The organism is Psychromonas sp. SP041, from assembly GCF_000470315.2.
In the GTDB taxonomy this organism is placed as follows: Bacteria; Pseudomonadota; Gammaproteobacteria; order Enterobacterales; family Psychromonadaceae; genus Psychromonas.
Genome location: NZ_CBRF02000037.1, coordinates 1 through 49,333, shown reverse-complemented (window position 1 = coordinate 49,333; position 49,333 = coordinate 1). Strand labels below are relative to the sequence as shown.

The following is a 49,333-nucleotide window of genomic DNA, read 5'->3' as shown; positions in this document are numbered from 1 at the left end:
CGATTGTTATAGTATTCATGTGACCCTCTCTATTTTTCTGTATATAGATTGTTTAACACTTCTATATTGGCTCATTTGAAGCCGTAAGTGGAGTGGAGAGGGTCCATACCATTAATCACAATAAATAGCTTATCTATTTTACTTGTTAAAACACTCCATTTCCTCGTTGTAAATTTCGTAAAGGGAAAAACCATTAAAGAATTAACCTCTTTTGGCTAATTCTCCGATAGAGGATTAACGGAGTTAATCTTGGAAAGGCTCAATTTACGCCTTGAATTGAACTGTTTTTCCAGCGCAAAATTTAGATGACATATTTAATGGAATCGGTATAACTAAAAAATTGAACGCAATAAAAAAGGCCATTACATTCAATGTAATGGCCTTATAAATTTAATTGCTTATTATGACGTTATATTCAGTTAAGAAGCTATTTCAACTAATGGTGTTTCTGCAAAATGTTTCTTACAAAAAGCAACACGTTCTTCTACCGTCATTTGGTCTGCATTGGTTAAACTTTCAATGAGCTTTAAACGCGGCAGAATACCTGTCCCGTTAGCAATTTGAATCGCCAATCCTGGACGAGCATTAAGTTCTAATAACATAGGGCCTAAATCACGGTCGAGTACCATATCGGTACCAAGGTAACCCATACCTGACATTTCATAACAGCTTGCAGCTAGGTAGATTAAACGTTCCCATTTTGGCACGTTAAGCAGTTTTAGCTCTTTATCTGTATCAGGGTGGCGTTCAACAGGTAAATCAAACTGAACCGCATTAACGGCCTTCCCTGTCGCTATATCAATGCCTACTCCAACAGCTCCTTGATGCAAATTAGCTTTGCCATCGGAAGCAGCGGTTGATAAACGCATCATTGCCATCACAGGGAAACCTTTAAATACGATCACTCGTACATCAGGCACACCTTCAAAGCTGAAACCATCAAAGGCACTATCAAATTGAATCAAACCTTCTACCACTGCGACATCAGCACTACCACCAAGACTAAATAGCCCTGCTAAAATATCAGTCACATGACGTTTTATTTCAGCTAAAGTTTCTTCATTGCCATTGGGTTTGTAGTAGCGGCCGTTTTTAATTTTAGTAATGACTAAAATACCTTTACCGCCACTGCCTTTAGCTGGCTTGATAACAAAGCCAGCTGTATCTGTTATAAACTGCTCTACGCCTTCAACTTCAGCCTGCATCGAAATAACACCAAGCAGGGCTGGAGTGGTCACATTTGCTTCACGAGCAATGATTTTAGTTTTTAGTTTGTTATCCACTAAAGGATATAAGCGGCGGGGGTTGTAACGACCAATATAACCACTGTTACGTTGGTTCATCCCCATAATGCCTTTCTTTTTTAACTTAAAAGGACTAGAAAAGAACATAGTTTATTCCTTGTCCGCTAAAGGTTTAAAACGACGCAGTTCTAACAAGCGGTAACCTGTATAACTACCTAATACCAATACAAAAGACATGACGACAAACTGCAAACCAATGAAGTTAAACATTAAGTGACGAGCGACTTCATTACTCATTACAAAGTAAGCGAGTACCGCAACAACTAAACTACCACCGCCTTGTGTAAATACTTCTTTTGGACCCTCTTCTTCCCACAGAACAGACATACGTTCAATCGTCCAAGATAGGATGATCATTGGGAAGAACGTCACTTTTAAGCCTTCCGTTAAGCCTAATTTGTAAGATAGGACACCAAATAGTGCGATCAATAAAATAACCATAATGATCACGGTAGATATTCGGGAGACCAGGAGTAAGTTAAGATGTGACAAGTATGATCGAATAAACAACCCGACCGCGACAAGTAAAATGAAGCCAACTAGTCCAGTAACCAAGCTCGTTTGTATAAAGGCCATTGCTATTAACACCGGCATGAAAGTACCAGATGTTTTTAATCCGACTAACACTCGCATGATCACAACAATCAATACGCCTAGCGGGATCATTAAAATACCTTTAAATAAAGATTGATCTTCAACAGGTAAACTATGAATCGAAAAGTTAAATAGATGTTCATTATCTGTTTTTTGCAAGATAGCCGCGAGTGCAGGCTGATCTTGTTGGATCATTGAAAAGCTTACTTTTGAGTTAACACCACCGGTTAATTCTAATAAGGCTTTTCCACTTTGGTCCCATAATAATAGATCACTACGGTCCACTTCTTTTACCGATGAAGCATCAAATAAACGAGACTCAATTTTGCCATCTTTTTCTTGGAAAACTTCAATTAACGGTTGCAAGTGTTGGCGACGACGGCCATCTTCCAATGTTAACGCACCAATTCTTTTTGTTGGGATTTTAGCTTCATTTAAAAGCGTAATGAGGATGTCAGTCTTTGATGCTTTACCCGCTAAGACTAAACTAACATTTTGATTAGGATCGCTTGCATTAAGTTGTTTTAGTACTTCCCGCGTGAAGCTAAATGCATCAGCACTGGTTTTTAAAGCATCTTTGATAATATCTGAACCAGCAGCTAAATCAGCAGCGACACCTGCTGCTCCGTATTCAACTTCATGTAGCTCAGGCATTTCAGTAATCGATTGATCAGTACTTCCATTATCGACCAATAATTGAATATTATAATAAAGGGTTTGAGGGCCATTTATTTGGCGAATAGTCCACTGTGCTTGCGGGTTATTATTCTCATATAAGAAAGATAAACCGTAACCAGGAGATGCTGCATTTTGACTTATTTGTGTGTATCCAGCTTGGCTATTTGGCGTCGTTAATGAAGCAAGAACAGGTTTCCCAGTTGCTTCAAACTCAACTTTAGCATCGATGTTCCATACAGAACGAGTTTCACCTGGCATCCATGGAATATCAAATGCTAAATGACGTTGGACTGTCTGAAATATCCCCAGTAAAAATAACCCAGCGACTAAAGTAAAAAAGAAAATACGCGCATTCATAAATGTGTCCTATTTTGTATCTTGTGGTTGATATTTTGGGTAAATATAATCTTTACTCACATCGACGACAATGACATCTTGCATAAAACTACGACCAATTAAAACGGCATATTCCATGTGCTGACGGTTGGTTAAGGTAAACTCTGAACGATGTGCAACACCGCCAATTCTTACATGTAATTCAACAACAGGGCGTCTATCGTATTCACCTGGCTCACTCGACTGTAATATTCTTACATAACGAAGAACTCGTGCTTCAATGATTTGTTCTTTTTCATCTGCATTATGTGAAATATTGAATTTAACCCAATCTTTTCCATCACGTTCAAATTCTTGAATATCTAATGCATTGATAGAAGAAGTTGCAGCACCTGTATCGATACGTGCTTTAAAGTTTTCTTTTGCTTTAGTGACATAAATCCATTCAGTTTGACCTAAAATACTTTTATCTGAAGTCGTTTTCTTAGTGTTTGTTTTAGTAACAACATTACTACTTCTTCTTGTTGATTTTACTGCAGTTACTCTCTGTTTTAATTTTTCATCAAGATCCAGTTTCTCTTGTTGTACCTTTTCTAAATCTGTTTTATTTTTTTCTAATGCTTTTTGTTTTTCTTCTATATCTGCTTTGGATTCTGTTAAAGCAGTTTCTAAATCTGCAATTTTATTTGCTTGTTCTTGAAGCGTTGTTTGTACTTTTTGCGCTTCTTCATCTGTTGAAATAGAAATACATCCAACGGTCAAAAATAAGGTTGAAAGTGTAATAATGGCCGTTCTCTTAAAAAGCATGAAGGTTCCTTTGATAGAAGTTAAAATTAAAAAAATATGTTATCAGTTTGCATTATAAATAGCTGTGTTAAATTGTGTTAATGAATGTTTGTTTATGGCTAAAGTGCCTTTAATTAAGTCGGTAAAACATTTTTAAGCCAATGTTTTTTGTGGACTCGATGTAATACCAGTAATACTTTAATTAATTCTTCTGATAGTGCGACAATATAGGCTTCAACTAACGTGAAGTTGTAATAAGTCACTGCGATAAACGTTAAAGGTATTCCGATACACCACATACAAAAAATATCCATGAATGTACTGTAATTTATATCGCCTCCACTACGCAATACGCCGATAATGCCAATAAAGTTTATTACGCGTACAAATAAAGCGCAGGCTAGTACTAATAAAACCTGTGAAGCACTTGCTGTCGCTGACTCTGACAATGTTGGAAAAAAAGATAATACCGGCTCTCTAAAATAGATAATTAGCGGTACAAATATAAATGCTAAAACAGGTACAAATAAAATAAAAGTCCAAGCTTGTTGCCATGCTCTATCAAATGCCTTTGCACCTAATTCATGGCCGATCATTGTTCCACTCGCAATAGCAACACCAATAAACAGAGCAAAAATAGTTTGCTCAATTGTCGACACCATACTCATTACTGCTAATTCTTGTACACCAATCATGGCAAATATTAAGGTGTATACAAATACGCCTAATGCCCAGCCGCTATCATGTAATACCATCGGAATCGCTAACTTTAAATAACGACGTATATCAAGTATAGAAAGCGCTGTTTTAATCTCTTCGATACTTGCAATAACAAACGTTCGTTTTTTCGCAATAAATAACATTAACAATACCATTTGAACCGCTCGGGCTAAAAAAGTTCCCCAAGCACTACCTTCTACTCCCATTGCAGGTACACCCCAGTGCCCAAAAATAAGAATGTAGTTAAAGAAAGCATTTAGTGGTAATACTAAAAAGCTAATATTCATCGCTGTTTTAGTGTCACCCGCGGAGCGTAATGCTGTTTCTAATGGCAATACAACGGCAATAAATAGAAAACTATAGGCAGTGATCTTTAAATATTGATTAGCATAGTTCAACAACTCAATATCGTTACTCGCCAACCCTGTCACGGTACTGGGCGAAAATACATAAAAAAGAACAAAGGGGAGGGTAATTAACACGCTAATTAAGAGAGAAGTAACTAAGCTGCGGCGTAATCCTGACAGTTCTTTTGCGCCATAATATTGGGCTGCAAGTACACCTCCAGCGTGACTAACACCCACCATCATTAATAGATTAAAGAAAAAGACTTTATTACCTAAGCCTACCGCAGCGATCTCTGCCTCACCTAGCTGGCTCACCATTAATATATCGACTAAGCCTAAAAAAGAATACAGTAATGATTGCAGAGTAATCGGCAGAGCGATGGTCCAAAGCTTTTTTTGAAAAGTTTTGTTTTGAAAAGTTATTATTTTATTTTTCATAAAACGCCTTAATAAACTTATTTGTATCAATAGTTATGAAAGTAATGGTTCACTAAGGCGTTACGATTAAGCAGCTTTTCTTTTAATTAAAACAAATGCTGATATTAATGCTAATAGGCAGAAAATAAATAAGGGAGTTTGACCTACTTGTTGATAAGGTGTTTGACCATAAGCGGGTTGAACTGCGCGTCGTAATACCGCATCGGTATTAGATGGTAAGCGACCAAGTTCATTGCCAAGGCTATCATAAATGGCGGTAATACCATTGTTAGTACTGCGTAGTAGTGGACGGCCAAGTTCAATGGCACGCATTCTTGCTATTTCCAAATGCTGAGCTGGGCCGATGGAATCGCCAAACCAAGCATCATTACTGAGGGTGATGATTAATCCTGTTTTTTCATGAACGTTTTCACGCAATAATTCAGGAAAAGCAATTTCGTAACATAACGCTGGTGCAAGTGTACTGTTTGAAAATTTTAAGTTTTCTTGTATTTCGCCACCACGTTGAAAACTCGACATTGGCAAATTAAAATACGGTGCTAAAGGACGTAAAATATCTTCAAAGGGAACAAATTCACCAATCGGTAATAATTGATGTTTAGCGTAGCGATTCGGGCTAGTTTGCGAGTAACCTTGACCTGGAGGTAATTTCCCTAACATGATGATGCTATTGTAATAGTCTTTGTTATTAACGTCGTAATTAATAATACCTGTTAATAATGCTTTATTTTCTTGTGCAAACTTTAAAGACAAAGATTGTAAGAAACGTTGCATATCAACTTCAAGGCCTGCAATGGCTGATTCAGGCCAAATAACAAGTTCAGTTTCTGCCGGCTTTTTAGCGGTGATAAGGTCATTTCCGCTGTTATCTTTACTGTTTTTAATCCCTGATAATTCTAAATATTTTAATATAGAAGGGTAAAGCTCGTTTGGTTCCCATTTTTTGTTCTGATCTATATTGCCCTGTACCAAAGCCACTTTAATTGCCGGTTGTAATTCAGTAAAAGTAAGTTGTTTTAAGCTATAACCGCTCATTACAACAGTCAGTATTAATAATGATGCAAGCTTTTGTGATTTTTTAATAGTGAGTAGAGTAAGGCAAGCACAAATAAGCAATATCGCTAGGGTGATACCTTGTACGCCGAGAATAGGGGCGAAACCAACTAATACCGTATCTGCGTGGCTATAGCCTAAATAAGCCCAAGGGAAACCAGTTAGTACCCAGCCTCTTAGCCAGTCAGTTATTAGCCATAAACTAGGCATAATAAGTAGTAATCGAATAACTGATGATTTGGTCGGTATTTTATAAGTAAGCCATAATGCAAGAGATGGAAATAGGGCTAAATAAGCACACAGTAAGACGATTAATAACGCGCTGATAATCAGTGGCATACCACCAAAGAGATCCATGCTGACATAGATCCAATGTAAGGTTGCAACAAACATCGATAAGTTAAAAATGAAACTGACTAGAAATAGCTTTTTATGCTGCTGTTGGACTTTTTTGAGGAGTAGAAAAATGCCAACAAATGATGGATATAAAACCCACCATTGTTGAAAAGGAGCAAAAGCAAATACTTGTATCGCCCCTAAAAAGGCAGCCGTTAATAATTGCGCTGATAAAGAAGACGTTGCTTTATTTAGCAGTTTGCTCAGGTATTTTTTCAATCTTTTTTAAGCTCTTTTTTCAATTCTTTTGGAACACGAACTTGCAGCTGTACTAAGCGACGGTTATCGGCATTAGTGACTTTAAACTTATGTTCATTAATCGTTATCTTTTCGCCACGGCTAGGTAAATGCCCTAGTTCATGCAAAATTAAACCACCAATCGTATCTTGAATATCAATGTTGTAATCAGTTTCGAAGAACTCATTAAAATCAGCTAATGTGGTTAATGCACTCACAGTGTAAGTACGTTTACCTATTTTACGAATTTCATCTTCTTCTTCGTAATCAAATTCATCTTCAATCTCACCAACGATCACTTCTAAAATATCTTCGATAGTGACTAAACCTGATACACCACCATATTCATCAACAACAATCGCCATATGGTAACGTTGACTACGAAATTCTTTTAATAAAGTATCTAGTCGCTTACTTTCAGGCACAACAACCGCTTCACGCAGAATATCTTCGATTTTAAAATCATCAGGATCTGAGCTAAAACCATATTGAATGAGATCTTTTGCTAATAATAAACCAACAACGTGGTCTTTATCTTCAGTAATAACAGGGAAACGAGAGTGAGCTGAGTTAATAATCTCAGGCAATAATTCTTCAACAGGCTGGTGTAGTCCCAATGTCACCATTTGTGAACGCGGGATCATAATGTCTCGAACGCGCATTTTAGAAACGTCGATAACACCTTTTATCATTTCTTTGGTTTTTTGATCGATAACTTGACGCTGTTTAGCGCTATCAATCACATCTAATAATTCATCTTGGCTTTTAGGCTCACCTTGAAATAGGTTACCGATTTTATCGAACAGACCTTCTTTAGGCTGTTCGTTACTAGAATGAGAATCTTCCGACATTAATTTTATTTACTCTTTTTCGCTTAAATAAGGGTCACTATAACCTAACTCAATCATGAGCTTGGTTTCAATACTTTCCATCGCTTCTGCTTCATCTTCTTCAATATGGTCGAAACCTAGAAGATGGAGTGTACCGTGGATTGTCATATGTGCCCAATGTGAAATTAACGGTTTTTGTTGTTCCGTTGCTTCATTTTCAACCACTTCTTTACAGACTACCAGATCTCCTAACAAAGGCAATGTGATCCCCGGAGGATTCTGAAAAGGAAAAGATAACACATTAGTTGATTTATCTTTTTCTCTGTATTGGTGGTTTAACTGCTGACTTTCTTCACTGTCTACAATACGGATTGTTAGTTCAGCTTCATCTCGTAGTTGCTCGCTAGCTGCGATTATAGTTGCGCTAACCCAAGCTTCAAATTGTGCGAGTTCAGGTAACGCTTGCTGGTTCTCACTAGCAAGCTGTAAATCAACGTACAATTCCATTAAGCGTTTCTCGCTTCGCTTTCTGCTATTTCAGCTTTTCTATCAAAAGCGTCATAAGCTTTAACAATACGAGCGACTACTGGATGGCGTACTACGTCGTCTGCTAAGAAAAAGTTAAAGCTGATACCGTCATCGACTTCACCCAATACTTCAATTGCATGGCGTAAGCCAGACTTTTGATGGCGAGGTAAATCAATTTGCGTAATATCACCGGTAATTACCGCTGTAGAGTTAAAACCAATACGCGTTAAGAACATTTTCATTTGTTCTGTCGTCGTATTTTGGCTTTCATCTAAAATAATAAATGCATCATTTAAAGTACGTCCACGCATATAAGCAAGTGGTGCAATTTCAATAATATTTTTCTCTATTAACTTTTCAACTTTCTCGAAACCTAACATTTCAAATAAAGCGTCATATAATGGGCGTAAGTACGGATCTACTTTTTGTGATAGATCACCCGGTAAGAAACCTAGTTTTTCACCTGCTTCAACAGCAGGGCGCGTTAATAGAATACGACGTACTTCTTGACGTTCTAATGCTTCTACAGCACAAGCAACGGCTAAGTAAGTTTTACCTGTGCCAGCAGGGCCAACACCAAAGCTAATATCATTACGCAAAATGTTACTCACGTATTTTGTTTGGTTTTCACCACGTGGTTTGATAACACCACGTTTAGTTTTAATGGTTAGACTTTTAAAACCAACTTCTTCAGACGCTACACTCACTTCCAATAAACGATGTTCATTGATTACGTTCTGCAACGCTAAATGTACATCTTCATCAGATAAACGTGCTGCTTTGCCTTTTATAGACTGAGTTTCAATGTATAAATCATTGATTAACTCGCTACCTGCTTGAGCGTAACGTTCTTCACCCACTATTTGAAAGTGTGCATCTTTATAAATCACTTCAACACCTAAACGACGTTCTATTTGTTTGATGTTGTCGTCAAAAGAGCCACATAAAACCGCTAGGCGATCTTTATCTGCAGGTTCTAAATCAAGGTGTAATGTAGTTAATTTTGTGGTCAAATTTTAACGCCTTATTTATTTTGGATAAAAAGTTATTCTAAGCAAAAACTATGCTGGAATAAACGTTTCAACACCTAATTTTTTTGCTTTGCTTTTCACAATATCACTTGGGCGAATTGATTCACGTAGATTCATTTCTGATTCACCACGGATAAACTTACCACGAATTGAGTTGGTATGTACTTCTGTAATTTCAACATCAACAAAACCACCAATCGAACGATGGTCTCCTTCAAAGTTTACAATTCGGTTATTCTCAGTACGACCACATAATTCCATGATGTTTTTACGAGAAGGGCCTTCAACTAAAATACGTTGTACAGAACCGACCATACGGCGACCAATTAATTGAGAATGCTGATGTATTCTATCTTGTAATATTGCTAAGCGTTTTTTCTTAGTCTCTAGTGTTACATCATCTGGCATATCTGCTGCCGGCGTACCAGGACGTTGGCTATAAATGAAGCTATAACTGGTATCAAAACCAATATAGTTAATCAGATCCATTGTTTGTTGGAAATCTTCATCGGTTTCATTTGGAAAGCCAACAATGAAGTCAGAACTGATTGTTAAATTAGGGCGAACCAATTTTAATGCTGCAATTTTTTCTTTGTATTGCGCTACATTATGGCCACGTTTCATCATGGTTAAAATGCGATCTGCGCCTGCTTGTACTGGGAGGTGTAAGAAATCTACTAATTCTGGTGTGTCGCGATAAACATCAATGATTTCATCAGTGAAATCAATTGGATTACTGGTTGTGTAACGTAAGCGGTCAATACCATCGATAGAAGCAACGTAACGTAGTAATTCAGAGAAACTACATTCTTCACCATCGTGCATATCACCAATGTAAGAGTTTACATTTTGACCTAATAGATTGATTTCACGAACACCTTGCTCTGCAAGTTGTGCAACTTCTAATAGAATATCGTCTAATGGACGACTCACTTCTTCGCCACGCGTGTAAGGTACAACACAGAAAGTACAGTATTTTGAACAACCTTCCATAATAGAGACAAAAGCCGTTGCGCCTTCTGCTCTAGGCTCTGGCATAGAGTCAAATTTTTCAATTTCAGGGAAACTGACATCGACTACATTACCTTTATTGTCTTTCACGTCTTGAATCATTTTTGGTAAACGGTGTAACGTTTGCGGTCCAAAAACAATATCTACATAAGGTGCGCGACGACGTATTGCTTTACCTTCTTGCGAAGCAACACAACCCCCAACACCAATAATAATATTAGGATTTTTTTCTTTTAGTTTTCTCCAACGACCTAGTTGGTGGAATACTTTTTCCTGTGCTTTCTCTCGAATAGAACAAGTATTTAATAAAATCACGTCAGCATTTTCAGCTTCATCAACGGAAACATAACCGTTACTTGCACTTAAAAGGTCTGCCATTTTTGATGAGTCATACTCATTCATCTGACAACCCCATGTTTTAACGTGTAATTTCATGCTCATATTCACTGCCTACTATGCTGACTAATTAGTGTGTTTCTTAAAACGAGGTCGCATTTTACGCACATCAAAGCAATCATGCTACTTTTTGTTTGCTCGCTTCACTATTATTGATGATGATCCAAATATCTTGGTTTTATAACACTAAAATATTAGGTTAATTTTCCCAACAAGGCATCTTTTACGTACAATCATTAAATCGGTGTAAGACAAACAATTGAGGGTGTAATGGCAAACAGAGAAATTATCGTTGTTGGTGGGGGCATGGTTGGCGCATTGTCGGCGTTATTACTTGCTAAACAAGGTGATACATTACACCTAGTTGAAAAGTCCTCTTTTACTATACCGAAAAATGAAGATGCCTTTGACCTTCGTGTTTCTGCATTCAGTGCGCAAAGTAAACACTTACTTGAGCAAGCCGGTGTATGGGAAGATATTCCGTTAGACAGACTTTGTGCCTATCAAGAATTACATACTTGGGAGCAAGGTAGCCAGAAGCTCATGTTTTCAAGTGATGATATTGGTGCTGAGCAATTAGGTTATATTGCTGAAAATCGTTGGATCCAAGCGGTATTGTGGCAACGTTTAAAACAATTAAATAATGTTCATTTTTATGAATGTTGTGAAGTCACTGATATTGATCAAAATGAACAACAAGTAACAGTGACTCTATCAGACCAACAAGTGATTACGGCTGAATTACTGCTTGCCTGTGATGGTGCAAATTCAGGGGTACGTAATCATTTACAACTGCCAGTGACAAGCTGGGATTATCGCCAACATTGTTTGCTCATTAATATTACTACTGATTGCGCACAGCAAGCCGTTACTTGGCAAGAGTTTAGAGAAACAGGGCCTTGTGCCTTTTTACCACTGGCTAGTAATAATGCCAGTTTAGTGTGGTATCACAGCCCACAAAAAATAAAGCATTTACAAAGCTTAACCAATCAACAGCTCAAAGACACTATATTAGCTGAATTTCCTAAATTAGATTTTGATTTTAAAGTCGACGCTAAAGGTGGTTTTCCATTAACTCGTCGTCATGCAAAATATTATTATCAAGGCCGTGCGGTGCTGTTGGGCGATGCGGCACACACTATTAATCCGTTAGCTGGACAGGGCGTTAATTTAGGTTTTAAAGATGTTCAATGTCTTGTTGAGTTGCTAACGCAATGCAGTGATTTACCAATACCTGAAATGCTAAAACGTTATCAATGCCAGAGGCGACCTGCCAACTTGTTAATGCAAACGGGTATGGATGTATTTTATAAAGTCAGTAAATCAGATTCTGATTTAATACGCGTATTACGTAAAGGTTTCTTGGGGCTTGCACAACAATCAGGGCAAGTTAAAAATCGTGTGATGCGTTATGCGATGGGCATTAATTAACGAGTGACAAAGTGTATGGTCATAGAATATCTGCCATAGACATATAATTGTCACGCATTAAAAAAGCCGGGTAGTAACTTAAATTTATCTCGTTAAGTTACTACCCGGCTTTTTATTGTGCTTTAAAACAGTCATTTTAAGTGTCTGTTTTAAACTGTTTACAGCCTAATTTAGAAAGAAGTACGGCGGTAGTTACGGTACTTAGGTAACCAGAAGTTAGCCTCTAAACGACGATGCATGTTCTCATCAGTAACCGGTAGCGCTAATTTATCTTCAATTGCTTGTTGAGCCACAGCACAGGCAATCTTTTCGCTGATTTGTTTAATCACTTTTAACGGTGGTAATAAAGCGCCTGGTGCTTTTTCATATTCCATCGATGCATCTGCTAAAGCTTGGCTTGCCACCATTAACATATTATCGCTGATACCTGTTGCACGTGCCGCTAATACCCCTAAACCGATTCCAGGGAAAATGTAGCTATTGTTACATTGAGAAATTTCATAAGATTGACCTTCGTAAAGAGTATTCGGGAAAGGGCTACCCGTTGCAATAATCGCTTTACCTTTACTCCAGTTTGTTATCTCTTGTGGTGTTGCTTCTACACGAGATGTTGGGTTTGACAGTGGTAATACGATTGGGTTTTCAGTGTTTTCACATAACGCTTCAATAACACCTTGTGTGAATAATCCTTTTTGACCACTTACACCGAATAGCACGGTAATTTTAGCTTGTTTGGCAACTTGCTCTAAGCCTAATTTTTGAGTCTTATCCCAACTGGCGATATCAGCTTCTTTTTGAACAAGTGGTGCTTGGAAGCTTTGTAGCTCCGTCATGTTATCTGTTAATAAGCCGTAACGGTCAACCATAAATACTTGTTTACGCGCTTGTTCTTCAGTTAAACCTTCGCGTTGCATTTGTCTAATAATATGTTCTGCAATACCACATCCAGCAGATCCCGCGCCTAAAAAGGCAATATTTTGTTGGCTAAGTTTTTGCCCTTTATTCAAACAAGCAGCAATTAACGTACCTACTGAAACAGCAGCCGTACCTTGAATGTCATCATTAAAACAACATAGCTGATCGCGGTATTTATTTAATAGTGGTGTTGCATTAGTTTGTGCGAAATCTTCAAATTGTAATAACACTTCAGGCCAACGACGTTTAACCGCTTGAATAAATAAGTCGACAAATTCATTATATTCTTCGCCAGTAATACGTGGGTTGCGCCATCCCATGTACATAGGGTCATTCAGTAGTTGGCTGTTGTTTGTGCCTACATCTAATAAGATAGGAAGGCAATGTGCAGGACTAATACCACCACAAGCTGTGTATAAAGCTAGTTTCCCAATCGGGATCCCCATGCCACCGATACCTTGGTCGCCCAGCCCTAAAATACGCTCGCCATCGGTCACTACGATAACTTTTACATTTTGTTTAGTGGCATTTTGTAACATGTCATCAATTTTGTCACGCTCAGGGTAAGAGATAAACAAACCACGTTTACGGCGGTATATTTTAGAGAATTTCTCACAAGCTTGGCCAACCGTAGGGGTATAAATTAATGGCATTACTTCTTCGATGTGTTGCTCAATCAAATGATGAAATAATGTTTCATTAGTATCTTGAATATTACGTAAATAGATATGCTTATCTAAGTCACTAGAGAAAGAGGATAATTGTTGATAAGCACGAAGTGACTGCTCTTCAATGGTTTCAATATTGTGAGGCAATAAACCTGTTAAATTAAAATTATCACGTTCTTCAGATGAGAAAGCGCTGCCTTTATTTAATAGTGGTGCTTCTAATAATGCGGGCCCAGCAAAGGGAATATATAGAGGACGTTTGTTCGGCATAATAAAATCTTCTCAGTAAATAAAGGCATCGGATAAGTTGGTTCAAAACTAATTTTTTGATCATTTTTTTGATCGTGTTTTTGAGCATAGCTGTTTGAAAATAGAGTTCGCATCTAATAAATCGCTCACAGTTATTCTATTTTAAGTTTTATCTTATAAAAATACTGTTACCTATTCATTAAATAACGTTAAAGTTTTTCAATTTCTGTTAGCTTAATGTAAGTTTATTTTTTTTAAAGTAATCTTTTAGATAATCGATTAATAATCGCAACTTTTTAGACTCCGCTGCACCTGGAGGAAATACCGCATAAACATCAATGTCGTTTAATTGATAGTCGTCCAACAATTGCACCAAACTACCTGCCTTGATTTTAGGGGCTGCATCATAGGTTGGGATACGACCTAAACCATGACCTCCCTCAACAAAAGCCGTTCTAGCCGCTGCATTATTGGTGCTGATATTACCTTTAAATTTAACACTATAAGATCGATTACCTTTTTTAAGTTCTAATACATTAGCAGCTAATTTATAAACTACCCAGTCATGACTCGCTAATTGTGCGGGCGTATTAGGGCGACCGTATTTTAATAAGTATTCAGGAGAGGCACACAAACAAGTGCTTAAGGTCGATAGTTTAGTTGCTTGTAAGGTTGAATCGGCTAAAGCAGCCCCTCGAATGGCAATATCAAATCCATCTTTAATAATATTCACTACTTCATCGCTGAGATTTATTTCTAACTGTATATTTGGATAGAGTTGACGAAATGAATTTAATGCAGGGACAATGGTATGTAAACCGACACTCACAGGGCACGCAATTTTAATTAAACCAGTAGGATTATTTTTAAGGTTTTCGATTTGTTGATTAGCGGCTAAGGCTTGCTCAACAATCACTCTGCAACGTTCGTAGTATTGGCTGCCTGCTTCAGTTAATGCAATGCTACGTGTAGAGCGGTTAAGTAATTTAATGCCTAACTGTGTTTCAAGTTTTTTTATATGATAGCTGACGACGGCTCGAGATAAACCAACGTGTTTAGCAGCAGCGCTCAAGTTACCTTGTTCAATGACTTGTGCAAAGACTACCATACTTTTTAATTGTTCAAATGACAGTTCCATTAATGCCTCTTTTAGTTTGTGTTGGCGGTATCTCTTTTAAATCTATGAGCAAACGACTTATCTAATATAAGCCGATATTAACAGTTACATTAGTGATTGCATTAGTTATTGTATCAATAATTCTAACAATGAAGTTCATAAAGTATGCATTGTTCAATTCTTGAGTAAGCCTATACTGTTTACATCAGCCGTTAGTTGGCTATCAAACACTCTCAGTATTAAGGGCATTATCATGAGCAAAAAAATATTAATGGTTTTAACATCACACGATAAATTAGGCGATACAGACCATAAAACAGGTTTTTGGGTTGAAGAGTTTGCAGCACCGTATTACGTATTTAAGGATGCTGGTTTCGACATTACATTAGCATCACCATTAGGCGGTCAACCACCGATTGATCCAACAAGTCAACTGTCTGACTTTGAAACAGATGCAACTAAACGCTATGACCAAGATGAAGTTGTAAAAGAAGAATTAGCTAATACAGTTGTTTTATCATCGGTTAATGAAAGTGATTACGATTCGGTATTCTATCCTGGTGGTCACGGACCATTATGGGATCTTGCATATAACGCCGATTCAATTAAATTGATTGAAAGCTTCCTAGCCGCTAATAAACCTGTTGGCGCAGTATGTCATGCAAGCGCAGTATTATTAGATATTAAAGATGCTAACGGTGAGTTTGTTATTAAAGGTAAAGCTGTTGCTGGTTTCACTAATAGTGAAGAAGATGCAGTACAATTAACTGATATCGTACCTTTCTTAGTAGAAGACGAGTTAATTAAGCGCGGTGCAGATTACCAAAAAGTAGATGATTTTGCTGCATTTGCAGTACAAGATGGCTTGATCATCTCTGGTCAAAACCCTGCAAGCTCTGAGCTGGTGGCTGAAAAATTAGTGGCGCATTTAAACGCTTAATTTTCAATGCTTCTCATGCAAAATTAACGTCGCATTACCTTATTTAGTTTAATGCTTCGTTTTATTGAAGGCCACATGGAATAACTTTACGGAGTTGTTCAGTGTGGCTTTTTTATGTGTTGGAATGTTATATAAGGCACTCACACTCCAAGTAAATTAATGGCTATAACTATAACTATAACTATTGCTAATAATCACCACTGTTAATAATCACTACTGACAATCACCTCAAGCTCATCTAGTTCATTCGCCACTACAGAAAAGTTAATGGGTTGGCAGCAAACTTGGCAATCCTCAATATAATCTTGGTCAGTGTCTGAGGGATCAAGCAATATAGTGATTGTTTCTCCGCAATACGGACAACTTATATTCTCTTCTTGTAGAAATGCCATTTTTATCCTTTCTTTTTATTGATATGTCTTTTGTCATAATTTATCTGAAACTTTGTACGTTGTATTTAGTTTTATAATGTAATATCAGAAACAGATATAAAAACCGAATCAAATTAAATGTCTTCATTTACTTATTGAATGTAGGTATTAGAAATTTATAAGGCCTTTTTCCTTACTGCCGTCACCTTACTAGCAATCCAAAAAACAGGACGTTAACAATGGATATTTTAAATTATTTACCTGAACTGATCTCAGTGAGTGTTATTGCTATTTTTATGGCGATCAGTCCTGGTGTCGATTTCATTATGATCTCTCGTAATAGTATGTTTCACGGAAGACAAAGTGGATTGTATTCAGCATTAGGCATTGGGTTAGCTATTTGGATACATGTTGCTTATTCAATCGCGGGGTTGGCAATTATTATCTCGAAATCAATCGTATTGTTTTCATTGATTAAGTATATGGGGGCGGCTTACTTAATTTATATTGGTTATAAAACGTTTACTTCAAAAAGTAAATTAAGTGCAGAAGGCGTACCGAGCGAGCCTAAGTTGTCTCGTTTTGGTGCCGTAAAGTTGGGCTTTATTACTAATGCGTTAAACCCTAAAACAACATTGTTTTTCCTTAGTTTATTTACACAAGTGGTCAATCCGTCCACCCCAGTATGGGTGCAATTGTTATATGGGTTAATTATCTGCTTAGCGCATGTTGTTTGGTTTAGTATCGTTTCTCTATTCTTTAGTCACCCTGCACTGGTGAAAAAGTTTAATACTCATAAACAAAAAATAGAGAAAGTAGTGGGTAGTGTCTTAATTGGTTTTGGTGTAAAAGTGGCGATAAGCGGTAATAGCTAATTTTAGTAAACCGTGGCTATCGATAGTCATTAGATATGGCTGAAATAGTAACGATTAACTTGGCTGACGACCTTATTTTATTGTGGAAGGTAGGCAATAAAGAGCATAAAAGCGTTACTACGTTTTTAAATAATTGGCTTTGTAAATTATTTTTATAAGGCCTTTTATACACTATAAATAATCTCATCATTAAATCAGATTTATTTTTGTTATTTCTCAACCGAAAAAATATCATTCACTTTTTGTAAATTACATCGCTTAACTTATCTACAAGTCATTTATATTCAATTTTACTTATTCAGCTTTTATAAGCATTTACTTAAACAGTGTTCCCTTAGTTATACTTCTTCTGATTGCTTCCTTTTTTCTTTTACTTTTTTAAATCTGCATATTAATCCTGTCAAATTTTTAGCTTTCTAATATGTGAATTGTCACCTTAGATGATTTTTACTTCTTTTTGTTTATAAAATGTTGCACTAAAAATTACAATTGAACTTTATTTGATCTTTAAAGACTTAATCTTTTATGTGGCATTGATAATTGTTATCAATTTTTGATGTGTGAACTTTACACATCAGAAAAGCCATATAGAAACTTTGGTTGCTGTTAAACCTTAGTTTTACTTTTATCTCTGAATTTTAAAGGCAGCTATTCAAAGCGAAATTTGCTGTTAAAAGTTTAATTTTTCTTATTAGTCTTATCATATTACTTTATTGATTAGGTGCTTTTAAATGATGAGTTTTCGATATCTATTGATGACAAATGTAAGGAGGTTTTGGTCAAAAAAGGTGAAAACCGACCTTATATGAGTTCGCTTTAAAAATGGGTAATAAATTAATTTAAAGGAAATATTATGAATCACGTTTTAAACAATCAAACAAAAGGAGTATTTAAGAAAAGTTACTTGTCTTTAGCTTTGTTACTAGGAATGACGACAATGGCCAACGCTGCCGTTGAACCATTAAGCGTTACTGGAAACCAAGTGTTAGCAGGGGGAGAAAATACTAGCTTTGCTGGTCTTAGCTTATTTTGGAGCAATACTGGTTGGGGAGGCGAAGATTTTTATACTGCCGATATCGTCAATAGTGCCAAGTTAGAGTTTGGTGCCAACATAATTCGTGCCGCTATTGGGCATGGCTCCGATTACAGCGGTAGCTTGAATTATGATTGGGACGCTAATATGGAGCGTCTTGATACCGTTGTTAATGCTGCCATTGCAGAAGACATGTACGTTATTATTGATTTACATAGCCATAATGCACATACAGACCAAACAACCGCGATCGCCTTCTTTGAGGAAGTCGCTGCCAAGTATGGTGATTACGATAATGTTATTTATGAAATTTACAATGAACCGCTAAGTGTTTCTTGGTCTGATGATATTAAACCTTATGCTGAAACTGTCATTGATAAAATTCGCGAAATAGATCCTGATAATTTGATTGTCGTCGGAACCCCGACATGGTCTCAAGATGTAGATGTGGCTTCTCAAGATCCTATCGATCGTACTAATATTGCTTACACGTTACATTTTTATGCAGGTACTCACGGCGAGTCATATCGAGATAAAGCACAAACGGCTTTAGATAATGGTATTGCTTTATTTGTGACAGAATGGGGAACGGTAAATTCCGATGGCAACGGTGGTGTCAATACATCAGAAACTGATGCTTGGATGACGTTCTTACAAACAAATAATATCAGCCACGCTAATTGGGCTCTGAATGATAAAAATGAAGGTGCATCAACCTTTACCGAAGGCGGTGACTGGGATTCTTTAACTGACTCTGGCACCAAAGTAAAAGAGATCGTTCAAGGTTGGGACAGTAGTACTCGTTCAGCAGACAGTGCAGAAACAACAGAGAGTACTGACACTGATGGGGAAACAACTGATGCAACAGACAGTACAGATACAGCAGATAACATTGACACTGTAGCAGACAGTACCGACACAGTTGATAGCATTGATACAGTGACGACTGTTAATGTTAATTGTTCTAGTATCAATACTTACCCTGATTGGGTTAAAAAAGACTATTCAGAAGGATCGTACACGCATAATGAATCTGGAGATTCGATGCAATACAGTGGTAATGCCTATACTGCTAACTGGTATACGAATAGTATTCCAGGAAGTGACGCATCATGGACAACGACAGGCAGCTGTAGTTAGTCTTTATAAAGTAAGTTTATTTTTTATTACACTTAAGCTTTAAGTCGTTAAGTGGAAAACTCACTTTAGGGAAGCAGGTGATAGTTAAACACTCTGCTTCTCATTAGTCGACTTATCCAAAGTGGATTTCTGGTTATTTCACATTATTTTAAAGTTCAGTTACAAAACTCATATATTGCTTAATCTCACCTATCACTGCTTTTTCCATTAACTTAGCCGTTTCTATTACGTAAGGCTGACTAAAATGAATGTCCCATAAGTCAGACTCTTTACGCCAATGTTCATATATTACTAACGTATCTTCTTGGTTTTCTACTGTATATAAATCAAAGAGCAGGTTGCCTTGTTCTTGTTGACGAGTTTGCGTTATATGCTCTTTAAACTGAGTTAATAACTCTGCTTTATAGTCTGAGTTTATTTTTAAAATACAGAACATAATAAATAATTCATCTTCAGTATTAACTGTTTTAGGATTTTTTTCGAAAAGAGGCGCTGGTGTTGTCGCATTTAAGTAAAATATTTCTGGCGCTTTATTGCTGATTGTTGGCAATGCTTCAAGTAACACTTTTGTATATTGTTGTGTAGCGTGATGGTCTATTGCGCTTTGGTTATCGAATCGTTCATAGGCAAAAAATAGATTAGGAAAATTCTTATCTTGATATAATCGCATTTCCAATAAACCGGCTTCATTTTTTGAACCTTGTTTATCATCTTCAAGCAATGCTTTAAATAATGCAATATGGGTTGGTTTTATATCAAACTTAACGACTTGTACGATCATTTTAATTCCTATTTTTGGCGAGAATACTTTATTTTTATGGAGACTGTTAAAGGGGCTGTAGTCACTTTTTGTTGTATTGCTCATTCAATGAATATTTATTTTGCTTTATGTTAACGAATAGAAAAAGAGTGAATAGATCCAATTAATATGGATGATACTATCCATAATCATCTTCATTTAGAGGGATAAATTGTCCTATCTTTAACGTGAGAGTGCAGATTATTCAATTTAAAAAAATAAAATGATGGTTAATTAATAGCGGTAGTAAAACCATAAAGACGCTAAATTGTTATTTTAAAGTTCTATTAACTTATGACAGGATATCACCATGGAAACCTTATCAATCATATTGGTCGCTTTAGTCGCAGTTGAGCATCTATACATATTAATATTAGAGATGTTTTTATGGGATAAACCCCGTACACAAAAAGTATTTGGTATTAAAAAAGAAGATATTGAAACGACTAAAGTGATGGCTGCCAACCAAGGTCTTTATAACGGTTTTTTATCTACAGGTTTATTCTGGGGATTACTACACCCTGACTCAGTGATGGGCAGTCAAATTCAAATCTTCTTTGTCTTATGCGTTATTGTTGCTGCCTTATACGGAGCGTTTACCGTTAAAAAATCTATTCTTTTAGTGCAAGGCTTACCTGCCTTATTAGCTTGTATTGCGTTAATGTTAGTTTAATTTCTCGCTGGTGGATTAACCATAAGATGTTTTTAATGATCTATTTTTAATGAACTGTTTTTTAAAAAGAATGAGAGTTTAAAATGAAAAAGATATTAGCTTTTATTGTTATTGGAATCGTGATTGCATGCTATCAGTGGTCATTTAATAACAGCAATGTTTCTGCCTCTGTTAAAGGTTTAAAGGTAGTCACGGATAATAACGTTACTGCTAGTTCCACTAATGAAAGTGCTGAAACAGCCTATCAAAATAGGCGTAGCGATGTTCAAGTCAATGGAGCAGGCACTGTTATTAAGTTATTAAACGATGACAATAAAGGCTCTCGTCATCAGAAATTTATTTTGCGTTTAGGCTCAGGGCAAACTATTTTAATTGCACATAATATAGATTTAGCACCACGTATTAATTCAATTTCACAAGGTGACCAAGTTGAGTTTTATGGTGAATATGAATGGAATGATCGTGGTGGTGTGGTTCATTGGACACACAGCGACCCTAATGGTTACCATGTTGGTGGTTGGTTAAAACATCAAGGTAGAACTTATCAATAGTGTAAAGCCTGTCATTAATATTGTTTGTTTTTATTGTTTATTGGCAATAAAAACATCAAGCTCAATTGTTTAATGTCATTTCAACAATAAGGGGTTAAGTGGATACTCAACGTTATGGCATTATTTTAAATGTTGAAAATTATAATGAATGTGTTGCTTTCTATCGCGATGTTTTAGACCTTAAGGTTATGTTTTCAAAAATCGAAGGTGATTTTAAACTGACTTGTGTAGAATTTGGCTCTGGGTATTTGATGATAGAAACAGAGGGCTTTGCTGAGCCTAATGGAAAATCAATCAAAGCTTGCCCATCTAAATTACGGTTTAATGTGGCGGATATTCATGCCGCAATGAAAAGAATGAAGCATTTCGGAATACCCACTGAATTGATAGAAAGTGAGTGGGGTTCTACAATTAATATTTACGATCCTGATGGTAACCGTATAGGTATTAGAGATGAAGCTAGTTTCAACCGTCAAATTAACGTTCAATAAATATTAAATATAAAACTTAAGGTTACTAATATGTCTACAATCTCAGGTAGTTGTTTATGTGGAAAAGTGTCATTTGAAAGTGAAGATGACTTTAAAAAATTCCACCTTTGTCATTGTATTCAATGTCAAAAAGCCACGGGATCAGCTCATGCGTCTAACTTATTTACAACACCAAATAATATTACATGGTTAAGTGGTTTAGACTCAGTAAAACGCTTTGATGTACCTGGTCGTGCAATCTCTAGTGCTTTTTGTAATAACTGTGGTAGTAATGTGCCATATATCTCGCGTACTGGGAAAGCGTTGGTTGTCCCTGCGGGGAGTTTAAATGGATCTCCTAATATAGAACCAGATAGTCATATTTTCTGTTCAGAGAAAGCAACTTGGTATGACAAAGCAATTAACGCCAAAACATTCGATAAATTTCCTAAATAAACCATCTTCAAATTTAAATAGAAAGAATTTCATGATAGAGGTTCTTTTTATTCATAAGTTTGAATGCTGAAGCTACCTGTTAATTAACGACTTAACCTTTAAATAATTACTGCAGACCTTTAAGAAAACACCTCTAATCTGGTTATTATTTATTAATACTTTACCTATCTACTAAGATTTAAAAAACTGCTACATATTAAAATTAATGATAATAATTATCAAATAGGGTGGATTTATCTTTTTAATTAAATGATAATGATTCCTATTACTTTTGGTGTTTGGTTGGAATGGGAAAAGTTATGCTGAATCACAATTGGGAATGTTTAACGAAAGAAGCGATTAACGCTTATTCGAATCATGCTTTTGATGATGCTGTTAATTTAAATAAACAAGCATTATCGCTATTAGAAGTTTCATTTGATGATGATTTTAACCGTGATGCGGAATCAACGATTGCTGCCGCTACCGTGAGTTTTTTAAACCTTGCTGAATCTTATACGGTATTAGGTGAGTTTGTATTAGCAGATGCCCAGTATGAAAATGCAATTCACTTTCTTCAAGTTGCGATGACACGGTCGGATGTAAGCGACCAACAATACAGCATTATTATACGTACTCTCACTCGTATTCGTTGCGAGTGGCAACTGTTTAGCCAAAGTCATTTCTCAGCATTACCTGCGCAAAATAACCCTTTAATGGCAATATTTTCAAATGTTGTTTCTGCTCCTAAAAAAGCAATACGTCATTAATGCTCCATTCATCTAGTTAAATGTCTTCTAAAACAATATAAATCATTTTTATCACTGCCTTCAAAGAAGGTGTTTTACGTTAAAACCAAGGAAGAAAATATGAAAAAAATATTTAATCATTCAATTATCTTAAGCTTAATGTTGGCTTTCAGCCAAGTGGCTCAAGCACACCCAGGTCATGACCATGCACATTGGGCAAGTAATTCTATTCATCTCCTTACTGTTGCTGCTATTGCTTCAGTGATTGTCGCTGGACTCGTTTATAAGCAAGTTATTCGTCGTCGTAAAAACGTTTCTACTATTTCTACTAAAGGAGAATAACCATGTTACATAGCCTGATTAAAAATATTGATAAAATGCTTAACTTTAAAACAGCACAAGCGCATTGTGATATTCCATGTAAAATTTATGATCCATCAACAGCACAGCTTGCCGCGTTAAGTTGTGTTCGTTTAATGGACTTAATAAAAGAAGTTGAAGATAAAGGCACATTGAATGTCGCAGACTATGCGCAGGTTGCTCGCTTAGTGAATGAGAAAGAATCTGCTAGTACAGAAGTAAAAGAAGCGGTTCGTATTATTTGGGGGGACTATTTTAAAGCACCACAATTTGAACAGTTACCTAATGCACATCAACTTACTCATAGCATTATGCTACAAGCATCAAAATGTAAGCAAAGTATTGATAGAGAAGAAGGTGAGAAGCTAGTCAGTTTAGTCAATGAATTTGCAGCTGCTTTTTGGTTAACTAAAGGCGTAGCTACTTATAGTGCTGCTTGTCCTTATCCTCCAATGTTGGAAACGGTTTACCCTGACTTAAAGGGCTAAATTAAGAGGGGTTTAACAGTATGGAGAGCTACAGGCTTCTTACTTTATTTAGACCCCTTATTACTTATGTAATGTAATTGCTATTATTTAGGTGCGCTGGAGTTATTATGTTTAGCATGATTAAAGTACAAGGAACAAGTATGGTTCCTCGTTTACAACATGGAGACTTTGTTTTTATTAACCATTGGCAGCGTTCATTAAAAGTGGGTGATCTCGTTGTTGTTGATCATGCTTTATATCGATTCATTGTTAAAAGAGTTCTTAATATTGATTGTAATGGATTACTTTGGATTGGTGGTGAAAATGAAACTAGTCTGCAACCACAGGAGTTGGGATGGATTGCGCCTCATCGATTAGTAGGTAAAGTACTCTTTTGTATCTGCGCTAATCACAAACCAATGAGATCTTTATTTAATGAGAACAAAAGCAATACTAAACCTAGTTAGCGACTGCTTTTTTTATTACCTTATAGTTATTACCTTAAATTCATACCTTAAGTTATGGCCTTAAGTTATTGTCTTTATCTATGACCTTTAACTATTTTCCTCAATGATTGCCCACCAATAAACTTGTAACAAAGCTTACAATAAACCCCTTAAATATAGGTTAGTCGTTTAGAGATAGCTTATTTATTAATATCTATAAATTCTTCGAGCGCCTTTCTATTGTGTTACTTTTACCTTCTGGTCAGATTTATTCTAATAAAAACACTTTATCAGTTAATTCAGAGTGACTTAAATAGATCTTTAGATTGCTCATGCAAAAGTAATCTATCACAATACACACCTGTGAAGTTTTAATAAAATTTACCCTATTCTTATCGGTAGAATGACCGATACTCTTTTCAATAACTATAAAATGGATGACATAGTGAAAAAGAAAATAACTGCTTTAATTACCTTCGCTACATTAATAGCGATGCCTGCTTTGGCTGCTTCGCCCACACCAGAAAAATTAACTGTTTATACCTATAGCTCATTTGCATCTGAATGGGGACCGGGTCCTAAAATTGAGGCTGCATTCGAGAAGTCTTGCCAATGTGACCTTGAGTTCATTGCTTTAGATGACGGTGTCACTATATTGAATCGCTTGCGTTTAGAAGGGAAAAGTAGCGAAGCGGATATTCTATTAGGGCTGGATGATAGCTTGATGGCAACGGCTAAGAAAACCGGACTACTTGATAAACATAATATCGATTTAAGTGCGGTTAATGTAGAGAATGGATGGAAAGATAATACCTTTGTTCCTTTTGATTATGGTTATTTCGCTTTTATTTATAATAGTGAAAAATTAAAGAATCCACCAAAAAGCCTTAAAGAGTTAGTTGAACAACGCGATGATCTTAATATTATCTACCAAGATCCGCGCACTTCAACACCAGGTTTAGGTTTAATGTTATGGATGAAGTCAGTCTATGGTGAAAAAGCCAATGAAGCTTGGAAAAAATTAGCGGCAAAAACTGTCACGGTAACCAAAGGTTGGTCTGAAGCGTATAGCATGTTCTTAAAAGGCGAGGCGGATATGGTGTTGTCATACACGACGTCACCTGCCTATCACATTATTGCTGAAGGCAAAGAGCAATATGTAGCGGCAAGCTTTAGCGAAGGGCATTACAGACAAACAGAAGTCGCGGCGATAGTTAAAAGTAGTCAACATAAAAAGCTAGCGACACAATTTATGAATTTTATGTTAAGTGATAGCTTCCAATCTCAAATCGCAACAGGTAACTGGATGTACCCTGTGACGGATGTGTTATTACCAACTGAATTTGACCAATTAACCTTACCTGTTAAAACGCTTTCATTTCCAAGTAAAGAAGTGGCTAAAAACCGCAAAGCATGGACGAGAGAGTGGTTAATTTCATTAACTGATTAACTGATATTATTAGTTTGAGAGGCTTTGAGTGTGGTAATAAAACAGATTAAACCAGTCCAACTACCTGGTGTTTTACTGTCTATTGGTATTTTTACTTTTGTATTGATGGCTGTTACTGCGTTATTAACACACTCTTCTAGTTTAAATATTACCGATATATGGTCCGATGCTTATTATCGGCATATTACTGTATTTAGTTTTTATCAGGCTTTTTTATCGACGCTATTAAGTGTCGTGCTAGCTATCCCCATTAGCCACGCGTTATCTCGACGTGAGTTTTGGGGGAAAACCTTATTATTGAAGCTATTTGCTACTACCTTAGTCTTGCCCATTTTAGTTGCCGTATTTGGATTGCTTGCTATTTACGGTAACAGTGGATTATTTGCCTCTGTTTTTGCCTATTTTAACCTTAAATTACCTTTTTCTATTTTTGGCCTAAACGGCATTTTGTTAGCGCATGTCTTTTTTAATTTACCTTTTGCTTGCCGTTTATTTTTACAGGCACTAGGCTCCATTCCAGATAAACAACATCAGTTAGCGATTCATTTAGGATTAAAAAATTGGTATAAATTTCGTTTCGTAGAATGGCCTTATATTCGCGGGCAATTACCACATATTACAGGGTTGATTTTTATGCTTTGCTTTACCAGTTTTGCAACGGTAATGGCATTGGGTGGCGGTCCTAAATCCACCACGATTGAACTCGCTATCTATCAAGCTATAAAGTTTGATTTTGACCTTCAAGTTGGGGCATTACTGGCACTCTGGCAAATCTGTTTATGTGCGGTATTAGCCGTGTTTATTCAGAAAATATCTGGCTCTGTATTATTAAGTAGTAACTTCCATAGTATTAAAAATACATTTATACATGACTCAGTATTTTCTCGTTGTTGGGACTTTAGCTGGATAAGTTTAATTGTATTGTTAGTGCTACCGCCTTTATTCATGGTGTTGATATCAGGTATTAATCTTAAATTTTTTGTTGTGTTAAGCGATATTAACTTTTGGTACGCATTTAAAAATTCATTATTGATTGCTTTTTTTGCTGGTCTCATTGCTGTGTGTTGTGCTTTCTTTATTTTATTAGCCAGTCGTCAGTGGCGTTTAATTGGGTTGAACGGGCGAGCTGATAAAATTGAAATGTTAGCCACCATTATATTAGTGACGCCGGGGCTTGTGATCAGCACTGGCTTATTTTTGTTGCTACGCGAATTTGGGAGTTTATCTGCAATGTCGTTATATATTGTGATTGTTGTTAATGCGTTGATGGCATTACCTTTTGCTTTAAAAAGTCTAGCCCAACCTATGTTACAAAATGCTCAAAAATATGAGTTATTGTGTGCTAGCTTAGGTATCTTTTCATTAAACCGATTTTATTGGGTTGAATGGAAGTCATTGAGAAAACCAATATTACAAGCGCTATGCTTAAGCTTTGTGCTTTCAATAGGCGATTTGAGCGCCATTGCTTTATTTGGTAGTCATTCCTTTAGTACTTTGCCACTATATCTTTTTCAGCTTTTAGGCAGCTATCAAATGGAATCAGCAGCCGTTGTTGCGTTGGTTTTGTTAGTCTTAAGTGTTGGTGTCTTCATTGTGGTTGAAAGTGTCTTTAAAGAAAAAGTCGTTAAGGTAAAAGAGTAAACCATGATTGAATTTTCGAAGGTAAATTATAATTATCAACAGCAACAATTTCATTTTGATTTGCAAATCAAGCAGGGCAGTCTGGTTGCTATTTTAGGGCCTAGTGGGACGGGTAAAAGTACCTTATTGAATTTATTAGCAGGGTTTATTTCACCTATTGAAGGAGATATTAAAATAAATGAACAGTCCATTTTAAAGCAAGCACCTTATCAACGTCCGCTCTCTATTTTATTTCAAGATAATAACTTATTCACTCATCTATCAGCTTACGACAATATTGGTTTAGGATTACACCCTGGTTTAAAACTAACAGACCTTCAAAAAGAACACCTACAAACCGTCGCATTACAAGTTGGCGTAGAGGAGTTACTTACTCGTTTTCCTGCTGAGTTGTCTGGTGGCGAACAGCAACGCGTTGCACTGGCGCGGTGTTTTGTACAAGATAAACCCATTTTATTACTTGATGAGCCTTTTTCGGCATTAGATCCCATATTAAGAGTCGCCATGTTAGAACGAGTACAGTCTTTAGCAAAGTCTGAAAATGTAACGGTATTAATGGTCACGCATCATATTGAAGATGCATTAGCAGTCGCTTCTGATTTTATTTTTGTTGACCATGGGCAATCGCTAGCTGCTGAAACAATAGATCAACTTAAAGTGTCTCATCCAAACAAACATCTAGCACATTTTCTAAGTGTACAAGTAGGTGATGCAAAGCTTATTAAATAATAATAGCAGTTTTATAACGATGATTATTTCTAGTTATGAATATTTATGCGGGTGAAAGTTAATTGCACATTAATTTTATTAACGAGTTTTATTGTCAGGTTATTTTACAATCTGAATATCACTAATTAAACTCGTATTTATATCTATTTGATGTATATGTGATCTTTATTGTTGGACTAGTTATTGCTCTTTCATATTAAGACCTATTAAAAAATTGGTTTTTATAGGTACCTTAAAATAATGTAAAGGAGTACTAATATGAAATGTAAAACAATGAGAGGTGTATTTTTAGGCTGCGGGCTATCAATAGCAAGCTTACTTAGTGTCGTAAATGCAAGTGTATTGACTGGGAATGTAACGGTTGATAATCAATATAATGTTTATCTAAGCACAAATGATAATGCCCAAGGTGTTTTAGTATCTTCAGATAATAGTTGGTATGAGTCTGAGGTTTTTACTGCGACTTTAGCTGCTGGAACGGATTATTTTTTGCATGTTGAAGGAGTTGACACCGGTGGGTTTGAAGGTTTTTTAGGTAACTTTAGTTTAGATAGTGCTGACCATTTATTTAGCAATAATATCGCTCAATTGTTAACTAATACGATTGATTGGAGTGTAAGTACAACAGGTTGGGGTAGTTATAGTAATCCAAGCTCATATGGAGATAATACTGCTTACCCTTGGTATGCAAATACAAGACCTACTATAGATGTTACTTCTGCCGCTGAATGGATTTGGTCTGAAGATGACACTGCGACACATGTTTATTTTTCAACAGCAATCACTGCAGTCCCTGCACCTTCTACAATGGCTATTTTCGGCTTAGCATTAGCTGGATTTGCTTATAGTCGTTCTAAAAAGCAAGCTTAATACCGTACTGTAAAATTTAAAAAGCACTATCTAGATAGTGCTTTTTATTGTTTAACCTTTAGCTGTTTAATACACTGTTAATACTTTACTTCCTAATAACAATCTTCCTTGGTATTAGCTCTAATCCAGCTTGATAACGTTTAGCTGACGCATTCAAACCCAATGCTAATGCACTATCTGCAATTAGTTCGAATTGCTGTGCTAATGAGTTAATTTTAATCGGTAAAAAGTCTAATAAACGGTTATCACCAAAGGTACCTAGTTTGACCGTTTTCATCAGTTCAGGTTGCTCAATGAGCACATCTAAAATACCTTCCAACATCGTATAAGAGGTGACAATAATGGCATCGGGTATCTTGTCTTCTTTTAACCATTGTTTAAAAACAGCTTTACCCGATTCACTATTAAAGTGTTCTCCATAAATTGAAGTGCAAGTTATCCCTTGTTTTTTAGCTTGAGCTTCAAACCCTGCATGACGTTGGCGAGAGATATTTAATGTAGGCAAAGCACCAATCAAACCAATCGATTTAATATTCTCTGTAATGACTGACCCTGTTAACTCGTAAGCACCATCAAAATCTTCACTAATAACACATCCAAAATGTTCATCATCTAATGCTCGGTCGAGTGCAATAATAGGTGTGCCTTGTTGTTGTATTTTCAGATAATAATCGCTGCCATCAGGTAAAGCACTGGCAACAAAAAGTGCATCGATACGACGACTTAATAACGCTTTTACTAAGTTTTTTTCTGTTTCAGGATCGTCATCAGAACAGCCAATAAGAATTTGATATCCGGCTTTACGAGAATTACATTCTAATAATTTAGCCAGTTTTGTATAACTGCTATTTTCAAGATCCGGAATGATCAAACCAAAGGATCGGCTGCTACCAGCACGAAGAGCAGAAGCGGCATGGTCAGGGCTATAGTTATGTTCATTAACCACCGCCATTACCTTCAGTTGGGTTTTTTCACTGATTCTATATTGCTTAGCTTTACCATTAATGACATAGCTTGCAGTGGTTTTTGATACGCCTGCTAATTTGGCAATGTTATCTAATGTCACGGTCAAGATCCTTATTTATGTCGACAAGATCAAATTAATGGAAGTCTATTTTGTTTAGTATTTGCATTGTATGCTGAATCGATTCACTATAAAAGCTGAAACGATTCAGTAACACTTAAAGTTTATAATAATTGAGAGCAATATAACCTATCAATTACTGGTTTATAAATTTAATGAGTACTTGCTGAACTTTTTTTTGAATGTGTTGCTGAATCGATTCAGTAGTGCGTTAAGTAATTGATAAATCATTAATATAGCGAGAGGTTAAGACCGATGCTGACACTAACTAATAACGATATAACCTTACAACAAAGTGCTACTGATAAAACCACAGCCATTAAATCGATTGCTAAGCAACTGACTGATAATGGTTTAGTGGCTAAGCAATATGTCACAGGCATGCTAAACCGAGAAAAACAAAATTCAACGTTTTTAGGTAATGGCATTGCGATTCCACATGGCACAACAGATACACGAGATTTGGTGAATAAGACCGGTGTTGTTGTACATCATTTCCCTGAAGGTGTGAGTTGGGGTGATGGGAATATAGCTTATGTCGCAATCGGTATTGCAGCTAAGTCAGATGAACATTTAGGTATTTTAAAGCAATTAACCAAAGTGCTATCTGCTGATGATGTAGAAGACAAATTAAAACAAGCTCGAACCAAAGAAGACATTATTAAGTTATTGAATGGCGAAGTGCAGTTTGAAGCTGATTTTTCACCAGCATTAATACAATTAAACTTCCCTGCGACTGACATGATCCAAATGAGCGCGGTTGCTGGTGGGTTATTAAAAAATCGTGGCAATGTTGAAAATCAATTTGTTGCTGAATTAGTGACTAAAGAAGCCACACACTTAGGCAGTGGCTTATGGTTAGTCAGTGGAAATAAAGGCGTTAAACGTTCTGCAATGTCTATTTTAACGACTAACGAAACCTGTGAGTTTAAAGGTTTGCCTGTAAAAGGTCTGATTGCTATTGCGGCATGTAATAGTACACACAGCTCATTGTTAAGCACCATTAGTCAGTTAGTCTTTGGGCAACAACAAACAAAAATATTGACTTCAACTACGGCGGAATTAGTTGAGTTGTTTACAAGTTCAACTCAACAAATGGTTGGTGATGAAGATAACGTAGCGACATTTAAAATTAACAATACGCATGGTTTACATGCTCGTCCAAGTGCGATGTTGGTAGCTGCCGTGAAGAAATATAAATCCACAATTAAAGTTTCAAATATTGATGGCGAAAATAAATTTGTTGATGCTAAAAGTTTAATGAAGGTCATTGGTTTAGGGGTTAAACATGGCGACTCATTACAATTTAGTGCTGACGGACCTGATGCTAAAGAAGCATTAGTGGGCATTGGCGAAGCGATTGCTTCTGGCTTGAGTGAGGGATAAACAATGAGCGACCAACAGACTATTATTCATAATCAAGATGCCACTGTTCATAATAAAGTGGTCACTATTACATTAAACCCAGCATTAGATTTAACAGGGAGTTTAGATTCCTTAAATGTTGGTTCAGTAAGTTTAGTGAATACAGGTTCACTACATGCTGCAGGCAAAGGCGTTAACGTTGCAAAAGTACTTTCTGATTTAGGTGCTGAAGTCACGGTCACAGGGTTTTTAGGGCGAGATAATGATGCGTTATTTTGTGCATTATTTAGTGAGATGAATGCTCAAGATGAGTTTATCCGCGTTGACGGTTCAACCCGAATTAATGTCAAATTAGTCGAAAAAGATGGGCAAGTTAGTGATATTAATTTCCCTGGTGTTGAAGTGTCTGAACAAGCGATCACTGACTTTGAAAGGTGTTTATTTACGTTAGCTGAAACGCATCACTTTTTTGTACTGGCGGGAAGTTTACCTAAAGGCATTTCACCTGAATTGTGTGCAAGTTGGATAGAAAAACTGCATCAACTCGGTAAGAAAGTAATCTTTGATAGTAGTCGAGCGGCCTTAGCTGCAGGTTTAGACGCACATCCCTGGTTAATTAAACCGAATGACGAAGAGTTATCTGAATTTGTTGGTCGTGAGTTAGATACGCCTGAAGCATGTCAACAAGCAGCGCAAGATTTAGCGAGTAAAGGTATTGAAAATATCGTTGTTTCACTAGGGGCTAAGGGTGTGATGTGGTTGAGTAAAGACGATCAAAATGACGCGTTATGGCGCTATGCTCAACCACCTAAAATGAATGTCGTGAGTACGGTTGGGGCCGGCGATACCTTGGTGGCAGGATTTTGTTGGGGATACATGAAACAGTGGCAAGCAGAGCAGACGCTCTCTTTTGCGACAGCACTCTCCGCTTTAGCTGTGTCGCAAGTCGGTGTCGGTGTGCCAAGTGTTCAAGTCGTCACTGATTTACAAAAACAGATCACTCACAGTAACCCTATTTCAACAAACGTATAAATGCGTGAATAACTTATTTAAGGATTGAATATGAAAAATATAGCCATTGTAACTGCATGCCCAAGCGGCGTCGCAAACAGTATTATTGCGGCTGGTTTATTAAAGCAAGCAAGCGATAAATTAAATATTAATGCTTTAATAGAGTGTCAATCAACAGTCTTACCCGTTGAAGTGTTATCGGCTGCCGATATAGAAGCTGCTGAAGTAATTATTATTGCGTCAAATAGTGATATCGACACAACACGTTTTATAGGTAAAAAAGTGTATCAAGGTGTGATTTCTGATTGTACTGAAAACCCACAAGTCTGGTTAGAGAGCGCTGTTAATGATGCTCAAATACTAACGGTCGATAAAGCAAGCAAAGGAGCTGTTGTTAATATAAGTACAGCTGATAGTACTACTAACGCATCTAGTGCTAAGAAAATTGTCGCTATCACAGCTTGTCCAACTGGGGTTGCTCATACTTTTATGGCTGCTGAAGCATTGGAAGTTGAGGCTAAGCGTCAAGGGCATCGCATTAAAGTTGAAACTCGAGGTTCGGTCGGTGCAAAAAATCAATTAACTGATCAAGATATTGCTGATGCAGATTTAGTGATTATTGCTGCTGATATTGAAGTGTCATTAGACCGGTTTAATGGCAAACGTCTATACAAAACAAGTACTGGTTTAGCACTTAAAAAAACCGAACAAGAGGTGGCAAAAGCACTTGCACAAGCGACGGTTTTTCAAGTAACGGGCAACGCAAGCTCTCCTCAAAATGAAGAGAAGAAGGGCGTATATAAACATCTTATGACAGGTGTTTCACATATGCTTCCTGTTGTTATTGCGGGTGGTTTATTGATTGCTCTATCGTTTGTATTCGGTATTGAAGCTTTTAAAGAAAAAGGCACTATCGCAGCAACCTTAATGGATATAGGTGGTGGTGCTGCGTTTGCGTTAATGATTCCAGTATTAGCAGGTTTTATTGCCTTCTCAATTGCTGATCGTCCTGGTTTAGCCCCTGGTTTAATTGGTGGTATGTTAGCAAGCCAATTAGGTGCGGGTTTCTTAGGGGGCATTGCGGCAGGTTTCATCGCAGGTTATGCAGCGAAATTTATTGCTGATAAAGTGTCACTTCCACAGTCAATGGAAGCACTTAAACCTATTTTAATCATTCCTTTTGTTGCGAGTTTGTTTACTGGCTTAGTGATGATTTATGTTGTCGGTGGTCCCGTTGCAAGCATTATGGCGGCGTTAACTGAGTTCCTAACCAACATGGGGTCAACCAATGCTGTTCTGCTAGGTATCGTGTTGGGTTGTATGATGTGTTTCGACTTAGGTGGTCCAGTGAATAAAGCGGCATACACTTTTGGTGTGGGTCTATTAGCTTCTCAATCATACGGTCCGATGGCTGCGATTATGGCGGCGGGGATGGTACCTGCACTAGGAATGGGATTGGCAACATTCCTTGCGAAGAAAAAATTCATTGATAGCGAGCGTGAAGCCGGTAAAGCCTCATTTGTGTTAGGTTTATGTTTTATTTCTGAAGGTGCTATTCCATTTGCAGCAAAAGATCCAATGCGTGTTATCCCTAGTTGTATGGCAGGAGGGGCATTAACAGGTGGTCTTTCAATGTTGTTTGGTGCTCAATTACTTGCGCCGCACGGTGGTTTATTTGTGTTGTTGATTCCTAATGCTATCTCACCGGTCTTATTATACTTAGTGGCAATTGCTGCTGGAACCGCGGTGACGGGCTTTACTTATGCTTTCTTGAAAAATAAAGAAGAAGCGAAACTGGTTAATGTGGCTTAATCTGTAAAATAGAAATTTGGATTCAGAACATAAAAAAGGAGTTTACGATATTAGTCGTAAACTCCTTTTTTATAGTAAGGCATTAACTTTCAATACTATTTTTCATTTATAAAATGAGTATTAGTGTTTAAAGGTTACTTATCTTCTTGCTCTAACACCGCAATATTTTTATCCGATACTAATGGACCTGTCTGATGTTGGTATTCATTGTCATCATCATTATTATCGTGATCTGAAATAAAGTTAAGTAGACAACTACTGTAATTTGCTTCAGCTTTAGCGAGATGCTTACCATCATCACTACGGATTAAAATAGTATCGCCGGCAGAGAACTCACCTAATACTTCTACTATTTCATTACTGGTTAACTGGTCACTATTTTCATCAAGCGGATATTCAAATCCATCACCAATAATCACTTCGCCTTGTGCTCTTGAGGTATGTGTCATCCAATGTAGATCTTCTTCCATTGGTTTTGCATAAGGGGCAAATACAGTACCTGGGTTATTACCTAATATCAGCTGCTCAAACGAGCTTTCTTTAAAGCCATTGATAATATAGGTTGTTAGACCATGAGAAGTGGCTTTCTCTGCTGCTTCTATTTTAGTTTGCATACCGCCAGTACCAACGCTGCTGTGTGCGCCACCAGCCATATCATAAATACTTTGATCGATAGTATTAACGTTTTTAATCATCACTGCATCGTCATGAGTATGTGGGTTTTTATTATATAAACCATCGATGTCAGAACAAATGATCAGCGCATCAGCATCTGCTGCAGCTGCTACCATTGCTGATAAGTTATCGTTATCACCTACTTTTAACGCATCTGTCGTTACTACATCATTTTCATTAACAACGGGTAAAATACCGTGTTCAAGTAATGCGAAGATAGTTTCACGAACACTGTCGTATCTTTCTCTATCTTGGAAGTCACCATGTGTTAATAAGATTTGTGCTGATGGGAAATCAAAGAATCGATCCCATGCTGCCATCATTTCATTTTGTCCGGCTGCCGCCATTGCTTTTTTAATTGGGAGAGAGGGCTTTTCGATGTTACCAAAAAAGTGTGCACCTGCTGCAACTGACCCTGAAGAGACAAGAATAACTTCTATTCCCATATCTCTGCACTGTAATATAAATTTGGCGATATGTAATAAGTAGCGTGAACTACAACCTTTTCTTTCTGGTGCAATTAGTGCGCTACCGACTTTAAGTACAATTCGATTCCATTTATGATTTTTCATATTTTCTCTTTTAACTTTACTGCATTACTCTTTTTTTTATGCACAACACTAACCGCAAGAGTAAAAAGCGATTTGTTGTCTAAATAACTATTTTTATTAATTAAGTGTGGGAACTGGTCGATCTTGGAGGGGGAAGGTTTGTTGATATATGATAATTTCTCATGAGAGCCATTACTCTATGTCCTGCCTTACTAAGTTGGTTTAAAGATGGTTGATTTAAAGATGAATCACATAAATAAATACAATTATTTATCATGGGATTAACATAGTGTAACATAATTACATTTTTATTTTGATTGTTTTTTGCACGAATGAAATAGACTGTTTTGATTTGTAAAAGTTCAGTCATTATTAAAGAGGCATTAAGTGCTTTATTTTAATGCAATCTATGTTTTATTTTTATTCATATTGGTTTGAATAATAACTTATTTAAAGTGACTTATTCTTGATCGATGGTGTTTAATAAATACGGTAATATCAATTTATGTTATTTAATGATCAAAATCATTAACGACTTAAAGCAAGTTAACGTTATTGTAAGTATTAATTATTGGCGCAATGAATCATTAACAATAATCGCATCACTATTACGCTTTTTATAACGCCTTACCTAAATAGGCACTCGGCTTTAGTCGTGATCTCTATATCTGAAATTAATCACCTACGTATATTTATCTATATACCTTTATCTACATATTTTTATCTATAGCATTTAGCTATTGATCCAATCGAAACTAACAATTTCACCTATTAAGTAATTTAATACATAATGCTTTCCATGGACTCGCAGAGAGTCTAAATAGTAATTATTTAACTCACTTATTAGGAATAACAAAATGATCAACTCTAAACTTAAACCATTCAACGCAACTGCTTTTAAACAAGGTGAATTTGTAGAGATTTCAGAAAAAGACGTACTAGGTAAATGGTCTATCTTCTTCTTCTACCCAGCTGACTTTACATTTGTTTGTCCTACTGAATTAGGCGATGTTGCTGACCATTACGAAGAGCTACAAAAACGTGGTGTTGAAGTTTTCTCTGTATCTACTGATACTCACTTCACTCATAAAGCATGGCACGATAGTTCAGACACAATTGGTAAAATCAACTACTTCATGGTTGGTGACCAATCAGGCGCTATTACAAACAACTTCGGTATGATGCGTGAAGGTCAAGGCCTTGCAAACCGTGGTACGTTCTTGATGGATCCAGAAGGTGTTGTACAAGCACTAGAAGTAACTGCTGAAGGTGTTGGCCGTGATGCTGAAGACCTAATGCGTAAAGTTAAAGCTGCACAATATGTTGCTGCTCACCCAGGTGAAGTATGTCCTGCTAAATGGAAAGAAGGCGAAGAAACACTAGCTCCTTCATTAGACCTAGTAGGTAAAATCTAAGTCTAAAAAACTAAGCAGTTTAATTATTTTAATGACTTAACTGCTTAGTAATAAATAGACCTTAGCCATGTCGCTAAGGTCATTTAAAAATAGATTTTTATAAAGCCTTATTGACGAGAGAGTCGATTTTTAAATTAACCCAAATTGCTCATTACGTTTTTAACTAAGCGTAAATAAACATAGCCAAAAAATATGATAAAGGTGACATTATGTTAGACCAAAATATGAAAACGCAATTAAAAGCGTACTTAGAAAACTTAAAAACAGACGTACAATTAATACTTAGTTTAGACGATAGTGAAACGGCTAAAAAATTACATTCACTAGCAACTGACATTGCTTCATTACACGATAAAGTCACAGTGATTGAAGACCCATCAGCAAGTGCACGCCAACCAATTATGCAAGTGGTTAACCCAACTACAAATACGGCTATCGGTTTTGCTGGTTTACCAATGGGGCATGAATTCACATCATTAGTATTGGCGTTATTGCATAGTGGTGGTCATCCAATGAAAATTGATGCTGAAGTCATTGAGCAAGTACGTAATCTTGAAGGCGAGTTTAACTTTGAAGTCTTTATTTCTTTAAGTTGTCAGAATTGTCCTGATGTAGTGCAAGCACTAAACATGATGGCGGCGATTAACCCTAATATTAAAGCAACGATGATTGATGGCGGCGCATTCCAAGCGGAAGTTGCTGAACGTAATATCATGGCAGTGCCAAGTGTTTATTTAAACGGCGAAGTCTTTACCCAAGGTCGTATCACATTAACTGAAATTTTAAGTAAAGTTGATACTGGCGCTGCGAAAAAACAAGCTGCAGCATTAAATGAAAAAGAACCGTATGAAGTATTAGTGGTTGGCGGCGGCCCAGCGGGTGCATCAGCTGCAATTTATGCTGCACGTAAAGGTATTCGTACTGGTGTAGTTGCTGAACGTTTTGGTGGACAAGTTATGGACACTATGGCGATTGAAAACTTCATTTCTGTAAAAGAAACACAAGGTCCTAAATTAGCTGCGGCACTTGAAGAACACGTTAAAGAATACGACGTTGATATCATGAACGAGCAACGTGCTGGTGCAGTGGTTGCCGCGGAAAAAACAGAAGATGGCTACATCCATGTAGAACTTGAAAGTGGCGCTATCTTAAAAAGTCGTAGTGTTATTCTTTCAACGGGTGCGCGTTGGAGAAAAATGAACGTACCAGGTGAAGAGCAATACAGTAATAAAGGTGTAGCTTACTGTCCACACTGTGACGGTCCATTATTTAAAGGTAAAAAAGTAGCGGTTATTGGCGGTGGTAACTCAGGTATTGAAGCTGCGATAGACTTAGCTGGCTTAGTAGAGCATGTTACCGTATTAGAATTTGCAGATACATTACGTGCTGACCAAGTACTAGTAAACAAAGCAAATAGCTTGCCTAACGTTACTATCATTAAAAGCGCACAAACGACTGAAGTGATTGGTGATGGGACTCGTGTTACAGCACTGAACTATGTTGACCGCGTTAGTGGAGAAGAAAACCAAGTAGAACTTGCGGGTATCTTTGTGCAAATAGGCTTAGTACCAAACAGTGATTTCTTAAAAGGAAGTGGTGTTGCTTTATCACCTCGTGGTGAAATCGAAGTGAATGCTAAAGGTGAAACGTCATTACCGGGCGTATTCGCTGCAGGTGACGTCACAACTGTTCCTTACAAGCAAATTATTATAGCAATGGGCGAAGGTTCAAAAGCAAGTCTAAGTGCCTTTGACCACTTGATCAGAACACCTGCTCCTGTCGCTAAAATTGCAGAAGTCGCTTAGTTTATAGTTATAAGTAGATAATACGATTTTTTGTTATAGCTCCTCTTTTGGTGGAGCTAGTATTAACAATAGGCCAAACACTTAATGTGTTTGGCCTTTTTTTGCTTGTTATACCGATTACATTAAATAAGTGATCTAAATTTTGTGCAGGAAAAATGACTTAGTTTAAGGCGTAAATTGAGCTAAATGGTTGTTCCCTTTACGAAATTTACAACGAAGAAATAAGTTATTTTAACCAGTAAAATAGATCAGTTAATTAGTGTGATTGGTATTAATAAACCTTAGACATTTTTATATATATGCCCGTTATCGTGCAAGATGTTTTGTTCACTCGTTAGCTAGGATCCTAAATCAAGACGTCACATGATGACAATGGCGAGTCCTTATCTAAGAGGTTGCAACGCAGAGTTGGCTTTCAAGCTAACGACCCAGAGGCTAAGCTGTGAAGTGAACTCCTTTGTTGTTAGAAAGTGTCAATTGAATCCGTTAAATTTTCCTCTTTCTGTCTAGAGTCTGTTCATTTCATAGCTTGTTGAATTTTGCACCTTGGGTGGTAGCGGGTATACTTGAACTTATTTATGTTTTACTGATTATCATTATTTTTAAAAAGGGGAATGTTTTGAGTCAATTAATCAATATAATTATCTGTATTTTTTTACCACCATTAGCAGTCTTTTTAAAGTTTGGATTAGGAAAGGATTTTCTCATTAACTTAATATTAAGTATTTTCTTTTGGGTACCGGGAATTATCCATGCACTGTGGGTTACTACTAAGTAGTGCTCTCACTGACAATATCGGATCTATTAAAAAGCCCATTCAGTGTTAAGTTGAATGGGCTTTTTTGTATTGATAAGCTATTTAACTTTTAACTTTCAACTTTTAACTCCTAAGTAGATATCAGCTCTTAACTTTTAGTTATCATCATTAATTATCGCAGCTATTAACCATCGCCATTATTATTAATATACAAATTACATTTCATTATTTTCTAAGATGAACATTTGATTATAGACTTTCTGAACATCTTTACCCTGGAACTTAGTTGCTATTTGTAGCTCTTCAACATAGTTATTGTCAGGGTTAAATTGGTTATATTTCACTAAAGCTGGAATACAATCTTCAAATTTTAACGTTTGGTTTGGATAGTCCCATTCTGCACCATGTATCACAGGCTTTAGAAAATCAAATCCTGCTTTAATGCCTTTACCTTTACTAGGTTGGTATTGCCAAATAGGGTCTCCTAGCTTATCGGCAACAATGGCAACACGACCAAGTGCATCTAAGTTGAAACAGCTATAAAAGAACGCACGTGTTCGAGCTAACTCTTCAGGTTGAGAGCCATCTTCAGCAAACTGACTGTTCATACTGTCTTTGGTTGCGTTAATACTTTTTTGAGCTATCGTTTTATCACCTAAATAATAAGCAATAGAACTCACTTGGAATCGGTACCAGGTGCCATGGTTATTTTCTTGCGTTGCGCCATCAATACCTATTTTACTTTTTGTTAACCATTCTAAATGAGCTGCTAACCATTCATCCATTTTTTTGTCGTCATCACTGCTCCACGCCTTTGACTTTTCAAGCATTTTAACCGCATCTAGTACCATTGTTTGTACGAATCGACCATCCAAAATTCCTGCACGACGGCCTTTACTGTTACCTGGGACACTTTGTGCATAATTTAAATTGGGATTCATTTTAGTTTCTGGATCTAAGAACCAAGTTCTTATCATACTTGCAGATTTTTCAGCATATTTATCATCACCAGATAGGTAATAAGCAAGAGCAAGTCCATAAACAGCATTACCCATAACACTTATTCTAGGGCGATCGACATCATCAGTTTGCGTTTTAGGATTGGTTTGACCGTCTTTACGGATCCAAGGAAGGCCATCTTTTTTAGTTGGATCAGGCCACCAGTAACGACTCAAGCTTAAATAGTCATGTTTATCTTTACTGGGAGGGATGAAGGTTTTATCCATCACCGTTGGATTTTTCATATTTAGATCAGTGTCTGCTTGTTTTATTACCTGTTGATATTTTTTAGTTGTTTCTTCAGAAGCTTTTTTTTGGCTGAGTTCTGTTTTTAACTGGTCTAATGAAGCGGGATCTATTTGAACAAATTCACTGGCGATGACTTGGCTTGATAAAGCTAGTGCAACACTAGCAACTAATATTTTTATTTTTACTTTCATGGTGACTGCCTTCTTATTTGAGTTAGTTATGGCTCAATAAGATATAGTCATACAAATGAATTGAAGTATGTTTAGATCACAAAAAATCTATTTGATGGATGTTTTACCTCACAAAATTACAACCTCATAAAATGATGACTTATAAATTTTTAGCTTATAAAATAGCATCTTATAAAAATAAAAATAAAAATAAAAATGAAATAATATTATTTTTATAAGATTAATTTTCATCAAATAGAGAAATAGAGAAATAGAGAAATAGAGAAATAGAGAAGTAGATAACTAGAAGATTATAAAATAGGAAGCTTGAGAATAGTGACAGTAGTAAAACCCAGCTTATTATCACTGGGTTAAATAACACTATTTTATTGTAAATTTAACGTCAGCATCACGTAATAAATAAAGTGCAAAACATGCTGCCCACATTGGCCAAGCGGCAAAAAATAATAGGCTGTTAAATGGGTCTGCATATTTTGCAAACGCAGATAATGTTGAACCACCGTGCATTAAAAAGATAAGACCGTAGGTAAAACGTTTTTTAATACCGGCTACAAAAGCAAGTACTAATAATAGCTGTAATGCACCTAGTAGGTAGGTGATCATGTGGCTAGAACCACCAATACCATAGAATTTATCAAGTACGCCAATTGAATGAGCAGGGTTAACAAACTTGTCCATGGTCCAAATAAACATAACAATAAAAACACCTAGGCGAAGTGCGAGTAAACTATTTTGTAGACGATCTGTTAAAGCTGGTGAAATAGACTGAGACATTGAATTTTCCTTTTAGGTTTTTTTATAGAGGGATTAAAAAAATTAGCTTTATTAATACAAATAAAAAACCCAGCTAAAAAGCTGGGTATCATGATTAACTATTTGATAGTGAATTTCACATCTTCATCACGTAATAGATAAAGTGCAAAACATGCTGCTAACATTGGCCAAGCAGCAAAGAATAGTAGGTTGTTAAAACCATCCATATATTGATTGTAAGCAGAGAATGTTGATGCAGCATGCATTAGTAATATAATGCCGTAAGTGATGCGTTTTTTAATGCCCGCTAAAAATGAAAGTACTAGGATTAGCTGTAAAGCGCCGAGAATATAGACAATAGTTGTACTACTCGCTATACCATAAAATATTTCAAACACTTTAGCGGTATGACCTGGATTAACAAACTTATCCATAGTCCACATAAACATAACGATAAAAACACCTAAGCGCAGTGCAACAAGAGCACACTGAAGACGATTCTTTGTATCTGTTGATAAAGCTTGTGACATGGTTTTTCCTTAAATAAAATATAATGGTTTTAGTACAGAGATAACAAAGACCGTCATTAAATTCATTTTATTTCACATTTTTAAAAAATATTTCAATTATTTTTTAATAAATCACGGGCTACCGATAAACTAAGCTACTTAAAACTGCTAGGAGAGCATTTGAAGTTGATAATAGTTGAGATGATGTTGAATGTGCTTAAACCATTGCAATTAGATTAATAATGGCTAATAACGTCAAATAATGAAAAGACATTAATAAAAACAAGGCTAAAATGAGAAAAATACTAATAATCTGTATCGTGCTAGCGGCTGGTTGGTATGGCAATGAACTGTATAAAAATAATCAATTACCTTTTATACAAACATCTTCATCAAGTGTCTCGATTGACGACAAGATTAAATGCATTACTAAAGAAGGGCGTATTTTATATGGGAAGGTACCTGACGACGTCGTATGTGAAAGGCGAGAATCAGTTAAAGCCTCAATCGTTATACTTTCAAGTGATAAGAAAACCAGTAATAAAACATCTAACCAAAAAAGTGACAATATTAATTCAGGGTTTCAATATTCAGAATTTCAATGTGACGGGCGAACGTATTGTAGTCAAATGACGTCAAGAGCAGAAGCTGAGTTTTTTATTAATAACTGTCCAAACACCAAAATGGATGGGGATTATGATGGCATTCCTTGTGAAGGGGATTCACGTTTCTGATATTTTTAAATGGATGTTTGAAATTACTTTTCAATTGAGCTGTTTGAATTTATAGACGTTAAACTTGAAAGCTTGAAACGAAGGGAACCCAGTAAATACTGGGCTCCCTTTATCTATTAAATGACTAACTATTATGCTTATTGATTTAACGTTTGTTAGATTGGCGACGACGGCCTTTTTGTGCCGTTTTAGGTGCATGCGCTGCATTTGAATCAGGTACAACTAACTTTGGCTCAAAACCTTCAACAACGTCTCGTTGAATGAAGTAACCTAAATGGCGTTCGATAGCACATAGGTTTCTGAAGTCATCACGTGAAACTAATGAAATCGCTTCACCTGCTGCACCAGCTCGACCAGTACGACCAATGCGGTGAACGTAATCTTCAGCTTCATCAGGTAAATCATAGTTAACAACACGTTCTAGATCGTCAATATCAATACCACGCGCTGCGATACCTGTTGCCACTAAGAACTGAATTTTACCTTCTTTAAAGTCTGCCATTAATTGTTCACGTACTGCTTGGCTTCGTCCACTATGGAAAGATTCCGCTGCTATTTCACGTTTCTCTAATTGGCTTACTAATTTAGCGGCGCCACGTTTAGTTTCAATGAAAATCAACGCTTGTTGCCATTTATTCTCATGAATTAAATGACTTAATAGTGCCGATTTAAATTCTTTATCTACGGTGACCAAGTGTTGCTCAATCTTGGGTACGGTAACATTTTCAGGTGCAATTGAAATCTCAACAGCATCCGTTACAGCCGTTCTTGCTAAAAAGCGTACTTGCTTAGAAAGTGTTGCAGAGAATAATAAATTTTGACGCTCTAACGGTAACTTCTCAACGATTTTATTGATGTCGCTGATAAATCCCATGTCCAACATCCGGTCTGCTTCATCTATCACTAAGATGCTTGTTTCATCGAAATGAATAGAGCGACTCGTGTACATATCTAATAAACGACCTGGCGTTGCGACTAAAATATCAATCCCTTCAATAAGACGTTGTTTTTGTGGTTCAGCATCGATACCACCGTACATAGCCATTGAGGTAATACTCAGGTGCTTAGCATAGAGTTGAATATTCTCTTCAACTTGAATGGCTAGCTCTCGTGTAGGCGTTAAAATCATGGCATGAACACGTTTAGGGCGAACTAAAGGCGCATCAATTAATTTTTGTAAGATAGGTAATACAAAACTTGCTGTTTTACCTGTGCCTGTTTGTGCTGCTGCAATCAGGTTTTTACCTTTTAACACAACAGGAATTGCTTTTTCTTGGATGGGTGTTGGTGCTTCGTAACCTTGTTCTGTTACAGCTTGTACAATTGGATCACTTAAACCAAGGGATGAAAATGTCATGTTTTGTCTCTACTTATCAAGTTAAAATGGTATAAAACGGCCACATTTTTACATAAGTAAAGTATCAAACGTATTTCACTGCTTTTGAAAATCAACGGTGAGATGTATGACAGAAATGGAAAAGTGACAGGTTTTATGGGTTTGTTATTAATTTACGTTACTAGTTAAATAGTTAGTTAAATCATTTGTTAATTATACGTTGCTTAATATTCTATTTAATTTTTTATTTTTTATTTTTTATTTTTAAAAATACTGTTTATGTATTTTAAACTTTCCTCTATCAGCGTCTATATTTTTATACACTGATAGAGGCGTTACACATTTGACTCTATAGAAGTTACGCTAATTTTTTAGCTTCTTCCTGACTTGATAGGTACTCGTTATAAGTACCTTGGAAATCAATTACTTTTTTATCTTTAATATCAACAATACGCGTTGCTAATGAAGAGACAAACTCACGGTCATGGCTTACAAAGATTAACGTACCTTTGAATTCTTTTAATGCATTGTTTAATGCATCAATCGCTTCTAAGTCCATGTGGTTGGTTGGTTCATCCATCACTAATACGTTAATATCTTGCATCATTAACTTACCAAATAATAGACGGTTTTTCTCACCACCCGAACAGTTACGTGCTTTTTTGTTTGCATCGTCATCGGTAAATAATAAACGACCTAACATACCACGAACGATTAAATCGCTGTGTTTGCTAGTACGCCATTGACCCATCCAATCCATCAAGGTTAAGTCATTATTAAAATCTTCAGTGCTGTCTTGTGGACAGTAACCGATAGCCGCATTTTCAGACCATTTAACAACACCTTCATTATGTTCAAGGTCATTCACTAAACAACGCATGAAAGTTGTTTTACCCACACCATTTTCGCCAATAATAGCCAATTTAGCACCGGCTTCTAAAATAAGGTCACCGCCACTAAATAACGGACCTTCTTCAAAGCCATGGCCTAGACCTTCTAGTACCAATGCTTGACGATGCATTTTTTTGCCTTCATCAAACGAAAGAGAAGGGTGCATACGACTTGTTGATTTAACATCATCAAGTTTAATTTTATCCATTTTCTTAGCGCGTGAACTTGCTTGTTTCGCTTTAGAGGCATTTGCACCAAAACGGTTTACAAAGTCTTGTAGTTCATCGATTTCAGCACTTTTCTTAGCATTTTCTGCTAATAGTTGTTCACGAATGAGTGAAGATGCTTCAAGGAAGTATTCGTAGTTACCTGGGTAAATACGTAATTCACCGTAATCAATGTCTGCCATATGTGTACAAACAGAGTTTAAGAAGTGACGGTCATGCGAGATGATAACCATAGTACAACGACGTTTGTTTAACTCATCAGATAACCAGTTGATAGTGTTAATATCCAAGTTATTGGTTGGCTCATCGAGTAACAATAAATCTGGGTTTGCGAATAACGCTTGTGCTAATAGCACTCGTAACTTCCAACCCGGTGCAACTTGTTTCATCAAACCAAAGTGAAACTCTTCTTCGATGCCTGCATCTAATAAGATGTCACCAGCACGACTTTCAGCCGTGTAACCATCCATTTCAGCAAACTCACTTTCAAGCTCACCGACTTTCATGCCGTCTTCTTCAGTCATTTCTGGTAAGCCGTAAATACGGTCACGCTCTTTTTTGATTTCCCACAACGCTTTGTCGCCCATGATAACCGCGTCAATAACAGTGAACTCTTCAAAAGCAAACTGGTCTTGGCTTAACGTACCGACTTTAACACCTGGGTCTAATGATACGTTGCCTGAACTTGGCTCTTGCGCACCAGTCAAAATCTTCATGAACGTTGATTTTCCACAACCATTAGCACCAATTAACCCGTAGCGGTTAAAGTTACCAAATTTAGCAGAGATATTTTCAAATAAAGGCTCTGCGCCAAATTGCATCGTAATGTTTGCGGTAGATATCAAAGTAAAGATTCCATCAGTTTAGAGCAAGCGGTCATTTGCCAATTGGCTATCAACAACGTTGCAGAAATAATAAGGTCGCGAAGTATACAGATTAAGCAATTAAAATGTCGAATTATGTGAGTAAAAGCAGATTATTTTTTGTTTTATTTTTGTACAGGGAAGTTAGGTTGCTCTTTTGTGTTTTAGGTTCGTCTGCGCTTATCTTTTCATTTTTATATGGTTTAGCAGTGTTTTCGCCCTGTTGGTGACTTTACTTGTCCTTGGTCACAAGAAACTTCTTGCCCGCAACAGGTAAAAGACTGACACCTAATCACTTTCTGCTGTTGCTGGAAGTTATCAATTACTTGGGAAAGCTCAACGGTGACCTTATTGTAGCCACGCTGAGTAAGTTTTTATGTTTTTTATTTAATCGTTTGATTTAATGTTTTATTACACTAAAGTAACACCTAATTTATCAAATTAAACTATTCCGCCTTTCCACCGTAAATACGGAATAAATCGGGTTAGTGACGCTGTTAGGAAATCAGAAAATGTTGTGTATTCAATGAAAACAGAAGTCATAAGAAACCTTTACATAGAACAATTAAAGGGAAATAACGTCCGTCTAGAGCGATATTACGAGCACCAGTTAAACTTGTGCCCGAATATTAACAAGCTCGGTTTAGTTGACCCATATGTCTCATTGCGTTCTGCCTATATGGATTATCGGGATAACTACCGAAATTACTCCACAGATGATTTTGATAACCTGAATAAAGAAATTATGGGTAGAGGCATCGAACTTCAAAAAGATACTGTACTTTTCCATGGTAGAGGTAACGAGTTAGGTGAAACTGTTAGACCAATTTCTAGCTCAATTCATCCTTCTATTGCAATATGGCATGCAAGAAAACACCGTAATTTTGAATTAGCTGGGCAGCCTGTTTTCATCTATGCTTTGAATGCAACTAAAGAGTCCATGTTAAAAGTATGTGTTGATTTTAGTGATATCAAATTTGGGCACGAATATGAGGTTTTATTACAATCAGGAATTGTAATAAAAGAGCTAAACCGAAAGCAAATACTCGATGGTGTCTTTCTGATAGAAGCCAATATAGAAATTGCCTAATAAAGCGTTAAGCATTACAGAGGAAAAAAATGAATACTGACGAACTGCGAAGAATTGTATTTAAAGCAAGAGAAGTTTTCGAACAACACCATGTTCATATTGGTAAAACGTTCTTTGGTGATTTCCCTAAATATTCCTGTGGCTGTTCAGCTGACGTTTTATCACAGTACTTAATAAGTAAAGGTGCTAAAAATCTCACATACGTTTATGGTAAGAGAAAAAGTGGTTCACACGGTTGGTTAGAACTTGATGACTTGATTATTGATATTACGGGTGATCAGTTCAAGGATGGTGTCGAAGCGGTTTACATATCTAGTAACCGAGACTTTCACGATCAATTCTCTCCACTAAACAAGAATGATAAACCGGGTGTTCATGGTGTCCTTTGGGATTCTTATAATAAGTTCAAGGCACTTATGGAGCCAAGTTCCTAAAAGTAAAAAAGTTTTGTGAAAAGTTTTGGACAGCCTTAAACTTTTGACAGATGTAAAAAAAGTTTTGGACAGCCATAAAAAAAAGTTTTGGACAGCCATAAACTTTTGACAGATGTAACTTCTCAAACTATCTTTTATAGATGCTTATTTTGCATCTAGGAGGTAGTTTTTATGACTCAATCTCGTCGCTCTCAAGTTTCCCTTTCAGATACCCCTTACTATCACTGTATTTCACGTTGTGTTCGTCGTGCTTATTTATGCGGAGAAGATAAATACACCGAAAAATCATTTGAACATAGGCGGCAGTGGGTTGTTGAGCGAATGCATTACCTTGCTTCACTCTTTAATATTGATATTTGTGCTTACGCTATTATGTCGAATCATTATCATCTTGTATTGCATGTTGATGAAATACTTAATGAAAATTTAAGTCATGAAGATGTTTGTGAACGTTGGTGTCAGCTGTATTCAAAGCCCGTTTTAATTGAACGTTGGCAAAATGCGTTAACGGTGTCAGAAGCAGAAAATAAAGCTGCACTTGAGGTTATTAATGGGTGGAGAGGGCGCTTAGCTGATATTTCATGGTTTATGCGTTGTTTAAATGAATTTGTTGCGCGCAAAGCAAATAAAGAAGATGCTTGCTCAGGTCGATTTTGGGAAGGAAGGTTTAAGTCTCAAGCACTCCTTGATGAAGATGCTTTGTTAGCTTGTATGGCTTATGTCGATTTAAACCCAGTCCGCGCCAAAATGAGTGATAGTGTCGAAACATCAGAATATACATCCGCTTATGAGCGCCTATTACCTTGCAAAAAAGTTGGTGTTGCTCAACAACAAGAAGAACTATCAAACTACCATATTAAGAAAAAGCCACTATTTGGTTTTGTTGGTGATGAACATGAGGATAACCCACAAGGTATGCCATTTTCATTATTGGATTATATTGAATTAGTTGATTGGAGTGGACGAATTATCAGAGAAGATAAACGGGGTGCAATTTCAAGCAATCATCCCCGATTATTAACCAAACTCGGTTTAGATGGCGACACCTGGATATCACTCGCGAGTAGCTTTGGTAAGGAATACCAAGGTGCAGTGGGTTCTTTGGAAGCATTAGCTTTATTTGCTAGCCATACAGGTAAACGTTGGATAGCCAGTAAAAACCAATTGCGACGAACGCATTAACCCATTGCCTCGTTAATCTCTCAATTATTTGTTATTGGCAACAGCCAATGTTTTCCATGTCTGAAAAATCAATATTACTCTCATTCCTTATTTAATTTTAAATTTTACCGCTAAAGCGCCAACTATTTTAGTTAGTATTTTGATTTGCTAGCAATGAAAATAGCATTACAAGGCGAGTGAAAGTTTATGGATGTCTAGCTATTTCATCCCAAGGCTACAATGGCATTGCCATTAACGACGATAAACATCAAATCATCTTACAAGCGCAAACATGGGGTTCAGTTGGTGAACAACAAACCTTAAAACCTGCCATCGAACAGCTGCAAGCACAACTTA

General features: G+C 36.6%; 45 protein-coding genes and 1 pseudogene. 26 read left to right on the top strand and 20 right to left on the bottom strand.

Annotation, left to right across the window (positions count from 1 at the left end; genetic code table 11):
* Positions 1–419: 419 nt before the first annotated feature.
* The 9 genes from SP041_RS17065 to miaB all read right to left on the bottom strand — a co-directional run bounded on the left by SP041_RS17065 (position 420) and on the right by miaB (position 10,730).
* The gene (locus SP041_RS17065; RefSeq protein WP_137297961.1) at positions 420–1,391 is read right to left on the bottom strand and encodes an alpha-L-glutamate ligase-like protein; all 972 of its coding nucleotides are present in this window, start codon (positions 1,389–1,391) and stop codon (positions 420–422) included.
* 3 nt (positions 1,392–1,394) lie between these two features.
* Positions 1,395–2,933 (bottom strand): inactive transglutaminase family protein, encoded by a 1,539-nt coding sequence (locus SP041_RS17060; protein ID WP_137297960.1) that lies wholly within the window; start codon positions 2,931–2,933, stop codon positions 1,395–1,397.
* A 9-nt stretch (positions 2,934–2,942) separates the two neighbouring features.
* Positions 2,943–3,719: an ATP-dependent zinc protease gene (locus SP041_RS17055; RefSeq protein WP_137297959.1), complete on the bottom strand. Its 777-nt coding sequence runs from the start codon at positions 3,717–3,719 to the stop codon at positions 2,943–2,945.
* A 113-nt stretch (positions 3,720–3,832) separates the two neighbouring features.
* Complete coding sequence (locus SP041_RS17050) at positions 3,833–5,203, bottom strand: MATE family efflux transporter (protein ID WP_137297958.1); 1,371 nt, start codon at positions 5,201–5,203, stop codon at positions 3,833–3,835.
* A 66-nt stretch (positions 5,204–5,269) separates the two neighbouring features.
* Entirely contained in the window at positions 5,270–6,871 is a 1,602-nt protein-coding gene (gene lnt / locus SP041_RS17045; protein WP_240791493.1) for an apolipoprotein N-acyltransferase, read from the bottom strand.
* On the bottom strand, positions 6,868–7,740 hold the full coding sequence (gene corC / locus SP041_RS17040; RefSeq protein WP_025565077.1) for a CNNM family magnesium/cobalt transport protein CorC: 873 nt from the start codon (positions 7,738–7,740) through the stop codon (positions 6,868–6,870). The genes lnt and corC overlap by 4 nt, the downstream gene beginning before the upstream one ends.
* Positions 7,741–7,749: 9 nt before the next feature.
* Complete coding sequence (gene ybeY / locus SP041_RS17035; RefSeq protein ID WP_025565076.1) at positions 7,750–8,226, bottom strand: rRNA maturation RNase YbeY; 477 nt, start codon at positions 8,224–8,226, stop codon at positions 7,750–7,752.
* The gene (locus SP041_RS17030) at positions 8,226–9,260 is read right to left on the bottom strand and encodes a PhoH family protein (protein ID WP_025565075.1); all 1,035 of its coding nucleotides are present in this window, start codon (positions 9,258–9,260) and stop codon (positions 8,226–8,228) included. Before SP041_RS17030 ends, ybeY begins: the two co-directional genes overlap by 1 nt.
* A 48-nt stretch (positions 9,261–9,308) precedes the next feature.
* Positions 9,309–10,730 carry a tRNA (N6-isopentenyl adenosine(37)-C2)-methylthiotransferase MiaB gene (gene miaB, locus SP041_RS17025; protein ID WP_025565074.1) on the bottom strand — a complete coding sequence of 474 codons (1,422 nt, stop codon included), beginning with the start codon at positions 10,728–10,730 and terminating at the stop codon, positions 9,309–9,311.
* 225 nt (positions 10,731–10,955) lie between these two features.
* On the opposite strand from miaB, the gene SP041_RS17020 reads away from it, so the two are divergent.
* Positions 10,956–12,116 carry an FAD-dependent monooxygenase gene (locus SP041_RS17020; RefSeq protein WP_025565072.1) on the top strand — a complete coding sequence of 387 codons (1,161 nt, stop codon included), beginning with the start codon at positions 10,956–10,958 and terminating at the stop codon, positions 12,114–12,116.
* A 170-nt stretch (positions 12,117–12,286) separates the two neighbouring features.
* Here the strand turns inward: SP041_RS17020 and SP041_RS17015 are convergent, their stop codons facing one another.
* Positions 12,287–13,972, bottom strand: a complete 1,686-nt coding sequence (locus tag SP041_RS17015; protein ID WP_205961217.1) for an NAD-dependent malic enzyme — start codon at positions 13,970–13,972, stop codon at positions 12,287–12,289.
* A gap of 205 nt (positions 13,973–14,177) precedes the next feature.
* Complete coding sequence (locus SP041_RS17010) at positions 14,178–15,086, bottom strand: LysR family transcriptional regulator (protein WP_025565070.1); 909 nt, start codon at positions 15,084–15,086, stop codon at positions 14,178–14,180.
* Between the two features lie 232 nt (positions 15,087–15,318).
* Here SP041_RS17010 and SP041_RS17005 point away from each other — a divergent pair, with 232 nt between their 5' ends.
* Positions 15,319–16,005 (top strand): type 1 glutamine amidotransferase domain-containing protein, encoded by a 687-nt coding sequence (locus SP041_RS17005; RefSeq protein ID WP_025565069.1) that lies wholly within the window; start codon positions 15,319–15,321, stop codon positions 16,003–16,005.
* 203 nt (positions 16,006–16,208) lie between these two features.
* Here the strand turns inward: SP041_RS17005 and SP041_RS17000 are convergent, their stop codons facing one another.
* The gene (locus tag SP041_RS17000) at positions 16,209–16,397 is read right to left on the bottom strand and encodes a CPXCG motif-containing cysteine-rich protein (RefSeq protein WP_025565068.1); all 189 of its coding nucleotides are present in this window, start codon (positions 16,395–16,397) and stop codon (positions 16,209–16,211) included.
* Positions 16,398–16,615: 218 nt separating this feature from the next.
* Here SP041_RS17000 and SP041_RS16995 point away from each other — a divergent pair, with 218 nt between their 5' ends.
* Together SP041_RS16995 and SP041_RS16990 are read left to right on the top strand one after the other, a co-directional pair.
* Positions 16,616–17,251, top strand: a complete 636-nt coding sequence (locus SP041_RS16995; protein ID WP_025565067.1) for a LysE family transporter — start codon at positions 16,616–16,618, stop codon at positions 17,249–17,251.
* 853 nt (positions 17,252–18,104) lie between these two features.
* On the top strand, positions 18,105–19,424 hold the full coding sequence (locus tag SP041_RS16990; RefSeq protein WP_025565066.1) for a cellulase family glycosylhydrolase: 1,320 nt from the start codon (positions 18,105–18,107) through the stop codon (positions 19,422–19,424).
* A gap of 148 nt (positions 19,425–19,572) precedes the next feature.
* Here the strand turns inward: SP041_RS16990 and SP041_RS16985 are convergent, their stop codons facing one another.
* The gene (locus tag SP041_RS16985; protein WP_025565065.1) at positions 19,573–20,205 is read right to left on the bottom strand and encodes an antibiotic biosynthesis monooxygenase; all 633 of its coding nucleotides are present in this window, start codon (positions 20,203–20,205) and stop codon (positions 19,573–19,575) included.
* A 328-nt stretch (positions 20,206–20,533) separates the two neighbouring features.
* On the opposite strand from SP041_RS16985, the gene SP041_RS16980 reads away from it, so the two are divergent.
* The 12 genes from SP041_RS16980 to SP041_RS16925 all read left to right on the top strand — a co-directional run bounded on the left by SP041_RS16980 (position 20,534) and on the right by SP041_RS16925 (position 29,064).
* Positions 20,534–20,896 carry a DUF1304 domain-containing protein gene (locus SP041_RS16980; RefSeq protein ID WP_025565064.1) on the top strand — a complete coding sequence of 121 codons (363 nt, stop codon included), beginning with the start codon at positions 20,534–20,536 and terminating at the stop codon, positions 20,894–20,896.
* An 83-nt stretch (positions 20,897–20,979) separates the two neighbouring features.
* Entirely contained in the window at positions 20,980–21,447 is a 468-nt protein-coding gene (locus SP041_RS16975) for a DUF3465 domain-containing protein (protein ID WP_025565063.1), read from the top strand.
* Between the two features lie 98 nt (positions 21,448–21,545).
* Entirely contained in the window at positions 21,546–21,938 is a 393-nt protein-coding gene (locus SP041_RS16970; RefSeq protein WP_025565062.1) for a VOC family protein, read from the top strand.
* Between the two features lie 30 nt (positions 21,939–21,968).
* Positions 21,969–22,373 carry a GFA family protein gene (locus SP041_RS16965; protein ID WP_025565061.1) on the top strand — a complete coding sequence of 135 codons (405 nt, stop codon included), beginning with the start codon at positions 21,969–21,971 and terminating at the stop codon, positions 22,371–22,373.
* A gap of 299 nt (positions 22,374–22,672) precedes the next feature.
* Positions 22,673–23,122 carry a hypothetical protein gene (locus SP041_RS16960; protein ID WP_025565060.1) on the top strand — a complete coding sequence of 150 codons (450 nt, stop codon included), beginning with the start codon at positions 22,673–22,675 and terminating at the stop codon, positions 23,120–23,122.
* A gap of 99 nt (positions 23,123–23,221) precedes the next feature.
* Positions 23,222–23,443, top strand: coding sequence for a hypothetical protein (locus SP041_RS16955; protein WP_025565059.1), 222 nt, complete (start codon positions 23,222–23,224; stop codon positions 23,441–23,443).
* Positions 23,444–23,445: 2 nt separating this feature from the next.
* Positions 23,446–23,949 (top strand): superoxide dismutase, Ni, encoded by a 504-nt coding sequence (sodN, locus tag SP041_RS16950; protein ID WP_025565058.1) that lies wholly within the window; start codon positions 23,446–23,448, stop codon positions 23,947–23,949.
* 77 nt (positions 23,950–24,026) lie between these two features.
* Positions 24,027–24,395: a nickel-type superoxide dismutase maturation protease gene (gene sodX, locus SP041_RS16945; protein ID WP_346763650.1), complete on the top strand. Its 369-nt coding sequence runs from the start codon at positions 24,027–24,029 to the stop codon at positions 24,393–24,395.
* Positions 24,396–24,819: 424 nt separating this feature from the next.
* On the top strand, positions 24,820–25,824 hold the full coding sequence (thiB, locus tag SP041_RS16940; protein ID WP_025565056.1) for a thiamine ABC transporter substrate binding subunit: 1,005 nt from the start codon (positions 24,820–24,822) through the stop codon (positions 25,822–25,824).
* A 30-nt stretch (positions 25,825–25,854) separates the two neighbouring features.
* Positions 25,855–27,465: a thiamine/thiamine pyrophosphate ABC transporter permease gene (gene thiP / locus SP041_RS16935; RefSeq protein WP_240791492.1), complete on the top strand. Its 1,611-nt coding sequence runs from the start codon at positions 25,855–25,857 to the stop codon at positions 27,463–27,465.
* Between the two features lie 3 nt (positions 27,466–27,468).
* On the top strand, positions 27,469–28,194 hold the full coding sequence (thiQ, locus tag SP041_RS16930) for a thiamine ABC transporter ATP-binding protein (protein ID WP_025565054.1): 726 nt from the start codon (positions 27,469–27,471) through the stop codon (positions 28,192–28,194).
* A 258-nt stretch (positions 28,195–28,452) separates the two neighbouring features.
* A complete protein-coding gene (locus tag SP041_RS16925; protein ID WP_025565053.1) occupies positions 28,453–29,064 on the top strand; it encodes a PEP-CTERM sorting domain-containing protein in 612 nt (203 codons plus the stop codon).
* An 85-nt stretch (positions 29,065–29,149) separates the two neighbouring features.
* On the opposite strand, the gene cra is transcribed toward SP041_RS16925, so the two are convergent.
* Positions 29,150–30,130, bottom strand: coding sequence for a catabolite repressor/activator (gene cra / locus SP041_RS16920; RefSeq protein WP_025565051.1), 981 nt, complete (start codon positions 30,128–30,130; stop codon positions 29,150–29,152).
* Positions 30,131–30,403: 273 nt separating this feature from the next.
* Between cra and fruB the strand changes: the two genes are divergently transcribed.
* From fruB to fruA, 3 genes are read left to right on the top strand one after another with little or no spacing between them, the layout of a single operon-like run.
* Positions 30,404–31,534, top strand: coding sequence for a fused PTS fructose transporter subunit IIA/HPr protein (fruB, locus tag SP041_RS16915; RefSeq protein ID WP_025565050.1), 1,131 nt, complete (start codon positions 30,404–30,406; stop codon positions 31,532–31,534).
* A gap of 3 nt (positions 31,535–31,537) precedes the next feature.
* Positions 31,538–32,545: a 1-phosphofructokinase gene (pfkB, locus tag SP041_RS16910; RefSeq protein WP_025565049.1), complete on the top strand. Its 1,008-nt coding sequence runs from the start codon at positions 31,538–31,540 to the stop codon at positions 32,543–32,545.
* Positions 32,546–32,575: 30 nt separating this feature from the next.
* Complete coding sequence (gene fruA / locus SP041_RS16905; RefSeq protein ID WP_025565048.1) at positions 32,576–34,336, top strand: PTS fructose transporter subunit IIBC; 1,761 nt, start codon at positions 32,576–32,578, stop codon at positions 34,334–34,336.
* A gap of 134 nt (positions 34,337–34,470) precedes the next feature.
* Here the strand turns inward: fruA and proB are convergent, their stop codons facing one another.
* Positions 34,471–35,583: a glutamate 5-kinase gene (gene proB, locus SP041_RS16900; RefSeq protein WP_025565047.1), complete on the bottom strand. Its 1,113-nt coding sequence runs from the start codon at positions 35,581–35,583 to the stop codon at positions 34,471–34,473.
* Between the two features lie 836 nt (positions 35,584–36,419).
* Here proB and ahpC point away from each other — a divergent pair.
* The 3 genes from ahpC (at position 36,420) to SP041_RS16885 (ending at position 39,560) form a co-directional block, all read left to right on the top strand.
* On the top strand, positions 36,420–36,977 hold the full coding sequence (gene ahpC, locus SP041_RS16895; RefSeq protein ID WP_025565046.1) for an alkyl hydroperoxide reductase subunit C: 558 nt from the start codon (positions 36,420–36,422) through the stop codon (positions 36,975–36,977).
* A 209-nt stretch (positions 36,978–37,186) separates the two neighbouring features.
* Positions 37,187–38,782: an alkyl hydroperoxide reductase subunit F gene (gene ahpF, locus SP041_RS16890; protein ID WP_025565045.1), complete on the top strand. Its 1,596-nt coding sequence runs from the start codon at positions 37,187–37,189 to the stop codon at positions 38,780–38,782.
* Positions 38,783–39,401: 619 nt separating this feature from the next.
* Positions 39,402–39,560 carry a YqaE/Pmp3 family membrane protein gene (locus SP041_RS16885; RefSeq protein WP_081695437.1) on the top strand — a complete coding sequence of 53 codons (159 nt, stop codon included), beginning with the start codon at positions 39,402–39,404 and terminating at the stop codon, positions 39,558–39,560.
* Positions 39,561–39,754: 194 nt separating this feature from the next.
* Here the strand turns inward: SP041_RS16885 and SP041_RS16880 are convergent, their stop codons facing one another.
* The 3 genes from SP041_RS16880 to SP041_RS16870 all read right to left on the bottom strand — a co-directional run bounded on the left by SP041_RS16880 (position 39,755) and on the right by SP041_RS16870 (position 42,261).
* Positions 39,755–40,978, bottom strand: a complete 1,224-nt coding sequence (locus SP041_RS16880) for an alginate lyase family protein (RefSeq protein WP_025565831.1) — start codon at positions 40,976–40,978, stop codon at positions 39,755–39,757.
* A gap of 360 nt (positions 40,979–41,338) precedes the next feature.
* Positions 41,339–41,752, bottom strand: a complete 414-nt coding sequence (locus tag SP041_RS16875) for a hypothetical protein (protein ID WP_025565830.1) — start codon at positions 41,750–41,752, stop codon at positions 41,339–41,341.
* A gap of 98 nt (positions 41,753–41,850) precedes the next feature.
* Positions 41,851–42,261, bottom strand: a complete 411-nt coding sequence (locus SP041_RS16870) for a hypothetical protein (RefSeq protein ID WP_025565829.1) — start codon at positions 42,259–42,261, stop codon at positions 41,851–41,853.
* A gap of 569 nt (positions 42,262–42,830) precedes the next feature.
* On the opposite strand from SP041_RS16870, the pseudogene SP041_RS21250 reads away from it, so the two are divergent.
* Positions 42,831–42,974, top strand: a pseudogene (locus SP041_RS21250) (excalibur calcium-binding domain-containing protein); the annotation flags it as partial.
* 145 nt (positions 42,975–43,119) lie between these two features.
* On the opposite strand, the gene SP041_RS16860 reads toward SP041_RS21250, so the two are convergent.
* Positions 43,120–44,331, bottom strand: a complete 1,212-nt coding sequence (locus SP041_RS16860) for a DEAD/DEAH box helicase (RefSeq protein ID WP_025565827.1) — start codon at positions 44,329–44,331, stop codon at positions 43,120–43,122.
* 337 nt (positions 44,332–44,668) lie between these two features.
* The gene (locus SP041_RS16855; RefSeq protein ID WP_025565825.1) at positions 44,669–46,273 is read right to left on the bottom strand and encodes an ABC-F family ATPase; all 1,605 of its coding nucleotides are present in this window, start codon (positions 46,271–46,273) and stop codon (positions 44,669–44,671) included.
* A gap of 544 nt (positions 46,274–46,817) precedes the next feature.
* Between SP041_RS16855 and SP041_RS16850 the strand changes: the two genes are divergently transcribed.
* The 3 genes from SP041_RS16850 (at position 46,818) to SP041_RS16840 (ending at position 48,997) form a co-directional block, all read left to right on the top strand.
* Positions 46,818–47,381, top strand: coding sequence for a hypothetical protein (locus tag SP041_RS16850; protein WP_025565824.1), 564 nt, complete (start codon positions 46,818–46,820; stop codon positions 47,379–47,381).
* Between the two features lie 29 nt (positions 47,382–47,410).
* On the top strand, positions 47,411–47,815 hold the full coding sequence (locus SP041_RS16845; protein WP_025565823.1) for a hypothetical protein: 405 nt from the start codon (positions 47,411–47,413) through the stop codon (positions 47,813–47,815).
* Positions 47,816–47,986: 171 nt separating this feature from the next.
* The gene (locus SP041_RS16840; RefSeq protein WP_137297957.1) at positions 47,987–48,997 is read left to right on the top strand and encodes a transposase; all 1,011 of its coding nucleotides are present in this window, start codon (positions 47,987–47,989) and stop codon (positions 48,995–48,997) included.
* The last annotated feature ends 336 nt before the right edge of the window (positions 48,998–49,333 follow it).

Coding starts and splice junctions, on each gene's coding strand:
- SP041_RS17065 (WP_137297961.1), bottom strand. CDS start 1,391: ATGTTCTTTTCTAGTCCTTTTAAGTTAAAAAAGAAAGGCATTATGGGG.
- SP041_RS17060 (WP_137297960.1), bottom strand. CDS start 2,933: ATGAATGCGCGTATTTTCTTTTTTACTTTAGTCGCTGGGTTATTTTTA.
- SP041_RS17055 (WP_137297959.1), bottom strand. CDS start 3,719: ATGCTTTTTAAGAGAACGGCCATTATTACACTTTCAACCTTATTTTTG.
- SP041_RS17050 (WP_137297958.1), bottom strand. CDS start 5,203: ATGAAAAATAAAATAATAACTTTTCAAAACAAAACTTTTCAAAAAAAG.
- corC (WP_025565077.1), bottom strand. CDS start 7,740: ATGTCGGAAGATTCTCATTCTAGTAACGAACAGCCTAAAGAAGGTCTG.
- ybeY (WP_025565076.1), bottom strand. CDS start 8,226: ATGGAATTGTACGTTGATTTACAGCTTGCTAGTGAGAACCAGCAAGCG.
- miaB (WP_025565074.1), bottom strand. CDS start 10,730: ATGAGCATGAAATTACACGTTAAAACATGGGGTTGTCAGATGAATGAG.
- SP041_RS17020 (WP_025565072.1), top strand. CDS start 10,956: ATGGCAAACAGAGAAATTATCGTTGTTGGTGGGGGCATGGTTGGCGCA.
- SP041_RS17010 (WP_025565070.1), bottom strand. CDS start 15,086: ATGGAACTGTCATTTGAACAATTAAAAAGTATGGTAGTCTTTGCACAA.
- SP041_RS17005 (WP_025565069.1), top strand. CDS start 15,319: ATGAGCAAAAAAATATTAATGGTTTTAACATCACACGATAAATTAGGC.
- SP041_RS17000 (WP_025565068.1), bottom strand. CDS start 16,397: ATGGCATTTCTACAAGAAGAGAATATAAGTTGTCCGTATTGCGGAGAA.
- SP041_RS16995 (WP_025565067.1), top strand. CDS start 16,616: ATGGATATTTTAAATTATTTACCTGAACTGATCTCAGTGAGTGTTATT.
- SP041_RS16990 (WP_025565066.1), top strand. CDS start 18,105: ATGAATCACGTTTTAAACAATCAAACAAAAGGAGTATTTAAGAAAAGT.
- SP041_RS16985 (WP_025565065.1), bottom strand. CDS start 20,205: ATGATCGTACAAGTCGTTAAGTTTGATATAAAACCAACCCATATTGCA.
- SP041_RS16980 (WP_025565064.1), top strand. CDS start 20,534: ATGGAAACCTTATCAATCATATTGGTCGCTTTAGTCGCAGTTGAGCAT.
- SP041_RS16975 (WP_025565063.1), top strand. CDS start 20,980: ATGAAAAAGATATTAGCTTTTATTGTTATTGGAATCGTGATTGCATGC.
- SP041_RS16965 (WP_025565061.1), top strand. CDS start 21,969: ATGTCTACAATCTCAGGTAGTTGTTTATGTGGAAAAGTGTCATTTGAA.
- SP041_RS16960 (WP_025565060.1), top strand. CDS start 22,673: ATGCTGAATCACAATTGGGAATGTTTAACGAAAGAAGCGATTAACGCT.
- SP041_RS16955 (WP_025565059.1), top strand. CDS start 23,222: ATGAAAAAAATATTTAATCATTCAATTATCTTAAGCTTAATGTTGGCT.
- sodN (WP_025565058.1), top strand. CDS start 23,446: ATGTTACATAGCCTGATTAAAAATATTGATAAAATGCTTAACTTTAAA.
- thiQ (WP_025565054.1), top strand. CDS start 27,469: ATGATTGAATTTTCGAAGGTAAATTATAATTATCAACAGCAACAATTT.
- SP041_RS16925 (WP_025565053.1), top strand. CDS start 28,453: ATGAAATGTAAAACAATGAGAGGTGTATTTTTAGGCTGCGGGCTATCA.
- fruB (WP_025565050.1), top strand. CDS start 30,404: ATGCTGACACTAACTAATAACGATATAACCTTACAACAAAGTGCTACT.
- pfkB (WP_025565049.1), top strand. CDS start 31,538: ATGAGCGACCAACAGACTATTATTCATAATCAAGATGCCACTGTTCAT.
- fruA (WP_025565048.1), top strand. CDS start 32,576: ATGAAAAATATAGCCATTGTAACTGCATGCCCAAGCGGCGTCGCAAAC.
- proB (WP_025565047.1), bottom strand. CDS start 35,583: ATGAAAAATCATAAATGGAATCGAATTGTACTTAAAGTCGGTAGCGCA.
- ahpC (WP_025565046.1), top strand. CDS start 36,420: ATGATCAACTCTAAACTTAAACCATTCAACGCAACTGCTTTTAAACAA.
- ahpF (WP_025565045.1), top strand. CDS start 37,187: ATGTTAGACCAAAATATGAAAACGCAATTAAAAGCGTACTTAGAAAAC.
- SP041_RS16880 (WP_025565831.1), bottom strand. CDS start 40,978: ATGAAAGTAAAAATAAAAATATTAGTTGCTAGTGTTGCACTAGCTTTA.
- SP041_RS16875 (WP_025565830.1), bottom strand. CDS start 41,752: ATGTCTCAGTCTATTTCACCAGCTTTAACAGATCGTCTACAAAATAGT.
- SP041_RS16870 (WP_025565829.1), bottom strand. CDS start 42,261: ATGTCACAAGCTTTATCAACAGATACAAAGAATCGTCTTCAGTGTGCT.
- SP041_RS16860 (WP_025565827.1), bottom strand. CDS start 44,331: ATGACATTTTCATCCCTTGGTTTAAGTGATCCAATTGTACAAGCTGTA.
- SP041_RS16850 (WP_025565824.1), top strand. CDS start 46,818: ATGAAAACAGAAGTCATAAGAAACCTTTACATAGAACAATTAAAGGGA.
- SP041_RS16845 (WP_025565823.1), top strand. CDS start 47,411: ATGAATACTGACGAACTGCGAAGAATTGTATTTAAAGCAAGAGAAGTT.
- SP041_RS16840 (WP_137297957.1), top strand. CDS start 47,987: ATGACTCAATCTCGTCGCTCTCAAGTTTCCCTTTCAGATACCCCTTAC.